Genomic DNA, 57,028 nt, shown 5'->3' with positions numbered 1-57,028 from the left:
CCGCTTCGAGCGGGATCCCGGCCAGGACATCCGCTCCGGGCTGGTACCGCGCGTGGTGACCGCCGAGCAGTCCAACTCGTCGATCGTCTACGGAGATACGTTCATCCTCAAGCTGCTTCGCCGGATCGTGCCCGGAGTCAACCCCGATCTGGAGCTGCCGCTCGCACTGGCCCGGGAGAACTGCCCCCGGGTGCCCGCGCCGACGGCCTGGATGGTCGCGGACATCGATCCCTCGGCGGACCCGGTCGTAGCGGCAGGCCCTGCGGACCTCGCCGGCCGGCCCTACGTCCTGGGAGTGCTCCAGCCGTTTCTGCAGGGCGCCTCCGACGGCTGGGAGCTGGCCCTGCGCGAGCTGGCCAAGGGCGAGGACTTCGGCGCCGAGGCGCGGGCCCTGGGGCGGGCCACCGCCGAGGTGCACACCGCGCTGGCCCGGGCGTTGCCGACCGTCACGCTCGGTCACATGCAGCTCCGGACGATGGTCGACGGCATGATCGAGCGGCTGGACGCGGCCGTCCAGGCAGTGCCCGCGCTGCGGCCGTACGCCGGTGGGCTGCGGTCGGCGTTCACGGCGCTGGGCGACCTCGCCGCCGAGGGCCGCACCTGGACCGCGCAGCGGGTGCACGGCGATCTGCATCTCGGGCAGTGCCTGCGCTCGCCGTCCGGCGAGTGGCGGCTGATCGACTTCGAGGGAGAGCCGGCCCGGCCGCTGGCCGAGCGCCGCATGCCGCAGCCGGCGGTGCGGGACGTCGCCGGCATGCTGCGGTCCTTCGACTACGCGGCACGCTCGGCCGACCCGCCTCAGCCGGACTGGGCCGAGACCTGCCGCTCCGCGTACTGCTCCGGCTACGCGGAGGCCTCCGGCCTCGACCCGCGCACCGACCCGGTGCTGCTGCGGGCCTACGAGACGGACAAGGCGATCTACGAGGTGGTGTACGAGGCCCGGCACCGCCCCGACTGGCTGCCGGTGCCCCTGGCCGCCATAGACCGGCTCGCCTCGACCGGCCACCTGACCTGACCGACCCCTCGCCCTGGAGGCTCCGCCCGTGACCCCCCGCCCTGAGTCCAGCGGTTCGCGTCCCAAGGGGACCGCCGGGGAGAAGATCCCCGAGCAGCCCACGGCCGCCCAGCGGAAGAGCGCCGCGAAGAAGACGGCGGTGCCCAAACAGGCAGCGGCGAAGAAGGCGGCCCCCGCGAAGGCGACCGCCAAGAAGGCCGCCGCCGGCAAGACCACCGCAAGCAAGACCACCGCCGGCAGGACGGTGGCCAAGAAGGCGGCGACGAAGAAGGCCGCCGCCCAGAAGACGCCGGTCGCACAGCCCACGGCGGAGAAAGCGGCCGTCGCGAAGAAGACCGCGGCGAAGAGCGCGGCCAAGACGGCCGTGAAGACCGCCGCCGCGCAGAAGACCGCCGCGAAAAAGACCGCGGCCAAGTCGGCTGTGAAGAAGTCCGCCGCGAAGAAGGCCACGGCGAAGAAGGCGACCGCCGTCAAGGCCACCGCCGTCAAGGCCACCGCCGTCAAGGCCACGGCCAAGAAGGCCGCCGTGAAGAAGGCGCCCGCAGCGAAGGCCCTCGCGAAGAAGACCACGGCGTCCGAGGCGCCCGCGGAGACGGCCCTCCCGAAGAAGACCACCGCGTCCGAGGCGCCCGCGGAGACGGCCCTCCCGAAGAAGACCACCGCGTCCGAGGCGCCCGCGGAGACGGCCCTTTCGAAGAAGAGCGCGGCCAGGAAGGCCCCGGCCCGGAAGGCACCTGCCGGGAAGCCCGCTGCCGCTCAGGTCGTTCCGCCGGAGATGGAGGTCGCCGTCTCGCCCGCCGTCGACGCGGTGGACCGGGAGCGGCTGCTCGGCGGCACACACCACGCCCCGCACTCCGTCCTCGGCGCGCACCCCGTGCCCGGCGGCATCGCCTTCCGGGCGTTCCGTCCGTACGCCCTGTCGGTGACCGTCGTCTCCGGAGAACTGCGGGCCGAGCTGCACGACGACGGGGAGGGGTTCTTCTCGGGGCTGCTGCCGCTGCGGGAGGTCCCGGCCTACCGGCTGATCGTGGAGTACGAGGGCACGGTCCTGGAGACCGAGGACGCCTACCGCTTCCTGCCCACCCTGGGCGACCTCGACCTGCACCTGATCGGCGAGGGCCGGCACGAGGAGCTGTGGACGGCGCTCGGTGCGCACCCGACGACCCACCAGGGCGTGACCGGCACCCGGTTCGCGGTCTGGGCGCCGAACGCGCGCGGGGTGCGCGTGGCCGGCACCTTCAACTTCTGGGACGGCACCGGGCACGTCATGCGGTCGCTGGGCTCGTCCGGGGTGTGGGAGCTGTTCCTGCCGGACGTCGGCGAGGGCGAGCTGTACAAGTTCGAGATCACCCGCGCCGACGGTTCGAAGACGCTGCGCGCCGACCCGCTGGCCCGCCGCACGGAGGTACCGCCCGCCACCTCGTCGGTGATCACCTCCTCGGAGTACGAGTGGGGCGACGCCGACTGGGTGGCCCGGCGCGCCGAAGTTCCCGCGCACGAGGCGCCCTTCTCGGTGTACGAGGTCCACCTGCCCTCCTGGCGGCCGGGGCTGACGTACCGCCAGCTCGCCGAGCAGCTCCCCGGGTACGTGAAGAACCTGGGCTTCACGCACGTCGAGCTGATGCCGGTCGCGGAGCATCCGTTCGGCGGGTCGTGGGGCTATCAGGTGACCGGCTTCTACGCGCCGACGGCCCGGCTGGGCACGCCGGACGACTTCCGGTTCCTGGTCGACAAGCTGCACCAGGCCGGCATCGGCGTCCTCATGGACTGGGTGCCGGCGCACTTCCCGCGGGACGCCTGGGCGCTGGCCGAGTTCGACGGCAGGCCCCTGTACGAGCACGAGGATCCGCTGCGGGCCGCGCACCCCGACTGGGGCACGCTGGAGTTCGACTTCGGGCGCAACGAGGTGCGCAACTTCCTCGTGGCGAACGCCGTCTACTGGTGCGAGGAGTTCCACATCGACGGCCTGCGCGTGGACGCCGTCGCCTCGATGCTCTACCTGGACTACTCGCGCGAGCCGGGCCAGTGGACGCCCAACGAGCACGGCGGGCGGGAGAACCTGGACGCGGTGGCGTTCCTCCAGGAGATGAACGCGACGGTCTACCGCAGGGTGCCCGGCGTGGTCACGATCGCCGAGGAGTCCACCGCCTGGGACGGTGTCACCCGCGCCACCCACCACAAGGGCCCGAGCGGTTTCGGCGGGCTCGGGTTCGGGCTGAAGTGGAACATGGGCTGGATGCACGACTCGCTGCAGTACATGAGCCACGAGCCGGTGCACCGCAAGTACCACCACGGGGAGATGACCTTCTCCATGGTGTACGCCTACAGCGAGAACTACGTGCTGCCGATCTCGCACGACGAGGTCGTGCACGGCAAGCGTTCCCTGGTGTCGAAGATGCCCGGCGACTGGTGGCAGCAGCGCGCCGGGGTCCGGTCCTACCTGGGCTTCATGTGGGCCCACCCGGGCAAGCAACTGCTCTTCATGGGGCAGGAGTTCGCCCAGGGCGCCGAGTGGTCCGAGGCGCACGGCCCCGACTGGTGGCTGCTGGACCCGGGCTACGGGGCCGAGCCCGACCACCGCGGTGTGCGCGATCTGGTCCGCGACCTGAACACCGTGTACCGGGCGACCCCGGCGCTGTGGCGGCTGGACACGGACCCGGCCGGTTTCGAGTGGATCGTCGGGGACGCCGCCGAGGACAACGTCCTCGCGTTCCTGCGGCTGGACCCGGAGGGCGTCCCGGTGCTGGCGGTGTCCAACTTCGCGCCGGTCACCCGCCAGGACTACCGCCTGGGCGTCCCCGACGACGTCCCCGCCTGGCACGAGGCCGTGAACACCGACGCGGCCCGCTACGGCGGCAGCGACGTCACCAACCCCGATCCGGTCAAGCCCGAACCCCAGTCCTGGCACGGCCGCCCGGCCAGCATCCGCCTGACCCTGCCGCCCCTGGCGACGGTGTGGCTGCGGCCGGCTTAGGGGGCCGGGGACGCGACAGGGAGATCAGCGAGCGTGTGCGGGGGCGGCTCATTCCGCCGCTCCCGTCAGCGCGTGCGCGATGTGGTCGGCGAGCGGGAACAGCCAGTCACCTCGCGCGTTGCCGAGCAGGTGGTCGCCGTGCGGCACCGACAGGTGGGTGCCGTGCGGTGCCAGCCGGGCGAGCGGCTCGCCGTCGGTCACGCCGGGGATGACGTCCCGGCCGCCGTCCACGACCAGCAGGGGTGCTTCGATGCGCGGTGCCAGGTCGGTGAGGTCCACCCGGCGGGCGAAGGCGCGGGCGGCGTCGGCCCCTCCGGCCCGCTCGGTCATGATGTCCCGTACGGGCTGGGGCAGTTCGGTCCAGTCGAGGCGGAAGGGGCCGCTGACGGTGGCGACGGCCGCCACGCGTGGCTCCAGTGCCGCCGTCCGCGCCGCGTAGTAGCCGCCCAGGCTGAGACCGACGAGCCCGGCACGAGCGACGCCGAGGGCGTCGAGGACCCGGCCGACCACCTGCTCGTAGTCCGGCGTGAGGGTGGTCGTGGCCGTGAGGGCGCCCTGCCCGGGGCCGTCCATCGCGTACACCGCGAGCCCCCTGGCCAGCAGCGCGGAGGCCAGGCCCAGGAACTCCTCCTTGGCCGAGTCCAGGCCGGGGACGACGACGACCGTGCCGCGGGCGTCCGCGGGGCCGCGCAGCCAGCCGGTGAAGCCCTCGCCGTCGACGCGCCGCGCATCGGGCTCCAGGACGGTCAGCGCCCGGCTCAGGGCCCGGTCCGCGAGGGCGGCGGCACGGCCCGCCTCCGCGTACGGCGCGAGAGTGGCGAGGTGGTACCACCGGGCCGCCATCAGGAGGTGTTCACCCGCGGAGACGGACGATCCGGCCCGCTCCGCGCGCTCGACGCAGGCGTCCGCGGCGCGGGAGAGGGACGGTCCCCAGTCGGCGACGGAGGTGAGGCCCGCGGTGACGCGCCGGTACTCGTGGGGGTCGACGCCCGCGCCGGTGGCACGCGTCCACTGGGCGGCGGCGAACTCGGGGGCGTTCATCGGGTTCCTCCGGTCGGCAGGACGGTCTCGGCGGAGGCGACCGGGCGGGCCACCTCCCCCGCGGGAATGAGTCTGCGCATGCCGGCCATGCAACCTCGGCGGCGCCCGGTGATCCAACAACGAACCAGCAGGGCCGACAACTTCCGGTTGTCGTCGCCTAGGGTGGGGAGCCATGGATCTCGACATGGCGCAGGTACGGGCCTTCGTACGCGCCGCCGAGGAACTGCACTTCGGACGAGCCGCCGGCACGCTCGGCCTTTCCCAGCAGGCGTTGTCGAAGCGGATCGCACGGCTCGAATCGCTGCTCGGCACCGCGTTGTTCCAGCGCGGAGGCGGGGCGGTCGGCCTCACGGAGGCGGGGCGGCGTTTCCTCGGTCCGGCCCGGCAGGCCCTGACCTCGGCCGAGTCGGCGATCGCGGCCGCCGTAGGGCCGGATCGCCCCCTGCGGCTGGACGTCTGGGGGCACCTCTACGCGCCGATGCGGACCCTGGCCCACGTCGCTGAACAGGCCGGGGAGCTGACGCCGGGGCACGGGCGGGACCTGCCGTCGGTGACGGCGGCCCTGCTGCGCGGCGACATCGACGCGGCCTTCGGGCGGGTTCACCCCCCGCTGCACGCCGGGCTGACCCACCGCCTGGTCCGACTGGAGCCGGTGGACGCGGTGCTCGGCGCGGACCATCCCCTCGCATGCGAACCAGCGCTCCGGCCCGACCAGTTGGGCGGCAGCGTGCTGTGGGCGCCCGGTGCTCTGGACCGGCTCGACTTCCTGCACCGGTTCGCCCACCGCTTCGGCATCCCCACCACGGCCACGACCCTCAACCTGGGCCTCGCCCACTTCCTCGCCGAGGTGGTGGAGGACCCGCGGCGGTTCTCGCTGCTGCCCGCCGACGTCCCCCTACCTGACGTGCCGGGCCTGCGCAGCGTCCCGCTGGTCGACCCCACACCGCTCTACGCCTGGTCACTGCTGTGGCGCACGGGCAGCGGGCACCCGGGGCTGAAGACCCTCACCACCGCCTTCGCCGCCCAGGCAGGGCGGAGCCGGTGGCTGGAGTACGACCCGGCGCGCGACTGGCTGCCCGAACCACCCGGCAACCCGACCGCGGACAAGCCGGGTTGAGCCGGTCCTCCCGTGACACGGCTGTGACCGGAGGAGTGGCTTCCACCACAGCCCGCACGGTGGGGTCCTGGTGGGGTGGTGACATGGATGTCTCCGTGCTCACCTCGCAGGTCCCGCCGTGCTGATGAGTCTGGTCTCGGTGGCCTGTGCCGTCGGCGCGCTCGTCGCCGGGCTCGGTGTCGTCGCGATGGCGTTGCCCGGGCGGCCCGAGCCGTGGCTGGCCCACGTGATGCGCCGCGCAGGGGCGACGGCCGCGTGGGCGGCTGCGGCCGTGTACTCCCTGGGCTTCTTCGGTGTACTGGTGTCGGAGCACGCAGTCGGTGACGGGGCGGACTCGGTCCCGGCCCCGGCCTGCCGCGACGGCTTCGACGAGGCCACGCGGGAGGGGCTGTCCCATCACCGGTCCTCGTACCTGCCGCTGCGCTTCGACTGCGTCCGCGAGGACGGCTCCGTCTACTCCGGTGATCCGGACTACGGCTGGATGAACGGGACGAGCGCTGCCCTCGCCCTGTCTGCCGCACTGCTCTTCATCGGCGTGGGCTACGCGACCGAACTGCGTGCCCGGAAGGCCGCCGCGGCGTCATGACGCTGCTCCCGGTGTTCGTCGGGCTCGTGGTCGGGTGGGTAGCGCTGCGCGGGCTGCTGGCGCATCCGCTGCTCCCGCTGTGGGTGAAGATGTCAGTCTTCTGGGCGGTGCCGCTCACCGCGGCCACCTGGTTGTTCATCATGGCGGCGGACGATCCCGTCCTGTTCCCGGAGACCGCCCCCTGCCCCCGGGAGCCGTACCGAGAGGGCGTCATCGGGAGCGGGAAGGTCTCGGGGGTCTCCACCCCGTTTCCGCCGCGGGCCTACTGCCTGTGGGAGGACGGCACCGTCTACGAGCTCGCGCCCGGGGCCGAGTTCCTGTTCTGGGTCTTCTTCGCCCTGACGGTCGTACCGCTCGGGGCCGGGCTGTGGCACGCCCTGCGGGATCCGAGGTCGCTCCTGCGGTAGGCGGGCCCCGTACCCGGCCGGGTACGGGGCCGCTCCGCTACCCGAACGCGTCCGCCAGGGGCCCCGGCAGGTCCCCGGTGTGCAGCACGCCCAGCCGCTGGGTGGCCCGGGTCAGGGCCACGTACAGGTCGCTGGTGCCGTACCTGCCGGGCTCGACCACGAGGACGGAGTCGAACTCCAGGCCCTTGGCCTGGCGCGGGTCGAGCAGGACCACCGTCTGTGTGAGGTCGGGTTCGGCGCCCGCCGTCACGCCGTCCAGCCGGGACGCGAGGGAGCGGTGGAGGTCGCGCGGCGCGATCACCGCCAGCCTGCCCTCGGCCGGGGTGAGCTCCCCGACCGCCTTGGCGACGGCGCCCGGAAGGTCGTCGGTGGCACGCGCCCAGGGGCGCACGCCGGTCGAGCGGACCGAGCTGGGCGGCTCGAAGTCCGGGTGCTCGGCGCGCACCACGGCCGCGGCGACGTCCATGATCTCGGCCGGGGTGCGGTAGTTGACGCCCAGGCGGGTGTGCTCCCAGCGGTCCTCGACGTACGGCGAGAGGATGCCCGACCAGGAACCGACCCCGGCCGCCTCCGCCGTCTGGGCCGGGTCGCCGACCAGGGTCATCGAGCGGGTCGGGCTGCGCCGCATCAGCAGCCGCCACGCCATCGGCGACAGCTCCTGCGCCTCGTCGACGATGATGTGCCCGAACGCCCAGGTGCGGTCGGCGGCGGCGCGCTCGGCGGCGCTGCGGTGGTCGTCCTCCTCGTGCCGCTCGGCGAACCGCTCGGCGTCGATGATGTCGTGCGCGGACAGCACCTCGGAGCTCTCGGGGTCGTCCTCCTCCTTGTCCTCGAACTCGTAGGTCCGGGACGCGTAGGACACGTCGAGCACGCCCTGGGCGTAGGCGATCTGCCGCTGCCGCTCGCGCTCGGCACGGTCGCGGGCGAGCCGGTCGTCGTCGCCGAGGAGTTCGGCGGCCTCGTCGAGCAGCGGCACGTCCGCGACCGTCCAGCGCCGGGTCACCGGACGGCGTACGGCGTCGGCGTCCTCGGCGGGCAGGAACTCCTCCGGCGCGGCGAGGAAGTCGGCGACGAGCCGCTGCGGGGTCAGCAGCGGCCACAGCTGGTCGACGGCCGCCCAGACCTCGGGGTTCTCGGCGAGGTCGTCGCGGATCTGGGTGATGTCGCTGGGGTCGAGCAGGCTGGACCCGTCGAAGGGGTCGGTGCCGATCCGCTCCGCGTACAGGTCGGTGAGGGCGTTGAGGATGTGGCCCTCGAAGTGCTCGCGGGCGGCGTTGTGCGGCAGCTTGGCGGCGCGGGTGCGTTCGCGGGCCATGTTGACCAGGCCCTCGTCGAGCATCAGGACCTCGCGGTCGTGCTCGATGGCGATCACGGGGTCGGGCAGCGCCTGCCGGCCGCGCACGACCTCGGCGAGGACGTCGGCCATACCGGCGCGGCCCTTCACGGCGGCCGCCTCGGGCGTGTCGGTCGCGGTCGCCTTCACCCCGGGGAACAGCTCGCCCACGGTCGCGAGGAGCACCCCGGTCTCGCCGAGGGAGGGCAGCACCTCGCCGATGTAGCCGAGGAACGCCGGGTTGGGCCCGACGATCAGCACGGCCCGCTTGGCGAGCAGCTCCCGGTGCTCGTACAGCAGGTAGGCGGCGCGGTGCAGGGCGACGGCCGTCTTGCCGGTGCCGGGACCGCCCTCCACCACCATGACGCCGCGGTGCGGTGCGCGGATGATGCGGTCCTGGTCGGCCTGGATGGTCTGCACGATGTCGCCCATGCGGCCGGTGCGCGCCGAGTTGAGGGCGGCGAGCAGCACGGCGTCGCCCGTCGGGTCCTCGTGGCCGGTGCGGGTCTCGTCGCCGAGGTCGAGGATCTCGTCGTGCAGGTGGGTGACCCGGCGGCCGTCGGTGGCGATGTGCCGGCGGCGCCTGAGGCCCATCGGGGTGTGCCCGGTGGCGAGGTAGAAGGGGCGGGCGACATCGGCACGCCAGTCGATCAGGACCGGGGTGCGTTCGGCGTCGTCGGTGCGCAGGCCGATGCGGCCGATGCGGTGGGTGACGCCCGAGGTGAGGTCGATCCGGCCGAAGCACAGGGAGCCGTCCACCGCGTTCAGCGCGGCGAGCAGCCCGGAGCGCTCGGCGACGAGGATGTCCCGCTCGAGTCTGGCCTGCTGGGGCGTGTTGCCCTGCGCGAGCGCGTCCGTGACGGAGGTCTCGGCGTCGCCGCGCAGCGCGTCCACGCGCGCGTACAACCCGTCGATGAATTCCTGTTCCTGTCGCAATTCATCGTCCGGAAATTCGGTGTTTGACAATTCCGCTCCCGCCCGGATATACTGTGCTCACTGAACTTCACTGTGACTGCAATCGACTTGAAGTCACGAACAGACAAATATACGCAAGGAAATCCCCCGAGCGCAATTGCTCGGGGGATTTCCTGTTCACCGGGCGGGTCGGCTAGACCACGTCGGCCAGCTCCTCCAGCAGCCGCCGCTTGGCTCGCGCCCCCACCATCGACTTCACGGGCTCACCGCCGCGGAACACCATGAACGTCGGCATGGACAGCACCTTGTAGGCGTTGGTCGTCGCCGGATTGGAGTCCACGTCGAGCTGCACCACCTTCAGCCGGTCGCCCTCCTCGACGGCGAGAGCCTTGAGCACCGGCCCCATCTGCCGGCAGGGCGGGCACCAGTCGGCGGTGAACTCCACCAGCACCGGCAGCTCCGCGCCGATCACCTCCGCCTCGAAGTCCGCGTCCGTCACATCGATCACGCCGGTCACCATGGGTCCCCTCCCAGCTCGCAAACAGGCTCCGGACCGCCCGGAACCTCTGCCTCGGCGGCCAGCTCGGCCCGCGCCTGCTCGGCCCGCTCCAGCTGGCGCGCGACGGTGTCCCGCACGCCGGTCAGCTGTCCGATCAGCGCGTCGAGTTCGTCCAGCTTGCGCCGGTAGACCGCGAGCGACGCCGGGCACGAGTCGCCCTCGGGGTGCCCGGCGCGCAGGCACTCCACGAAGGGCCGCGTCTCCTCCAGGTCGAACCCGAAGTCCTGGAGCGTCCTGATCTGCCGCAGCAGGCGCAGGTCGCTCTCGTCGTAGGTCCGGTATCCGTTGACGGTGCGCCGCGCGGGCAGCAGCCCGCGCGACTCGTAGTACCGCAGCGTCCGCGTCGTGGTCCCGGCCCGTGCGGCCAGCTCGCCGATTCGCATGCGGTCGAACGTAATCCTTGACCCCGGCGTCAAGGCAACAGCGGTTTCCGCTCCACCGGGGAGGTCAGCACGATGGACGTCGTGGTGCGGCCCAGCGCGGAGACGGCCTCCAGGATCTCCTCCAGGTGGACGGTGTCCCGCACCGCGACCTTGAGGATCCAGCAGTCCTCCCCGACCACGTGGTGCACCTCGGTGATCTCGGGCCGCTCGATCAGCTCCAGGGTCCTGGGGTGCTTCAGGTTGTAGCCGCCGTGCGGGTCGACGCGGATGAACGCCTGGATGCCGTAGCCGAGCCGGGACGGCACGACATGGGCGCCGTAGCCGCTGATCACGCCCGCCGCCTCCAGCCGCCGCACCCGCTCGGTGACGGCCGCGGGGCTGAGTCTGACCCGGCGGCCCAGCTCGCTGAGCTTGATCCGGCCGTCGGTCTGGAGCAGCTGGAGGATCTGCCGGTCCAGCGCATCGAAGGCCACCGATGTTTCGTCGGCGGCGGTCCGCAACTGCCGTGGTTCTTTCGGCGCGGCGGCCTGAACTCCCATGGTTCCCCCTTCAGAGCGTGGATGTACGCCGGGAGAATTATGGCCATGGAAAAGGTTCTGGACGTCCTGGTCATCGGCGGCAACCGGTACGTCGGAAAGCGTCTGATCGCACGGCTGCTCGCCGAAGGCCACCGCGTCACCGTGCTCAACCGGGGCTCCTGCCCACCGCCCGCCGGGGTGGAGCACCTGCGCGCCGACCGGGACGACGAACGGTCGCTGACCGACGCGCTCGGCTCCCGCGTCTTCGACGTCGTCGTCGACCAGGTCTGCTACACCCCGCGCCAGGCCACGATCGCCCGCCGTGTCTTCGCCGGCCGCACCCGCCGCTATGTGATGACGTCGACGGTCGAGGTGTACGAGTACGAGGATTCCCCCGCCCTCGTGCGCGAGGAGTCCGTCGACCCGTCCGCCGTCGCCGTGGACCCGGACCTGCCCTGGGACGACCCCGCCTTCGTGGAGGCCCATTACGGGGAGGGCAAGCGGCAGGCCGAGGCGGTCCTCATGGCCGGACCGGAGTTCGAGTCCACGGTGGTGCGGGTCGCCCATGTGCTGGGCGGGGACGACGACTTCACGGGCAGGCTGGCCCACTACGCCGAGCGGATACGCACCGGCGAGCCGATCGCCGTGCCGGCGGTGAACCGGCCCGCCACCTACGTCTACGTCGAGGAGATCGCCCGGTTCCTGGCCTGGGCGGCGGGCGAGGACTTCACCGGGCCGGTGAACGCCGCCTCCCGCGGGGTGCTGAGCACCGAGGAGCTGTGCGTGGCGGTGAGCGCTCATGTGCCCGGCGGACGGGCCGAGTTCCGGCCCGTGGAGGTCGGTGAGGTCTCGCCGTTCTCCTTCCGCCGCTCCTACGGCATGGACAACACCCGGGCCACCCGGCTCGGCTTCGCCTTCGGGGACGCCCGGCAGTGGCTTCCGCGGGCCGTCGCCGAGACGCTCGGGAAGGGTGACTGAGATGCGGTACAGGGCACTTGGCGGACTGCGGGTGAGCGCGGTCGGGCTCGGCGCGATGCCACTGTCCATCGAGGGCCGGCCGGACGAGGAGCGCGCACTGGCCACCGTGCACGCCGCGCTCGACGCGGGCGTGACGCTCCTGGACACGGCGGACTCGTACCATCTGCCGGGCGCGGAGCCCGGGCACAACGAACGTCTGGTGGCCCGGGCGCTGGCCTCGTACGGCGGTGACACCTCCGACGTCCTGGTGGCGACGAAGGGCGGACGCGGCCGGCCGGCGGGCGGCGACTGGACGGTGAACGGCTCCCCCCGCCACCTCAAGGCCGCCGCCGAGGCGTCGCGCAAGCGGCTCGGGGTGGAGGCGATCGGCCTCTACCAGCTGCACAAGCCGGACCCCGCGGTGCCCTTCGAGGAGTTGGCCGGCGCGCTGCGCGAGCTGCTCGACGCGGGCACGATCCGGCTGGCCGGGGTGTCCAACGCGGACGCGGACCAGATCCTGAAGGCCCGCGAGATCCTCGGCGACCGGCTGGTGTCGGTGCAGAACCGGTACTCCCCCGCCGTACGGGACAGCGAGCCGGCCCTGCGGCTGTGCGCGGAACTGGGGCTGGCGTTCCTGCCGTGGAGTCCGCTGGGCGGGCTGGCCCGCAGCTCCCTGGACGGGCCGTCGCGCACCGAGGGAAAGCAGCGCTTCGCGGTGTTCCACGCGGTGGCGGCGGAGCGCGGTGTCAGTCCTCAACAGGTCGCCCTGGCCTGGCTGCTGGCCCGGTCCCCGGTGGTGGTCCCGATCCCGGGGGCGAGCCGTCCGCGGACGATCAGGGACTCGGCGGCCGCGGCGGACCTGCTGCTGACGCCTCAGGAACGGGCCCGGCTGGACGAGGCGACCGGGCCGGCGTAGTGGCGGTCGCGAAGGCGGCGCCGACCGCCCTCGGGCGACGACGCCACACTCCTGCCCAGGGTGGGTCCGCGACGTCCGTCCTGCCCCGCCGGTGGGCGACGCGACGTCGCGGGCGCCTCTCAGCGGGCCCCTGCGGGCTCCGGTTCCCGGCTCTCCTCCCCGACGGGCTTTTCCGCCGTCTTCTCCTTGCCGGGCAGCAGCAGCGCCACCACCACCGTGCCGACGCCCAGGATCACGGCCCCGATCAGGCTGGTGTGGGCGACCGCGTCGGAGAAGGAGGACCCGACCGCGTCGGCCATCTGCCTGGCCCCGCCGCCGAGTTGCTCGGCCTGCGCCCGAAGCCGCTCGGCCTGCTGGGGGTCGCTCGTGTGCGCGGCCTGCTCGGCGAGCTGCCGGGCCTTGTCGCCGATGCCCTGCGCGACGGCGTACCCGGCCCCGACGGAGTCCTGGGCGGTGGAGAGGGACGACGCGGGGAGCTTGCTGCCGGCCGTGGCGTCCGAGAGGTGGCCGGAGTACGACGTCGCCAGCAGCGAGCCCAGGATGGCGATGCCCAGCGAACCGCCGAGCTCCAGCGACGTGTCGTTCACCGCGCCGCCGACGCCCAGCTCCGACTCCGGGAACGCGCCCATGATCGCGTCCGTGCAGGGTGAGAGCGCGAGTCCGATCGAGAGGCCGAGGACGACCAGGGGCGCGACGAAGTCGCCGTACGACGAACCGGCGTCGACCTGGGTGAGCAGCGCCAGGGCCGCCGTGCCGCCGACCATGCCCGCCGTGACGGTCCACTTCATGCCGACCCGGGGCGTGAGGAAGCCGGTGAGGGCCGCCCCCACGAACACGGCGCCCGCCAGCGGCAGCATGCGCAGGCCCGTGTCCAGGGCGTCGTAGCCGAGGACGAACTGCAGGTGCTGCGTCAGGTAGTAGAAGGCGCCGAAGACCGCCAGGAAGAACAGGGCGACGGCGAGGTTGGAGCCGGCGAAGCCGCGGTGGGTGAAGCGGCGGACGTCGAGCAGCGGGCGTGGGTGGCGCAGCTCCCACAGGACGAAGGCGACGAGCCCGGCTCCGGCGACGACCGCGGCGGCGGTGGCCTTGACGCCCCAGCCGAAGTGCGGCCCCTCGATGATCATGTAGACCAGTGCGGCGATCCACACCACCGACAGCAGCCCGCCGCCGTAGTCGATGCGCCCCCGGTCCGCGGCCTTGGACGGCGGTACGAGGACGAAGGAGCCGACGAGGGCCAGGACCACGACGGGGACGTTGATGAGGAACGTCGACGACCAGCCGTGATCCTCCAGCAGCGCCCCGGCGACCAGCGGTCCGGCCGCGATGGCGAGCCCGGCCGTGGCGGTCCACAGGGTGATGGCCTTGGCGCGTTCGGCGCGCGGGAAGGTCGCGGCGAGCAGGGACAAGGTGGCGGGCATGATCATCGCGGCACCGGCGCCCATCACGGCACGGGCGGCGATGACGGTCGTGGAGCTGTCGGCGAGACAGCCGAAGACGGAGCCGCCCGCGAAGACGACCAGGCCGAGGACGAGCGCGCCCCGGCGGCTGTACTTGTCGCCTATCGCGCCGAGCAGCAGCATCAGCGCGGCGTACGGGACGGTGTAGCCGTCGATCACCCACTGCAGGTCGGCGCTGGTCAGACCGAGGTCCTCGGTCATGGCGGGCGCGGCGACCGTGAGGGCGGTGTTGGCCATCACGATGATCAGCAGGCTGAGGCAGAGCACGAGGAGCGCCCACCAGCGGCGCGGGTAGGGGCGGTCCGTCCTCTCCGCCGGTTCGTTCATGACGAGTCGCATGGCAGGGGTCGCCTTCCCAGCTCGTAGTTGCACATAGATGTGCATTTACACAACGCTGTGCAATCTACGCCGTTGCACAGCACTGTGCAACTCGATGAGGGAAGGGGCACAATGGCGTCCATGACCACGGGAACCAGCCGCGCCGACGCCAACCGCCGGCGCATCCTCGACGTCGCCCTCCCCGAGCTGCTGCGCGACCCCGACGCGTCCATGGACCAGATCGCACGGGCCGCGGGCGTGGTACGGCGGACGGTGTACGGGCACTTCCCGAGCCGCGAGGCGCTGATCAGCACACTCGTCGACGAGGCCGTGGAGGCGCTGTCGGCCGCGCACGCGGCGGGCCGCGAGGACGTACGGGAACCGGCGGAGGCGGTGGCGCGCTCGGTGCTGGCGGTGTGGGAGATCGCCGACCGCTACCGGCTGCTGGTCGCCCTCGCCCAGCGCACGGTCACCATGCAGGGCATCCGGGAGCGGCTCGCCCCGGTCCGGGACGCGAGCATCGGGCTGCTGCAGCAAGGGCTGGACGAGAACGTCTTCAGCTCACCACTGCCGGCTCCGGCCCTGGCGTATGTGCACGAGCAGATGCTGTTCGCCGTGATGGAGGCCGTGAACGACGGACTGCTGGCAGCACGAGAGGCGGGCCGCTGCGCCGCGGTCACCGTACTGACCGCGGCGGGCGTGCCCGCCTCTGAGGCCACCGAGCTGGTGGCGAAGCTGAACGCGTGAGCCGCTCGACGCAACGCGTGGACTGCTCGACGCAACGCGTGAACTGCTCGATGTGACGCTGGGACTTCTCGAGATGTGGACCGGGCGGCTGAGCGACGGGGGGGACACCCAGCCGCCCGGGTTCTGTTGGGGGCGGCGCGGCTGTCAGGCCTTCGCCAGCTCCTTCTCGCCGCCCTGTTCGGGCACCTCGGCCTCGACGTGGTCGTCGGCCGGGCCGCCGTGGCCGTCGTCCAGCAGCGTCTTCTCGTCGAAGGGCAGCTGACCGGCGAGGACCTGGTTCACGCGGTCCTTGTCGATCTCCTTCGTCCAGGTGCCGATCAGCACCGTGGCGACGGCGTTGCCCGCGAAGTTGGTCAGGGCGCGGGCCTCGCTCATGAAGCGGTCGATGCCGACGATGAGGCCGATGCCGTCCACCAGGGCCGGCTTGTGCGACTGCAGACCGCCGGCCAGCGTGGCCAGACCCGCACCGGTGACACCGGCGGCACCCTTGGAGGCGACCAGCAGGAAGAGCAGCAGCGGGATCTGCTCACCGAGCGACATCGGCGTGCCCATGGCGTCGGCGATGAACAGCGAGGCCATGGTCATGTAGATCATGGTGCCGTCGAGGTTGAACGAGTAGCCGGTCGGGACGGTGATGCCGACCACCGGCTTGCTGACGCCCAGGTGCTCCATCTTCGCGATGAGCCGCGGCAGCGCGGACTCGGAGGAGGACGTGGACAGGATCAGCAGGAACTCCCGGCCCAGGTACTTGAACAGCGTGAAGACGTTCAGGCCGGCGACCACGCGCAGCAGCGTGCCGAGCACGATGAAGACGAACAGGAAACAGGTCACGTAGAAGCCGAGCATCAGCACGGCGAGGCTCTTGAGCGCCTCCACTCCGGCGGAGCCGGTGACGGCGGCGATGGCGCCGAAGGCACCGATCGGGGCGGCCCACATGACCATCGCGAGGATGCGGAAGACGAGCCGCTGGATGTGCTCGATGCCGCGCAGGATCGGCTGGCCGGCCGATCCCATGCCCTGCAGCGCGAAGCCCGCGAGGAGGGCGATCAGCAGGGTCTGGAGCACCGACTCGTTGGTGAAGGCCGACACGATGGTGGTCGGGATGATGCCGAGCAGGAACTCCGTGGTGTTCTTGGCCTCGGCATCGATCTGCGCGTGACCGGCGTCCTTGACCGCGTCGGTCACCGCGAGGCCGGTGCCCGGCTCCAGGATGTTGCCGACGACCAGGCCGATGCCCAGCGCGACGAGCGACATCACCATGAAGTAGCCCAGGGCGATACCTCCGACGGCACCGACCTTGGCGGCCTTCCGTACCGAGCCGATGCCCAGCACGATCGTGCAGAAGATGATCGGCGAGATCATCATCTTGATCAGGGCCACGAAACCCGTGCCGATCGGCTTCAGCTCTTGCGCGAAGTCCGGAGCGGCCAGGCCCACCGCGATACCGGCGGCGACCGCGATGATCACCGCGATGTAGAGGTAGTGCGTGCGGTCCCGCTTGGGTTTGCGTGCGGCAGGTGCCGTATCGGCTGCGCTGGTCACGGCGGCCCTCCTTGACGACGTCGTCGGCATCACCGGCGTGCGGCTCACGTCCGGGGAGACTCCGGGAAACTCGGGAGAAAACCGAGCGAAGCTCCCGGAGATGCGTTATAGGGAATGCCGTGACTATGTCCTTGTCTGTGAGCGCGGTCACCCTTCCGTTCATTTAGTTCACAATCAGCCACGAGGCAGACTGACGACATGCGCTTCACCGTCCCCGGTCCCCGCAGTCTGGCGGGCCAGCTCTTCGCCATGCAGGCCGTGCTGATAGCGGTCGTGGTGGCCGGATACGCGCTGTTCTCCTACGTCAGCGATCGCAGCCAGGCGGAAGAGGCCGCGACCCGCCAGGCCAGGGCGGTGGCGCGGTCCGTCGCGGACTCCCCGTCGGTGCTGGCGGCGACCCGCACCCCCGACCCGACGGCCGAGCTCCAGCCGTACGCACTGAAGGTGATGCGGGACACCGAGGTCGACTTCATCACGATCATGGATCCGCGGGGCACCCGCTGGACGCACCCCGACCCGAAGCAGATCGGCCAGACCTTCAAGGGGCACACCGAGCGGGCCCTGAAGGGCGAGACCTTCACCGAGACCTACACGGGCACGCTCGGCCCGTCGGTCCGCGCGGTCACCCCGATCCAGGACGGCGGCGAAGTGGTCGGCCTGGTCAGCGCGGGGATCCGGGTCGAGCAGATCACCCAGCGGGTCCAGGACCAGCTGACGGCCCTGCTCGGCGTCCCGGCCGGCGCGCTGGTGCTGGGCGCGGTCGGCACGTACGTCGTCAACGCCCGGCTGCGCCGCCACACCCACGGCATGAACGCGACGGAGCTGAGCCGGATGCACGACTACCATCAGGCGGCCCTGCACGCCGTGCGTGAGGGGCTGCTGATGCTGGACGGGCAGTACCGTGTGGCGCTGATCAACGACGGAGGTCGGGAGTTGCTCGGCGTGGCCGGGGACGTGGTGGGCAGGTCGGTGGCGGAGCTGGGGCTGCCGGCCCCGCTGACGGGTGCCCTGCTGGCGTCGGAGCCGCGGGTGGACGAGGTGCATCTCACGGCGTCCCGGGTCCTGGTGATCAACACCTCGCCGGTGTCGGGCGGCGAGCGGCGCGGTACCGTCGTCACCCTGCGCGATGTCACCGAACTCCAGTCGCTGATGGGTGAGTTGGACTCCGAGCGGGGCTTCACACAGGCGCTGCGCTCACAGGCGCACGAGGCGGCGAACCGACTGCACACGGTGGTCTCGCTGATCGAGCTGGGCCGGGCGGAGGAAGCGGTGGAGTTCGCGACGGCCGAGCTGGAGCTGGCACAGGCACTGACCGACCAGGTCGTGGCGGCGGTGAGCGAGCCGGTGCTGGCCGCGCTGCTGCTGGGCAAGACGGCCCAGGCGAACGAGCGGGGCGTGGAGCTGATGGTGTCGGAGGACAGCAGCCTGGACGACGGTCTGCTGCCCGAGTCCCTGCCGGCGCGGGACCTGGTGACCATCCTCGGCAACCTCATCGACAACGCCGTGGACGCGGCACAGGGCAGTGCGCGGGCCCGGGTGACGGTGGCGGCGTACACCCGCGGCTCGGGCGACGTCCCGGAGCTGGTGCTGCGGGTCTCGGACACGGGGCCGGGCGTGGACCCCGAGCACGCGGAGGCGGTCTTCCAGCGTGGCTTCTCGACGAAGCCGGCGGGCCCCGGCGGGCGGGGTCTCGGGCTGGCGCTCGTCCGTCAGGCGGTCCAGCGGCACGAGGGCTCCCTGACGGTCGCGGAGGCCGACGGGGGCGGCGCAGAGTTCGAGGTACGGCTGCCGCTGCGGGAGCCGGGGACGCCGGCGGACGCCGTGTCCTGCGGGGCCACCTCGGTGGCCAGAGGCGCTGGAGGCGACGCATGACGAGCAGCGAGAAGGCCATCCGCGTCCTGGTGGTGGAGGACGATCCGGTCGCCGCCGACGCGCACGTCCTGTACGTCGGGCGGGTGCCCGGGTTCGTGGCCGTGGGCAAGGCGCACTCGGGCGCGGAGGCCCGCCGGGCCCTGGAGCGCACCCCGGTGGACCTCCTCCTGCTCGATTTGCACCTGCCGGACGGGCACGGACTGCACCTGGCCCGGTCCCTCAGGGCGGCAGGCCATCACGCGGACGTGATAGCGGTGACGTCGGCCCGCGACCTGGCCGTCGTACGCGAGGGCGTCTCCCTCGGGGTCGTCCAGTACGTCCTGAAGCCGTTCACCTTCGCGACCCTGCGCGACCGCCTCGTGCGCTACGCCGAGTTCCACGCGGCGGTCGGCGAGGCGAGCGGCCAGGACGAGGTGGACCGGGCGCTCGCGGCCCTGCGCGCGCCGAGCCCGGCCGCGCTGCCCAAGGGACTGAGCGCGCCGACGCTCGAGCGGGTGACGGTGGCCCTGCGCGACAGCGCGGAGGGCCTGACGGCCGCCGGAGTCGCCGAGACCGTCGGCATCTCCCGCATCACGGCCCGCCGCTACCTGGAGCACCTGGTCGACGCGGGCCGCGCCGCCCGCCGCCCGCAGTACGGCACGGTGGGACGCCCGGAGCTGCAGTACCGCTGGGTCACGGGTTAGGGACGGTTCCTCGGCCACCGATCCCGTGATCCTCTTGCACGCCGTGATCACACGGCGCCCGAACCGCCCGCTCGGCGCCGCCGCCCGGGGCGCCCCCCTGCCGCTCGAGTACCGCCCTCGGTGACGCCGTCCGGGGCGGTCACCGCACCAGGCACGGCCGCTTCGGGTCGAACTGCCAGTCCGGGACCAGGTACCGCATGGCCGCGGCATCGTCCCGGGCCGCCAGCGCCTTCTCCCGGTACAGCTCGTGCGCCGCCAGCAGCCGGTCCATGTCGAGTTCGACGCCCAGCCCCGGCCCGGCCGGCACGGCGATCTCCCCGTCCACGATCCGGGGCGGCCGGACCGTCAGCCGCTCCAGCCCCTCCTGCCAGATCCAGTGCGTGTCCAGCGCGTTGTACTCCCCCGGCGCCGCCGCCCCGCAGTGGGTCACCATCGCCAGCGAGATGTCGAAGTGGTTGTTGGAGTGGCACCCCCACGTCAGCCCCGTCGCATGGCACAGCTGCGCCACCCGCACCGACCCCTGCATCGTCCAGAAGTGCGGATCGGCCAGCGGGATGGACACCGACTGAAGAGCCAGGGCGTGGGCCAGCTGTCGCCAGTCGGTGGCGATCATGTTGGTCGCGGTGGGCAGCCCCGTGGCCCTCCGGAACTCCGCGAGCACCTCCCGCCCCGAGTAACCGCCCTCCGCCCCGCACGGATCCTCGGCGTAGGCGAGCGTCCCCACCAGCGGCCGGCACAACTCCACGGCCTCCCGCAGCGACCACGCCCCGTTCGGGTCGAGAGTGATCCGGGCCTCGGGAAAACGCCGCTTGAGCGCCCGCACCGCCGCGACCTCATCGCTCCCCTCGCGTACACCCCCCTTGAGCTTGAAGTCCCGGAACCCGTACAGGTCGTACGCCGCCTCGGCCTGCCGCACGATCGCCTCCGCCGACAGCGCCTCCTCGTGCCGCACCCGGTACCACTCCACCGAGGAGCCGGGCTCCCGCACGTACTCCAGATCGGTCCGGTCCGGGTCGCCCACGTAGAACAGATAGCCCAGCACCCGCACCGAGTCCCGTTGCTGCCCGTCCCCCAGCAGCGCCGCCACCGGCACGTCCAGGTGCTGCCCCAGCAGGTCGAGCAGCGCCGACTCGACCGCAGTGACCGTGTGCACCGTGGTCCGCAGGTCGAACGTCTGCGCACCCCGACCGCCCGCGTCCCGGTCGGCGAACCGCTCACCGATCTCCCGCAGCACCCGCTTGTAGTCGCCCACCTTCGCCCCGACGACGAGGGACTCCGCGTCCCGCAGCGTCCGCGTGATCTTCTCGCCGCCGGGCACCTCCCCCAGCCCGGTCCGCCCCTCGGAGTCGGTGAGCACGACGACGTTGCGGGTGAAGTACGGCCCGTGCGCGCCGGAGAGGTTCAGCTCCATGCTGTCCCGTCCGGCGACGGGATGGACGGCGAACGACGTGACGACCGGCTGACGGCCGATGCTTTTGATGCTCATGGATCGCCCTTTCACGAAGACCCGGTTCACGGACTCAGAACGTCGAGCACCCACTCGACCACCAGCACCCCGCCCAGCCCGAGCACGGCGAGCACCGTCGTGTAGGACGTGCGGACCTTGATCGCCTCGATGACCGACAGGTTGAAGTACTCCTTGAACAGCCAGAACCCGGGGTCGTTCACGTGCGAGAACGCGATGGATCCACAGGCGACGGCCAGCACCATCACCTCCGGGTGGACGCCGCTTCCCGCGAGCAGCGGCAGGGCCACCCCGGAGGCCGTGACGACGGCGACCGTGGCCGAGCCCAGCGCGATGCGCAGGATGACGGCGACGAGCCAGGCGAGGACGATCGGGGAGACGGACCAGCCGTCCGTGGTGTCCTTGATGTACTCGGAGATCCCGCCCTCGACCAGGACGTTCTTGAACGCCCCGCCGGCGCCGATCACCAGCAGGATCATCGCCATCGCCTGAGCCGCCGACGTACAGGACGCCCCGACGTCGCTCAGGCTGCGCCCGATGCGCGGCCCGAACGCCCACACGGCCAGGCACAGCGTCAGCAGCAGCGCGATCGGCGCCGACCCGATGAACGCGACGAGGTGCAGCAGGGGGCTCTCCCCCGACGTGGCCATCTCGGTCACCGCGGCGGCCACGATCAGCACGACGGGGAACAGCGCCACGAACAGCGACAAGCCGAGGCCGGGCATCTCCTCGTCGCCGAACTCGCGGTCGCTGACCAGGCCCTTGGGGATGGACGGCGTCAGCCGCGCGACGAACGGAAGCCGGGGCCAGGTGAGGGCGACGAGGGCGCCGGCGGGGACGGCGACGAACAGACCGTAGAACAGGGTCAGTCCGGCGGAGGCGTGGAAGGTCGCGGCGACGGCGGTGGGCCCGGGGTGCGGGGGCAGGAAACTGTGCATGGTGGACAGGGCGATGGACATCGGCAGGCCGACCCACAGCAGCTTCGCCCCGGTGACCCTGACCAGGGTGAACGCGATGGGCACGATGATGATGAACGCGACCTCGTAGAACATGGTCACGCCGATGAGCATGGCCGTGACCACCATGGCGACCTGGACCCAGCGCGGGCCGAAGGCGTCGAGGAGACGGCCGGCTATGCGCTGGGCGGCGCCCGAGTCGCCCATCACGCGGCCGACCATGGCGCCGAGCCCGATGGTCAGCATGGTGTCGCCGACCTGGTCGCCGATGCCCTCGGAGAGGACGTCCGGGATGGTCGCCACGGGGATGCCCCGCACCAGCGCCACTCCCACCGCCACGAGCAGCAGGGCCGCGAAGCCGTTCAGTCTCAGCCTGGTCATGAGCAGGAGCAGGATCACGACGCTGAGCCCGACGACGAGCAGAGGCAAGGCAGTTCCCCTTTGAACCGGTGTCCCATCCCTGGTGAGGCATCCCCACGCGGCCGTCTCTGTATGCAGATGACGTCCACGTATGGAGATGGAGGCTAAGTGGGTGAACGGGCGGGGTCAATGGGTCGGACGATCACACATGGATCTGGCGATCACACCGAGACCGGCCCGCCGCGCGCCGGAGCGCCCGGCGAGACCTGCTCGCCGGGCGCTCCGGTGATCAAACCATCCGTGGTGAGGGCTCAGCCCGTGGGTGCGCCCGCGGGTACGGGTTCAGCCCCTGCGTGAGGGTTCGGCTTGGGGACGCGGGTCAGCCCGTCGTCCCCTCCGGCAGCACGCCCGCCCGGAACGGCTCGACACCGTCCAGCCTCCGTACCCGCGTCGGCTCGATCAGCAGCATCACCCGGCGCTCGCCCGGCAGCAGCCACGGATACCGGTCTTCCCCGAGATACTTCCGCGCCAGCCGGTCCATCGCCCGCTCCGCCTCCTCGCCCTCCACGAACCGGACGACCCTGCCCCGGATCTCCGCCCGGTCGTACGGGTTCTCGGGGTCGTGATGCGACAGCGAAACGTACGGATTGCGCCGCAGGTTCTCCTCCTTCACCCGCCCCACCGAGGTGTTGACCATGACGTACTCCCCTTCGATGTCCGCCCACATGGGCGACACCTGGGGCGCGCCGTCCGCCCCCACCGTCGCGAGATGCCAGAAGTTCGGCGCGAGAAGACGCTCGCGAATATGCCCGTTGAGCTTGCCGTTCACGTGAGTCACTGCCTTTCCGGGCCCGTGATCATCGGACCCGGCGCCATCCTCGCCGCGCCCGAGCCCCCACCGACAGACGATCTTCAGCCCCGGTCGAACCCGTCGGTAGCCGTAGCTTCCTACAATCCGTGATCCTGGCCGAACTGACCGTAGTCAGCCTCTGCCCGCCGCCCTAGCTTGTGGGCCGTGCGCCGACCTTCAGCCCGACCGAACCGCCCGTCTCCCTCTCCCCCGACGCAGACCGCCCCCACCATCCGGCCGTTCAACGCCCCCGCCGCCCGCCGGCTGCGCGCGGCCCTCGGCATGGCACCCGAGCACGTCGCCCACGGCATGCGCGTCTCGTACGGACATCCCCACATCACGCCGGACCACGTGATGGCCTGGGAACGCGGGGCCACCGCCCCGACCGACTCCGAACTCACCGCGCTCGCGGGCGTGCTGTGGTGCTCGCCCGCCGAACTGATCGGCAAACCGCGCTCCCTGCGCGAACACCGCATCGCCCGCTGCCTCGCCCCGGAGGACGTGGCCCGGGCCGTGGGGCACGACGTACACGCGTATCTGCGCATGGAGGAGACCGACAGCTGGCGCGGCACGGAACGCCAGGCCGCCGCCCTGGCCGATCTGCTCGGGCTCGGGCTGCCCGACCTCGTGACCGTCACGGGCCGAAACGCCAGACTGGGCGAGCTGCTGCGCAGCGCCGCGACGACCCGCTGGCAGGCCTATGCCCGCCCGGTGGCCAAACTCGTGCCCCTGGACCGGCGGTTCCTGGAACACGCCCTGCGCAGCCTGCACGAGGACTACCAGGGCCACATGGCCACCACCCTGAGCTGGGGCGGCGGCAGCGGCGACGCGGGCGACGCCGGCCAGGAGTTCCTCGACCGGATCGTGGAGCACTTCTGGACGAAACTCCGGGAAGACCCCGCCCCGGAAACCGGCTAGAAGGCCGACTCCTCGAAGGCCGACTCCTCAAAGGCCGACTCCTCGAAGACCGATTTCCTAGAAGACCGACTCGGCCTCGTCCATCCGGTCCTTCGGTACCGTCTTCAGCTCGGTCACGGCCTCGGCGAGCGGAACCATCACGATGTCCGTCCCGCGCAGGGCGGTCATCCGGCCGAACCGGCCCTGGTGCGCCGCCTCCACCGCGTGCCAGCCGAACCGCGTGGCGAGCACCCGGTCGTAGGCGGTCGGCACACCACCGCGCTGGACGTGGCCGAGGATGACCGGCTTGGCCTCCTTGCCGAGGCGCCGCTCCAGTTCGTGCGCGAGGGCGGTGCCGATGCCCTGGAAGCGCTCGTGGCCGAACTTGTCTATCGCGCCCTTGTTGTAGTCCATGGAGCCCTCGGCGGGGTGGGCGCCCTCGGCGACGCAGACCACCGCGAACTTCTTGCCGCGGGAGAAGCGCTCCTCGACCATCTTCACGAGGTCGGCCGGGTCGAACGGCCGCTCCGGCAGGCAGATCCCGTGCGCACCGGCCGCCATGCCGGACTCCAGGGCGATCCAGCCGGCGTGCCGGCCCATGACCTCCACCACCATGACCCGCTGGTGGGACTCGGCGGTGGTCTTCAGCCGGTCCATCGCCTCGGTGGCGACGCCCACCGCGGTGTCGAAGCCGAAGGTGCGGTCCGTGGAGGAGATGTCGTTGTCGATCGTCTTCGGGACGCCCACGACGGGCAGGCCCGCGTCGCTGAGCATGCGGGCGGCCGTCAGCGTGCCCTCGCCGCCGATCGGGATCAGCGCGTCGATGCCGAACTGGTGGATCATGTCGGAGGCGTTCTCGCAGGCCTCGCGCAGCCGGTCGCGCTCCAGGCGGGAGGAGCCGAGGATGGTGCCGCCGCGGGCCAGGATGCCGCTGACGGACTCCAGGTCGAGGGAGCGGTAGCGGCCGTCGAGCAGACCCGCGTAGCCGTCCTCGAAGCCGATGACCTCGTCGCCGTAGTTGTCGACCGCCCGGTGCACGACCGACCGGATCACGGCGTTCAGGCCGGGGCAGTCGCCGCCTGCGGTGAGAACTCCGATACGCATCGTGCTGTGTCTCCTGCTCGCTGTTGACACCGGTGAGCCACTGCCGATTGTTTCACGCCCCACAGCCCCCTGTGGAACCCCTACGCTGACGGGCGCCTTATCCAGCGGCAGAGGTATTGTCAAGAGGGTTCTGCTCACCTCGGTGGGCGATTTTTGTGCCCCCTGGCTGGATAGCAGTGGGGCGAGAGAGTACCCCCATCCGAGACGAACGGAGAGCGCGCGTGACCCGCAGCGTGTACGTGACCGGCATCGACCGCGGCGACGGACGCCAGGTCGTCGAACTGGGGGTCATGGAGCTCCTCACCCGGCAGGTCGACCGGGTCGGTGTGTTCCGCCCCCTGGTCCACGACGGGCCCGACCGCCTCTTCGAGCTGCTGCGCGCCCGCTACCGGCTCACCCAGGACCCGGCGACCGTCTACGGCATGGACTACCACGAGGCGTCCGCCCTCCAGGCCGAGGCCGGCACCGACGAGCTGGTGTCCACGCTCGTCGACCGTTTCCACCTGGTCGCCCGGAACTTCGACGTCGTCCTGGTCCTCGGCACCGACTACGCCGGTACCCAGCTCCCGGACGAGCTGTCGCTCAACGCCCGGCTGGCGAACGAGTTCGGCGCGTCCGTGATCCCGGTCGTCGGCGGTCGCAAGCAGACCGTCGAGGCCGTGCTCGCCGAGACGCGCAACGCCTACCGCGCCTACGACACCCTGGGCTGCGACGTGCTGGCCATGGTCACCAACCGGGTGGCCCGCGAGGACCGTGACGAGATCGCCGGCCAGCTCGACTCCCGGCTGCCCGTGCCCTGTTACGTGCTGCCCGACGAGCCCGCGCTGTCCGCGCCGACCGTCTCGCAGATCGGCCACGCCCTGGGCGCCAAGGTGGTGCTGGGCGACGACTCGGGGCTCGCCCGGGACGTGCTCGGCTTTGTCTTCGGCGGCGCGATGCTGCCGAACTTCCTGAGCGCCCTGACCCCGGGCTGCCTCGTGGTCACCCCGGGCGACCGCTCCGACCTGGTCGTCGGCTCGCTCGCCGCGCACAGCGCCGGCACCCCGCCGATAGCGGGCATGCTGCTCACCCTGGACGAGGTGCCCGGCGACCACATCCTCACCCTCGCCGACCGCCTCGCCCCCGGCACCCCGGTGCTGTCGGTGGCGGGCACCAGCTTCCCCACCGCCGAGCAGCTGTTCTCCCTGGAGGGCAAGCTGAACGCGGCCACGCCGCGCAAGGCGGAGCGGGCCCTCGGCCTGTTCGAGCGGTACGCCGACACCGCCGACCTCGCCCGCCGGGTCTCCGCGCCGAGCAGCGACCGCGTCACCCCGATGATGTTCGAGCACAAGCTGCTGGAGCAGGCCCGCTCCGACCTGCGCCGGGTCGTCCTGCCGGAGGGCACCGAGGAGCGGGTGCTGCACGCCGCCGAGGTGCTGCTGCGCCGGGGCGTGTGCGAGCTGACGCTGCTCGGGCCGGTCGACCAGATCCGCAAGAAGGCCGCCGACCTCGGCATCGACCTCGGCGAGTCCCAGCTGATCGACCCGGCGACCTCCGAGCTGCGGGACACCTTCGCCGAGCAGTACGCGGCCCTGCGCGCCCATCGGGGCGTCACCGTCGAGCTGGCCTACGACGTCGTCTCCGACGTGAACTACTTCGGCACGCTGATGGTCCAGGAGGGCCTCGCCGACGGCATGGTGTCGGGCTCGGTGCACTCCACGGCCGCGACCATCCGCCCGGCCTTCGAGATCATCAAGACCAAGCCGGACGCCGACATCGTCTCGTCCGTGTTCTTCATGTGCCTGGCCGACAAGGTCCTCGTCTACGGCGACTGCGCGGTCAACCCGGACCCCAACGCCCAGCAGCTCGCCGACATCGCCATCCAGTCGGCGAGCACGGCCGAGCAGTTCGGCGTGGAGCCGCGGATCGCGATGCTGTCGTACTCCACCGGCACCTCCGGCTCCGGCGCCGACGTCGACAAGGTCCGCGAGGCCACCGAGCTCGTGCGAGCGCGCCGGCCCGACCTGAAGATCGAGGGCCCGATCCAGTACGACGCCGCCGTGGAGCCGTCGGTCGCGGCGACCAAGCTGCCCGGTTCCGAGGTCGCCGGGCAGGCGAGCGTGCTGATCTTCCCCGACCTGAACACCGGCAACAACACCTACAAGGCCGTGCAGCGCTCGGCCGGCGCCATCGCCGTCGGCCCGGTGCTGCAGGGTCTGCGCAAGCCGGTCAACGACCTGTCCCGGGGCGCCCTCGTCCAGGACATCGTCAACACCGTCGCCATCACGGCGATCCAGGCCCAGTCCCCCGCCCCGTCCCCGAGCGAGAAGGCAACCGCCCAGTGAGCCCCACCCGCGTCCTCGTCCTCAACTCCGGTTCCTCCTCCCTGAAGTACCAGCTGCTCGACATGCGCGACAGCAGCCGGCTGGCGGTGGGCCTGGTCGAGCGCATCGGCGAGCGGACCTCCCGTCTGAAGCACACCCCGGCCGGCGGCGAGAGCCGGGAGCGCGGCGGGGCGATCGCCGACCACGACGCCGCCCTGAAGGCCGTGGCCGAGGAGCTCGCGAAGGACGGTCTCGGCCTGGACTCTCCCGAACTGGCCGCGATCGGCCACCGGGTGGTGCACGGCGGGAAGCACTTCACCGAGCCGACCGTCGTCGACGACGCCGTGCTCGCCGAGATCGAGCGGCTCATCCCGGTGGCGCCGCTGCACAACCCGGCCAACCTCACCGGGATCCGCACGGCGCAGGCGCTGCGGCCCGACCTGCCGCAGGTCGCCGTCTTCGACACCGCGTTCCACACGACGATGCCGGAGTCGGCCGCCCGCTACGCGATCGACGTCGAGACCGCCGACGAGCACCGTATCCGCCGCTACGGCTTCCACGGCACCTCCCACGCCTACGTCTCCCGGGCCACCGCCGGGCTGCTGGGCAAGGACCCCGCCGAGACGAACGTGATCGTGCTGCACCTGGGCAACGGGGCGTCCGCCTCGGCCGTGCGGGGCGGCCGCTGCGTGGACACCTCCATGGGACTGACGCCTTTGGAGGGGCTCGTGATGGGTACGCGCTCCGGAGACATCGACCCGGCCGTCATCTTCCATTTGATGCGTGTTGGTGGAATGTCCGCCGACGAGATCGACACTCTTCTCAACAAGAAGAGCGGCCTGATCGGTCTGTGCGGCGACAACGACATGCGGGAGATCCGTCGTCGCGTCGACGAGGGCGACGAGCAGGCGGAGCTGGCGTTCGACATCTACATTCACCGCCTGAAGAAGTACATCGGCGCCTATTACGCCGTACTCGGACGGGTGGACGCGGTCGCCTTCACCGCCGGTGTGGGCGAGAACGCGGCTCCTGTGCGGGCCGCCGCGCTGGCGGGCCTGGAGGAGCTGGGGCTGGCCGTGGACGGCGAGCGCAACGCCGTGCGCGGTGACGAGGCGCGGCTGATCTCGCCCGAGGGAGCCCGGGTCGCGGTGGCGGTGGTACCTACTGACGAGGAATTGGAGATCGCGACACAGACCTACGCGCTGGTAATTGGTTCGGGGAATCACACCTGAGCGGCATCCCGCCCTTTTGTATTTTCCGCCAGACGGAATATTCCCTTGCGAAACAAACCGATAGGATCGCCCCCATGCGCCGTTCGAAAATCGTCTGTACTCTCGGCCCCGCGGTCGACTCCCACGATCAGCTTGTCGCGTTGATCGAAGCCGGCATGAACGTGGCCCGCTTCAACTTCAGCCACGGCTCGCACGCCGAGCACCAGGGCCGGTACGACCGGGTCCGTGCCGCCGCCAAGGAGACCGGCCGGGCCATCGGTGTCCTCGCCGACCTCCAGGGCCCGAAGATCCGCCTGGAGACCTTCGCCGAGGGTCCCGTGGAGCTGGTGCGCGGTGACGAGTTCACCATCACCACCGAGGACGTCCCGGGCGACAAGACGATCTGCGGGACGACCTACAAGGGTCTGCCCGGCGATGTCACCAAGGGCGACCAGGTCCTCATCAACGACGGCAACGTCGAACTGAAGGTCACCGAGGTCGAGGGCCCCAAGGTCAGGACGATCGTCATCGAGGGCGGCGTCATCTCCGACCACAAGGGCATCAACCTGCCCGGCGCGGCCGTCAACGTGCCCGCCCTGTCCGAGAAGGACATCGAGGACCTCCGCTTCGCCCTCCGCATGGGCTGCGACCTGGTGGCGCTGTCCTTCGTCCGGGACGCCAAGGACGTCCAGGACGTGCACCGCATCATGGACGAGGAGGGCCGCCGCGTCCCCGTCATCGCCAAGGTGGAGAAGCCGCAGGCGGTGCAGAACATGGAGGACGTCGTGATGGCGTTCGACGGTGTGATGGTCGCCCGCGGTGACCTGGCCGTCGAGTACCCGCTCGAGAAGGTCCCCATGGTGCAGAAGCGCCTGATCGAGCTGTGCCGGCGCAACGCCAAGCCGGTGATCGTGGCGACCCAGATGATGGAGTCGATGATCACCAACTCCCGTCCGACCCGCGCCGAGGCCTCCGACGTGGCCAACGCGATCCTGGACGGCGCCGACGCGGTCATGCTGTCCGCCGAGTCCAGCGTGGGCGCGTACCCGATCGAGACCGTGAAGACGATGTCGAAGATCGTCGCCGCGGCCGAGCAGGAGCTGATGTCCAAGGGCCTGCAGCCGCTGGTGCCGGGCAAGAAGCCGCGCACGCAGGGCGGTTCGGTGGCCCGGGCCGCGTGCGAGATCGCCGACTTCCTCGGCGGCCGGGGCCTGGTGGCCTTCACCCAGTCCGGCGACACCGCCCGCCGCCTGTCCCGCTACCGGGCGCAGCAGCCGATCATCGCCTTCACCACCGACGAGGGCACCCGCAACCAGATGGCGCTGAGCTGGGGCGTGGAGCCGTACGTGGTGCCGTTCGTGAACAGCACGGACGAGATGGTCGACCTGGTGGAGCAGGAGCTGGTCAAGCTCAACCGCTTCAACCCGGGCGACATCGTGGTCATCACGGCCGGTTCGCCCCCCGGTGTCCCCGGCACGACCAACATGGTCCGCGTCCACCATCTGGGCGGCACGAACAGCTGACCGAGGAAGACCTCGGCCCACACGACTGAGGGCGCCCCTGCCAACAGGGGGCGCCCTCAGCGGCGTTCATCCATGTCCGCCTGCTCTCTTCCTGGCTCACCATTCGACCAGCAGACAGGCGACGACATACGAAGAGCCCTGCGCTCACGGGGGTTGGGCGGCACCGCACTGGTGGCGGCCTCAGCGGGACTGATGGGGCTGGTGTACGCGACGCCGGCCCGGGCGGACGATCCGTCAGCCACAGCTCCCGACGACGGCTGTGCCCCGCCGGGTCTCCACCCGGCGGGGCACAGCTTTCGCGGCTCCCGGAGAAGACCGGCTCAGCCGGTCACGTACTGATGCAGCCCCGGCACCGTCAGCGTGCCGCCGAACTGGCCGGCCTGGACGACCTTCACGTTGGTGAAGTAGATCAGCGGGATGTTCAGGGGCGGCGGGTGCTCCGGGTCGAACGTGACCGGGATCAGACCGAGCAGGTTGCCCGAGATCTTCTCCGTGTACATCACCGTCTTGCCGTCGGTGATCGTGGACGTCGACCCCTTCGCCGCCTGCACGTGGTGGGTCTTGCCGGACTGCTTGTCCGTGACGAGCTGGTGCAGGTCCCCGATGTCGGTCCCGTCGTTGATGACGTACTTCAGGACCTTCTTGGTGGCGCCGCTCGCGGTCTTCACCTCGACGATGCCCTGGTAGTCGGCACCCTTCAGCGTCAGCGAGCTGGCCTCCAGGCGCCAGGGCTCGTCGGGCACGAGGAGCTCGTTGTCCACCCCGCCCTCGGCGTCCGTGGCGGCCGGGCAGTCCTCGGGATCCACGGAGGGGCTCGCGGACGGGCTGGGGGAGGCGGTGGCCTTCCCTGCCGCGTCCTCGGCCGCGTCGGCCGCCTTCTCGGCGGCCTCGGTCGCGTCCCCGGCCGTCTTCGACGCCTTGTCCGTCGTGTCCTTGACGGTGTCCTCGACCGTGTCGGTCGTCTTCTTGACGGCGTCGGACGCGTCGTCCTTGCCCGTGTCCGAGGACGTCTCGGTGCCCTCGGTCTCGGTGCCCTCGGCCTTGCTGGTGTCGCCGGACGGCGAGGCGGACGCGGAGGGCGTGGGGCTCGGGCTCTCGGTGGACTTGCCGCCCGTGAGGATGCCGCCGATCGCATCGCCGATGTCCTCGAGGATGTTGCCGCCGCTCTTGGACGGCGACGGGCTGGGCGTCGCCTCGTCGTCCTCGCCCGACGCGCTCTCGGACGCCGAAGGAGCCGGGGTGGGCTCGGTCTTGTCGCCCTTGTCGTCGGAACCTGAATCCGACGAAGAGGACGAGCCGTCCTTGTCCGCATGCGCGTCCGAGCCGGCGGACGCCGAGGGAGTCGGCTCGGCCGTGCCCTTGTCCTCGTCGCCCGCGGCCTCGCTCTCGCTCGGCGAGGGCGACGGGGAGGCGCCGTCCTTGTCGTCCTCCAGCGCCGCGAGGCAGTTCTTGTACTCGTCGGCCTTCAGGCTGTTGGAGGTCGACGGCTGCTCGTCGGCGAGGGCGAGCGTCGGGGTGAAGCCCATGCCCATGAGGACCGCGGTGGGCATCGCCGCCATGGCTATCGCCTTGCCGGCCGGCATCTGGAACCGGGTGAAGAGCGGCTTCTTGGGAGCCGCGTGACGTGGCCCCGTTCTCCCCTTCGTCTGGGTGGCGGGAGAACCGTCGCGAGGGTCAGCCGACACGGTACCCCCCGTTGTGGGCCTCGGACCGGACGCCGTCCGCGGGGCCGCCGTCGCCGGTCCCGTACGGCGGGTGCGTCCCGCCCGTCTCACCGGCCGGGCTCTCGGGAGAGGGCTCCACGGCTCCTTCTCCCTTCGGTCCCTTACCGGCCGCCCGACGTCCCTTCCCCGTGTCCTGCGACTTGCCCGGCACCCAGGCGACGGCGAGAGCGCCGCCGAGCATGGCCAGCAGGAAGCCGATGAGGAAGCCTCCGATGTTGGAGACCACCAGCGACACCAGGGCGAGGATGATCGCCGCGACACCGGCGAAGACACGCGTCGCCTGCTGGAACCACATGGTCAGACCCAGTGTGATCAGCAGGACCCCGATGATGAGGGAGCCGGCACCCGCGGTGGTCGCCATGGTGAGCGACATGGTGCCCAACTTGAGGGTGGCGTAGGGGAAGTAGGCGATCGGCACCCCGCCGAGGATGGTGAACAGGCCTGCCCAGAACGGCCGGGTACCCCGCCAGTCACGGAATCGCCGACGCAACCGGGCGAAAGTCCCGGCGCTCTGGACCGGAGTCTCGGCACTCATGGAAAACAGCTCCCTCGGTCCGATGGAGGTACGTACCGGCTCGGCCGTAGGCGTGTGGAGAAGCCGGAAAGTTTAAGTCTGTGTGGTGGCCCGGTACAGGGCCGGGCCCGAGGGGCGGGGAAGCGACGGCCTCCCCGCCCCTCGAAGGGGGCGGGTCAGCCGCCCCCGGACACCCGTGGGACGGAGGCTGTCAGTAGCACTCCATGCCCTTGTCCGTGCCGAGCTTCATCGACAGGCCGCTCAGCTTGAACGTGCCGGCCGTGGTCGCCCACGCCGTCTGCTTGACGCCGTAGAGGTCGGCCGACTCGGCCTGCTGGGCGAACCCGCCCGGCAGCGTGGTCTTCGTGTCCTTGACCGCAGGACCACGGGTCTTGTCCTTGACCGCGACACCGATGTCGATGTTCTTGAACTCCGCATCGGCGTCGAGCTGCGCGACGTCGATGTAGAGGTTCTCCGCCTTGACCGGCTTCTTGGCGTCGTTCCCCGCCTCAAGACGGAGGTAGACCGTCTTGCCTATGAGGGGGATCGGCGTCGCGACCGACTGGCACATCTTGCTGATCGTCGCGTCGTCGAACGACGAGATCGCGACGGGCACCGGCGTCTTCTTGTCACCGTCGGTCGAGGTGTAGACGCTGTCGATTCCGCCGTACTGAGCGAAACCCTCACCGTGCAGGTGACTGGCCGACACCTTGAACTGCTGGCCGGAGACGCTGAACGACGCGGCCAGCGCACCCTGCGCGAGTCCTACACCCACACATGCCGCAGCGGCGACGCTGGGCACCATGACCACAGCGAACCGCTTCCATCTGGTCCCGCCACGCACCTGGGACTCCATATTTCCTCCTTCTCGGACGTACATCTCCTGTCCTGGCTCGCCCCGATTGGCGGCTCAGCCGGGCAGGGATGGGAGAAGTGCTACGTCCTCGGGAAGGAGAGCGCCTGCACTCGGCGGCGCAACTGCGCCCGAATCACCGGCGATCACCCCCGAGCGACAACCACTGGTCGCGCCTGACACGCATCACGCACAACCCTGCTGGACAGGCTTCGCCCGAAGGGCGAAGACCCCCCTGTCCAAGAGCCGGCGCCACTGCCGCCGGCTCTGCTCGGTGGGGACCCAGGTTGTCCCGCGACCCAACCGGCTGCCGGGGTACGGGAATGGACCGAGCGTGGCTGATCGTGGTGCATTCTCGCCGCCCGCACAAGGGGGTTCGTTACTCGCTAGTAACGGCCGGATAACCGAACAACGACCCATCGGTCTCGGACGACAACTGAGGGTGGCGCCGGACGGCGGTACAAAGCTGTTGATCGATGGACAGAATCCGACAGATCAACGCCCGCGACTTACTCCTAGTAACAGCGGCCGCGATTACCAAGTTTTGGTAAAACGCGGCCGCAGTGACCCTCCGTGGGCGAACTTTTCACGCGGGCACCACATGCCCGCGTGTTTAACGACTGGTCAGAACAGGGCGCGCGCCAGGGCCCTACGGGCCGCGATCACGCGGGGATCGTCGGGCCCGACGACCTCGAACAGCTCCAGCACCCGCATCCGCACCGTGTCCCGGTCGTCACCCACCGTGCGCTGCACGGTCTCGATGAGCCGGCCGAACGCGTCCTCGACGTGGCCACCCACCAGATCCAGATCGGCGGCGGCGATCTGCGCCTGCACATCGGACGGCTTGTCGGCCGCGTCCCGGCGCACCTGCTGCGGGTCGACGCCCTGCACCCGCTGGAGCAACTCGGCCTGCGCGAGACCCAGTTTGGCCTCCTCGTTGCCCGGGTCCTCGTTCAGCACGTTCTTGTACGCCTGGACGGCACCGGACAGATCGCCCGAATCCAGCGCCTGCACCGCGGCTTCGAGGAGCCCGTCGTGCGGGCCGGCCAGCCGCTCGGGAGCCTCCGGGGCACCGCCCGGCACGGCCTCGGGGTCGACGGTGAGACCGGTCAGGCCGAAGCGCTGCTCGCCGACCTGCACCAACTGGTCGAGGGTCTGCCGGATCTGCGCCTCGCCCGCCGCTCCCTGGAAGAGCGGCAGCGCCTGCCCCGCGACGACCGCGAACACCGCGGGGATTCCCTGGATGCCGAACTGCTGCATCAGCATCTGGTTGGCGTCGACGTCGACCTTGGCGAGCAGGAAGCGGCCGTTGTACTCGACGGCCAGCCGCTCCAGGACCGGGCTGAGCTGCTTGCAGGGCTCGCACCACTCGGCCCAGAAGTCGATGACTACGGGGACCTCGGCGGAACGCTGCAGGACGTCCCTCTCGAACCCCGCCTCATCGACGTCGATGACGAGATCGGCCGGGGAGATCGCCCCCGTCCCGCCCTCCCGGGCTGCTTGCGCGCGCGCCTGCTCCGCCTTCGCCTTGGCCTCCTGGGCCGCCTTCACCGCGGCGAGGTCGACGACTCCGCTCATGGACATGTTCCGTGGCTGCATGCGCCTATCCTCCCCCGTACTGCGCGCGCGTGTGAAAAGCGGTGTGAAAGCAAGGCCGGTCCGTGCCTTTCGGCGCCGGGTCCCCACCCCACGCCGGGTGTACCGAGGCCCGTGTACGTCCCTCACGGGCTTTCGCTACGAGTCGTAGCGTAATGCCCCACCGCACCGCCGGGACACCACCCCCCGGTGATCTCCCTCACGGCGCCCGGTGGGAACCGCCGGTTTATGGTCGGAAGATGCAGAGCCGCAGCCCAGCCAGCCGCACCGGGCGACCGCGCAGCGCGACGGCGGACGCCGCGATCCTGGCCGCGACGCGCGAGGCGCTCGTGGAACTGGGCTGGTCCAAGCTCACCCTCGGAGACGTCGCGACGCGCGCCGGGGTTGCGAAAACCACGCTCTACCGCCGCTGGGCGGGCAAGAACGAACTGGTCGTCGACGCGGTCGCGGAACTCTTCGACGAGCTGGAACTCCCCGACCGCGGCTCCCTGGCCGCCGACATCGAGGGTGTGGTCCTGCAGTTCGCCACGATCCTGGCCCTTCCGGAGGCGAAGAGCGGCCTCATGGCGGTGGTGGCGGAAGCCACCCGCGACGAGGCACTGCGCGAACGCATCCGGGCCTCGGTCGTCGACCACCAGAAGCGCCTGGTCGTGGAGGGCCGCACCCGGGCCCAGGCCCGGGGCGAACTCCCCCCGGAGCCGGACCCCGCCTCGGCCGACCGCACGGTGGACCTGATCTTCGACATGGTGGCGGGTGCGGTGGTCCACCGCACCCTGGTGAGCGCGGAACCGGCGGACGAGGAGTGGGTCAGAAGCTTCACCAGGGTGCTGCTGCACGGGCTGGGGACGTAGCCCCTCAGAAGCCGGCCGGCTCCGTGTACACCCCCCACTCGTCCCGCAGCACGCCGCAGATCTCCCCGAGCGTGGCCTCCGCCCGTACCGCGTCCAGCATCGGCTCGATCATGTTGGCGCCGCTGCGGGCGGCGGCCAGCATGGCGTCGAGGGCGGTGCGCACGGCGGCGTCGTCACGGGCCGTCCTGCGCCCGCCGAGCGCCCGGACCTGCTCGCGCTCCACCTCGTGGCTGACCCGCAGGATCTCCAGGTCCCCGGTGACCGACCCGTCGTGACAGTTCACGCCGACGACCCTCTTGTCGCCCTTCTCCAGCGCCTGCTGATACCGGAACGCCGACTCGGCGATCTCCCCGGTGAACCAGCCGTCCTCGATGCCGCGCAGGATCCCGGAGGTGATCGGGCCGATCGGGTGCTGCCCGTCGGGGTGCGCCCGCAGACCGCGCTCCTTGATCTGGTCGAAGATCTTCTCCGCGTCCGCCTCGATGCGGTCGGTCAGCTGCTCCACGTACCAGGAACCGCCCAGCGGGTCGGCCACGTTGGCGACGCCGGTCTCCTCCATCAGCACCTGCTGCGTGCGCAGCGCGATCTCCGCGGCCTGCTCGCTCGGCAGGGCGAGGGTCTCGTCGAGCGCGTTGGTGTGCAGCGAGTTCGTCCCGCCGAGCACGGCCGCCAGTGCCTCCACGGCCGTCCGCACGACGTTGTTGTACGGCTGCTGCGCGGTGAGGGAGACCCCCGCGGTCTGCGTGTGGAAGCGGAGCCACTGGGCCTTCTCGGACTTGGCGCCGTAGACGTCACGCATCCAGCGGGCCCAGATCCGCCGGGCCGCGCGGAACTTGGCGATCTCCTCGAAGAAGTCGACGTGCGCGTCGAAGAAGAACGACAGGCCGGGGGCGAAGACGTCCACGTCCAGCCCGCGCGACAGGCCCAGTTCGACGTACCCGAAGCCGTCCGCCAGGGTGTACGCCAGCTCCTGCGCGGCCGTCGAGCCGGCCTCGCGGATGTGGTAGCCGGAGACGGACAGCGGCTTGTAGGCGGGGATGCCGGCCGCGCAGTACTCCATGAGGTCGCCGATGAGCCGCAGATGCGGCTCGGGCTGGAAGAGCCACTCCTTCTGGGCGATGTACTCCTTGAAGATGTCCGTCTGGAGCGTGCCGTTGAGGACGGACGGGTCGACGCCCTGCCGTTCGGCGGCGACCAGGTACATGCAGAAGACGGGGACGGCCGGGCCGCTGATGGTCATCGACGTCGTGACGTCGCCGAGCGGGATGTCCTTGAACAGGACCTCCATGTCGGCCGCCGAGTCGATGGCGACCCCGCAGTGCCCGACCTCGCCGAGCGAGCGCGGGTCGTCGGAGTCGCGGCCCATGAGGGTGGGCATGTCGAAGGCGACGGAGAGCCCGCCTCCGCCGTTGCGGAGGATCATCTTGTAGCGCTCGTTGGTCTGCTCGGCGTTGCCGAACCCGGCGAACTGCCGGATGGTCCACGTCCGCCCCCGGTAGCCGGTCGCGTACAGACCGCGGGTGAAGGGGTACTCCCCCGGCCAGCCGATCCGGTCGAACCCCTCGTAGGTGTCACCGGGCCGCGGCCCGTACACCGGCTCCACGGCGTCGCCGGAGAGCGTGGTGAAGTCGGCCTCGCGCTTGCGCGCGGCGTCGTACCTGGCCTGCCAGCGGCGGCGGCCCTCGTCGATGGCGTCAGCGTCCATACCCTCGAATTTACTTGGACGTCCTAGTAAATGTCGATGGCTGAGGGGAGTGACCTGGCGAACGGGTGAGAACGACCGCCGCACGCGCGCGTGCGGCGGGCCCGGAGCGCGCCTAGGCCTTGACCGGCGCGGGCGCGTCCTCGGCGAGCTTGCCCTCCAGCTCGTGGCTGATCCTGCGCTCGACGAAGAACGCGGCCGTGGGGATCGTGCCGGCCAGCAGCACCCACAGCTGCTTCTTGACCGGCCACTTCGCCTTGGAACCGAGGTCGAAGGCGAAGATCAGGTACACGACGTACAGCCAGCCGTGCGCGATGCTGACCACCTGGGTGAAATCAGCCGCGCCGCCCAGGTCCAGGACGTACTTGCCGATCATGCCCAGGGTCAGCGCGACGAGCAGCACACCGGTGACGTAGGCCATGACCCGATAGCGGGTCAGCACGCTCTTCTTCATGCCGTCGAGCGTAACGACCCGTTCCGGGAGATCTTGCCCCGGGTCACTCCTCCTCGAAGTCGCCCGCCGAGACGCGCAGCGGCCGCAGCATCGCGAAGATCTCCGCGCATTCCTCGGCGTCGTACGCCCCGAGCCCGAAGTCCATCGCCATCAGGTCGCGGGTGGCCGACTCGACGACCTCGCGGCCCTTGTCGGTGATGCTGGCGAGGGTGCCCCGGCCGTCGTTCGGGTTGGGCCGCTTGGCGACCAGACCCGACTTCACCAGCCGGTCCACGGTGTTCGTCACGGAGGTGGGGTGCACCATGAGCCGCTCGCCGATCTTGGACATCGGCAGCTCGCCCGACTTGGAGAAGGTGAGCAGCACCAGCGCCTCGTAGCGCGCGAACGTCAGCCCGTACGGCCTGACCACCGCGTCGACCTCGGCGAGAAGGATCTGCTGGGCGCGCATGATCGAGGTGATCGCCGCCATGGACGGCACGTTCCCCCAGCGCTGCTTCCAGCGTTCGTCGGCACGCGCGATCGGATCGAAGGAGAGACTGAGCGGCTTCGGCACGAACCCGACCTTACCGGCCGGTCACATGGTGGTCAGCACCGTCTCGCCCTTCGGGCGCGGGCATCGGTTCCGGTGCGCGGGCCGCCGCCGGCGACGAGAACCCCGGCCCTGATGGGCCGGGGTTCTCGGAACGGCTCGGGCGGAACCGCTACTCGGCGAGGTGCCGCTCCACTGTCTCCACCTTTGACGTGAGTCCGTCCGTCACACCGGGGCGGATGTCCGCCTTGAGGACGAGGGAGACCCGGGGCGCGCGGCGCTCGACCGCGGCGACCGCGCGCCGGACGACGTCCATGACCTCGTCCCACTCCCCTTCGACGGAGGTGAACATCGCGTCGGTGCGGTTCGGCAGCCCCGACTCACGCACCACCCGTACGGCGTCGGCGACATACTCCCCCACGTCCTCGCCGACCCCGAGCGGCGTCACGGAGAAGGCGACGATCATGCGCCCACCACTCCCTCCTGGCGCGCGCGGGAGGCGATGACCGCGTCCTCGGCCTCACGCCGGAGCCTGCGCTCGGCGAAGAACCCGCCGGCGGGCAGCACCGAGAGGACGAAGTACAGCGCGGCGGTCTTCAGCGACCACTTCGCACGGTTCCACGCGTCGGCCCAGAAGATCACGTACAGGACGAACAGCACCCCATGCACCATGCCCATCACCGGCACGGCGTTGAAGTCCGTGGTCCGCTTGAGCACCGAGCAGACCAGCAGGAGGAGGAAGGAGATCGCCTCGGGGGCCGAGACCAGGCGGAGGCGGCGGATGGCGGTGGCGGTCTTGAGGTCCACGGGTCACCTTCGGTGGGAGTTACGCGACGGCGGTCTGGTCGATCGATACGGCTGGCACGGGTCCGACGGTTTGTGAACGCGCGCACAAGCGTCCCGCCCATTGTGGCAAACCCCCGCGGGCCCTCCGGCCGGGGGGCCGTCCCCGGCCCCCTAGGGGTGTGATCAGGGTCGTTCTCCACCCACGGGCCCTGTCCGTGGGGCCCGGCCTGCCGATACCTTCCAGTCGTGGCGATGTTCCGACTTCAGAGCAGCAAGGTGCTCGCCGTCGACATGACCGGAGACGCCGTCAAGGCGAAGAACGGCTCGATGGTCGCGTACGACGGGGAGATGGCCTTCAAGAAGCTCAGCGGCGGCGGCGAGGGGATCCGGGGAATGGTGACCCGGCGGCTGACCGGCGAGCAGATGACGTTGATGGAGGTGAAGGGGCGCGGGACCTGCTGGTTCGCGGACCGCGCCTCCGAGATAAACCTGGTCAGCGTCCAGGGCGACAAGCTCTACGTCGAGTCGAGCAACCTGCTCGCGACCGACGGCGGGCTGCGCACGGGCACCGAGTTCACCGGCCTGCGCGGCGCCTCGCAGGGCAACGGGCTGTTCACGACGACCGTCGAGGGCCACGGCCAGGCGGCGATCATGTCGGACGGCCCGGCGGTGGTGCTGCGGGTGAGCGCGCAGTACCCGCTGACCGTCGACCCTGGGGCGTACGTGGCGCACCAGGGGAATCTGCGGCAGTCCTTCCAGTCCGGTGTGACGTTCCGCACGCTGCTCGGGGAGGGCGGCGGCGAGGCGTTCCAGATGCGGTTCGAGGGGGACGGGCTGGTGTACGTGCAGCCGAGCGAGCGGAACACGATCGCGGGGGACGTGTGACATGGCCTTCCGGGAGATCAACGGAAAGATGGTCGAGGCGACGGTCGCTCCGGGGCAGCGGCTGTTCAGTCAGCGCGGGGCGATGCTCGCGTACAAGGGCGAGGTGTCGTTCACGCCCAACATGGCGGGCGGCCAGGGCGGGATCATGTCGATGATCGGCCGCCGGGTGGCGAACGAGGACACCCCCCTGATGTCCGTGGAGGGCAGCGGCACGGTCCTCTTCGGGCACGGCGGGCACCACGTCCAGGTGATCCGGCTCTCCGGCGACACCCTCTGCGTGGAGGCGGACCGTCTCCTGGCCTTCGAGGGCACGCTCCAGCAGGGCACGATGTTCCTGGGCTCGCAGGGCGGCGTCATGGGCATGGTGCGGGGCCAGGTCAGCGGCCAGGGGCTGTTCACGACGACGCTGAAGGGGCACGGGGCCGTCGCGGTCATGGCCCACGGCGGCGTCATCGAGATCCCGATCAGCCCCCAGCGGCCGGTCCATGTGGACCCGCAGGCCTACGTCGCCCACCACGGCGACGTCCGCAACAAGCTGTCCACGGCGCTCGGCTGGCGGGACATGGTGGGCCGCGGCTCGGGCGAGGCCTTCCAGCTGGAGCTCAGCGGCAGCGGTGCGGTGTACGTCCAGGCGTCGGAGGAGAAGCTGTGAGCACGTACGGAACCCCGGGCGCCGGCCCCGTGGTCTTCGACCCGGCGACGCTGCCCGCGGACGACAACGTCAATCCCTACACCTTCTGCGTGGAGCTCAAGGGGAGCCAGTGGTTCCTGCAGAAGGGGAAGATGATCGCCTACTACGGCTCGATCGACTTCAACGGCGTCGGACACGGCCGGCTGGACCGTCTCGTGCGCACCTCGTTCCATTCGCCACTGCACGCGAGCGACTGGGTCGTGGCGGAGGGCTCGGGCAAGATGCTCCTCGCCGACCGGGCCTTCGACGTCAATTCGTACGACCTCGAAGACGGCAATCTGACCATTCGCTCGGGCAACCTGCTCGCTTTTCAGCCAACTCTGGCACTGAAGCAATCAATCGTGCCGGGTTTTCTGACCCTCATCGGAACCGGAAAGTTCGTGGCCGCGTCGAACGGACCGGTGGTGTTCATGGACCCCCCGATCCGGGTCGACCCGCAGGCCCTGGTCGGCTGGGCCGACTGCCCCTCCCCGTGCCACCACTACGACCATGGGTACATGACCGGCGTCATGGGCGGTCTACGTGCGCTGACGGGCCTCGGAGGCGCCTCCGGTGAGGAGCACCAGTTCGAGTTCGTGGGCGCCGGGACGGTGCTGCTCCAGTCGTCCGAGACACTGATGGCCGAGCAGGCCACGGGGGCCGTTCCGCACCAGGCCGGTGTGCCCGGCGGCGGGGCACACAGCCCCCAGGCGGGGCAGCCGGGCGTACCGCGTCTTCCCGGACAGCTGGGCGACCTCCAGCGTCGCTTCGGGCTGTGAGCGGTAGTCTGCGGAGTGTGACATCGAACGCCTACGCACCCATGTTCGGCAGGTGTGCGCTGTCACACGAAAACCCTCACTAGTTCGCCTTTCAACTTTTTAGGTAGACTTCATTCATGGAGACCGAGACGGCCACCCGCTGGCTGACCGATGCGGAGCAGTGCGCCTGGCGCACCCACCTGGAGGTCAACAGGCTGTTGACGTACCAGCTCGAGAAGGACCTGCAGCCGTTCGGCCTGACAATGAACGACTACGAGATCCTGGTGAATCTCTCCGAGTCCCCGGACCAGAGGATGCGGATGAGCGACCTCGCCTCCGCGACCCTCCAGTCCAAGAGCCGCCTCTCGCACCAGATCACGCGCATGGAGAACGCGAACCTGGTCCGGCGGGAGAACTGCGAGTCGGACCGCCGGGGCCTCTACGCGGTCCTGACCGACCACGGCACGGCGACGATGCAGAAGGTCGCGCCCCACCATGTGGCGTCCGTGCGCAGGCACTTCATCGACCTGCTGTCCCCCGAGGCCCTGACCGAGCTCGACAAGGGCCTCAAGCCCATCGCGGAGCACCTGCGCGGCCACCGCGGGCGCCCGTAACCGCTAAACGAGCGGCAGGCGGAGTTCGAACAGGGCTCCGCCTGCGGGCCCGCGTCCGGCCGTGAGCGTGCCGCCGTGCCGGACGGCGACGTCCCGGGCGATGGCGAGCCCCAGCCCGGCTCCGCCGTCGTCGCGGCTGCGGGCGGCGTCCAGCCGGACGAACCGTTCGAAGATCCGCTCCCGGTCGTCCTCGGGCACCCCGTCGCCGTCGTCGGCCACCCCGACCACGGCCCGGTCGCCCTCGCGCCGCACGCTCACGGTGACGGCCGACCGGGCATGCCGCTGGGCGTTGTCGAGCAGATTGGCCAGCACCCGCCCCAACTGCCCCCGCGATCCGGCCACCTCCACCGGCTCCGCGTCCACGGTGACACCCGTCCGGCCCTCGGCCTGCTCCCGGGCGAGTCCGGCGAGGTCGACCTGCGCGTCGCTGGGCCGCTCCCCCGCGTCCAGCCGGGCGAGCAGCAGCAGATCGGCCGCCAGCCGCTGCAACCGGACGGTGTCCTCCACGGCCCCGTCGAGGTCCAGCAGCTCGGGGTGCGCGGCGGCCACCTCCAGTTGTGTCCGCAGCGAGGCGATCGGACTGCGCAGCTCGTGGGAGGCGTCGGCGACGAACCGCCGCTGCCGCTCCACGGACGTCTCCAGCGCCGCGAGCGTCTCGTTGGTGGTGCTGGCGAGCCGGGCGATCTCGTCGTGCGTGTCCGGCTCCGGAACGCGCCGTGCGAGGTCCTCGGAGTGGGTGATCGCGGCCATCTCGCTCCGGATCCCCTCGACGGGCCGCAGGGCCCGCCGGGTGACCAGCCAGGTCACGGCCGCGACGACTGCGAGCAACAGTGGGAAACCGATCAGCATCACCGTCAGCGCGGTCCGCACGGCCCCATGCTCGGCGGCCAGCGGGGAACCGGCGTAGACCCTGAGGTGCCCGCGGTCGTGGGTCTCCACCTCGACGGCGGCGAAGCGGTAGTCCTCCGCGTCGCCGTCGATCGTCGCGGACCCGTTGCTGAAGACGCTCTCCCCGGAGATCTCACCGGGTTCGAGGGTCTCGCCCGCGTCCTCGGCGTCGTCATCGTCATCCTCGGTGGGCTTCACCGCCGGCTGCGGCTTCACCTGCCCGCTGTCGGTCCCGTTGATCTTCTCCAGATCCTCACTGGCCGCGACCAGCCGCCCGTGCTCGTCCAGGACCTGCACCGGCCCGTCGTCGCCGTCCAGCCCGGAGAGCTTGCCGTACGGCGTCCCCGCCGCGACCTCGGAGGCGACCGCCCGCGCGGCGCGCTCCGCCTGCGTACCGGCCTCGCCGATCAGGTTGGACCGCAGGGACAGCAGCACGGCGGCCCCGGCGGCGACGAGCGCCACCGCGACCACGAGGGTCGCTCCCAGCGTGGCCCGCGCCCGGACCGACCCGAACAACCGCCTCACGGTGACGTCTCCAGCCGGTAGCCGGCCCCGCGCACGGTCCGGATCAGCCCCGCCCGCAGCTTCCGCCGCAGCGTGCTGACGTACACCTCGACGATGTTCGGATCACCCTCGTACGCGAAGTCCCAGACGTGCTCCAGGATCTCGGACTTGGACACCACCTCGCCGGCCCGCAGCACGAGCTGCTCCAGCACGGAGAACTCCTTGGCGGTGAGGGCGATCTCGTCCTCACCGAGGAACACCCGGCGTGCCGCGGTGTCCACCTTCAGATCCCCGTGCACATGCACGGGTGAAGCCCCGGCACCCTGCCCTCGCCGCCGCAGCAGCGCCTTGACCCGGGCGACGAGCACGACGTACGAGAACGGCTTGGTCAGATAGTCGTCGGCACCGGTGTCGAGCCCCTCGGCCTCGTCGTACTCGCCGTCCTTGGCGGTCAGCATCAGGATCGGCACGTCGTGCCCGGCGGCCCGCAGGGCGGCGCAGACCCGGTAGCCGTTGAGGCCGGGCAGCATGATGTCGAGGATGACCAGGTCGTACGTGCCCTCCGAGGCCTGGTACAGCCCCTCCCGACCGTCGTGGACGACGTCCACGGCGTACCCCTCGGCCGTCAGGCCCCTGGCGAGCGACAGAGCCAGCCGCTTCTCGTCCTCCACGATCAACAGGCGCATGGGTAAAGAGTGGCAAAGGCAACCTGAAGATCCCTTCAGGGGGCTTCAGGTTCCTCTCAGCCTCCGTCGGCCAGAGTCGAAGACGTCGAAAACGAAACGACTCGGGAGGAATCCGCATGAAGCGCAACATCGTGATCGCCGCCGTGACCGCCGCCGCTCTGATCGGAGGCGGTACGGCGACGGCCCTCGCGACCACGGGGGACGACGGGGGCTCGGCGCGGCAGGCGGCCGGCACCCCGCTGTCGAAGGACGCGCAGGACGATCGCGACGACCGGGACGACGACACGGCCCGGGCCGCTTCCGCGGACGTCACGGCGTCCGAGGCCATCGCCTCCGCGCTGAAGCACACCTCGGGCACGGTGGTCTCCGCCGAGCTGGACGACGAGGACGACAGCGACAAGGTGATCTGGAAGGTCGACGTCCTGTCCGGCGACAACACCTGGCACAGCGTGAGCGTCGACCCGTCCAACGGCAAGGTCCTGGGCTCGCAGACCGACGACGAGGACGACACGGCGCACGTGCGGGCGGCTCTGAAGGGCTCCTCGGTGACCGCCGAGCAGGCCGCGAAGGCTGCCGCCGGCAAGGGTGTCGTGACGTCGGTCGACCTCGACGAGGACGGCAAGGACAAGTCCTGGGAGGCCGAGACCCGCACGTCCGGCGGGGCCGAGCAGGACTGGAAGGTCGACCTCACCTCGGGCAAGGTCACGGCGGACCGCTCCGACGCCCAGGACGACGACACCGACGACCAGGACTGACAGCCCCTGCCTGATTCCATCCGCCCCGGCGTCCATGCGGACGCCGGGGCGCGCACACCCCGGCGCAGCGGGGTCGGGTACGGGCGGGCTCGAGCAGACCCTGGTGGATGTCGGCGCGTCGTTCGCAGCGGAGGCGGGGCGCGAGTCGGGTCAGCTCAGGCGTGGTGGGACCCAGCCGTGGTGCCGAAGGATCATGCGCACGGCGGCGCGGGAGGGGGTCAGCCGCATCGCCGTGTTGCGCAGGGCGACGGCCAGCGGGTGGGAGAGCTGCTGTCCCATCCGCCCGGCCTGCCGGGCGGCCCGAGCGACAGCCTGACTGCGCGGACGGCCCAGCGACTCACCGGCGAGGGCCGCCGCCGTTCCCTCGCCCGCTACGCCTGCGCCGTCGAGAGCGTGCGCGACCCGGAGCTGCGCGCGATCCTCGTGCCCCGCGAGAACGCCGGCCGCGAAGCCGTCCGCCTGTTCCTCGCCGGGCACGGCGTGACGGACGTGGAGAACCGCACTCACACCCTGCTGACCTGCATCGACGGACTGGTATTCGACCGGCTGGTCAGCGGAGGCGAAGTCCCACGCGAGGCCCTCGAAGGCCTGGTCGCCGCAGCCCTGCGCTAGCCCCCGGCCAGAAGAGCCACGACGCGCCCGCACCCGCGTACGGCGAGAAGGGGCCGTGTCGGGGGGTGTCCGCCCGCAGCGGTTGGCGCGTCAACGCCAGTCAGTCGGTGAGAGACTCCATCGCGCCGTTCCGAGGACGGACACCCCCCGGCGCGGCCCCGACCCACCACCCGGCGACGGACGACGGACGAAGCGAACACGCACCCCGCCCCGCCCTGCCCCGGTCCGGTCCGGTCCGGTCCGGTCCGGCGAGCAGACGCCGGCGTCTCAGCCCTCCGTCAGCCCCGCCACCAGTTCGTCAGCCGCCCGGTAAGGATCCAGCTCACCCGAGATGATCCGCTCCGCCAGCGCCCCGAGTCGCCGGTCCCCGTGCAGGTCTCCGATGCGCTCCCGCAGCGCCGTCACCGCGATCGTCTCGACCTCCCGCGACGCCCGGGACAGACGCCGCTCCGCGAGCACGCCCCGCTCCTCCATCCAGGCCCGGTGCTTCTCCAGCGCCTCGACGACCTCGTCGACGCCCTCCCCCCGCGCGGCGACCGTCTTCACGATCGGCGGCCGCCAGTCACCCGGCCCCCGGGACTCCCCCAACCCCAGCATGTGGTTCAGCTCGCGAGCCGTCGCATCCGCCCCGTCCCGGTCCGCCTTGTTCACGACGTACACGTCGCCGATCTCCAGGATCCCGGCCTTGGCCGCCTGGATCCCGTCGCCCATCCCGGGCGCGAGCAGTACGACGGACGTGTCCGCCTGCGAGGCGATCTCCACCTCCGACTGCCCGACCCCCACCGTCTCGACCAGGATCACGTCACAGCCGGCGGCGTCCAGAACCCGGATCGCCTGCGGGGCAGCCCAGGCCAGCCCGCCCAGATGCCCGCGCGTCGCCATCGACCGGATGTACACGCCCGGGTCGGACGCGTGCTCCGACATCCGCACCCGGTCCCCGAGCAGCGCACCGCCCGAGAACGGGGACGACGGGTCCACGGCGAGCACGCCGACCCGCTTGTCCTGCTTGCGGTACGCGGAGACCAGCGCCGAGGTCGACGTGGACTTGCCGACCCCGGGCGACCCGGTCAGCCCCACCACGTACGCCCCACCCGTCAGGGGCGCGAGCGCCGCCATGACCTCCCGCAGCTGCGGGGACGCCCCCTCCACCAGGGAGATCAGCCGGGCCACGGCCCGCGGCCGGCCTTCCCTGGCCTGGGCAACCAGGGTGGAGACGTCCTGCATCACAGCTCCGTTCAGACGAGGGACGTACGAATAAGGGGGATGAACCGAGGAGGGACGTACCACCTACGGACGTCCCCCTGAGGGGCGAACCACCGGCGGACGACCCATGAGGGGCGAACCACCGGCGGACGACCCATCAGGGACGGACCACCGACGGACGTCCCAAGAGGGACGTACCCGGACTCAGGCCTTGGGCACGCGCACGATCAGCGCGTCACCCTGCCCGCCGCCACCGCACAGCGCGGCCGCACCCACGCCACCCCCACGCCGCTTCAGCTCCAGCGCGAGATGCAGCACCAGACGCGCGCCGGACATCCCGATCGGGTGACCCAGGGCAATCGCGCCACCGTTGACATTCACCTTTTCGGTGGACACTCCGAGGTCCTTCATGGACTGCACGGCGACCGCCGCGAACGCCTCGTTGATCTCGATGAGGTTGAGGTCCTCGACGCCCAGTCCCTCCTTCTTCAGCGCGTGCTGGATCGCGTTGGACGGCTGGGACTGGAGCGAGTTGTCCGGCCCGGCCACGTTCCCGTGCGCCCCGATCTCGGCGATCCACTCCAGGCCGAGCTCCTGCGCCTTGGCCTTGCTCATCACCACGACGGCGGCGGCGCCGTCGGAGATCTGCGAGGACGAACCGGCCGTGATCGTGCCGTCCTTGGCGAACGCCGGACGCAGCTTGCCGAGCGACTCGGCGGTCGTGTCACCGCGAATGCCCTCGTCCTTGCTGAACAGCACCGGGTCGCCCTTGCGCTGCGGGATCTCCACCGGGGTGATCTCGGCCTCGAACAGGCCGTTCTTCTGAGCCGCGGCGGCCCGCTGGTGCGACAGCGCGGCGATCTCGTCCTGCTCGGGCCGCGCGATGCCGAGGCGGGTGTTGTGCTTCTCCGTCGACTCGCCCATGGCGACACCCTCGAAGGAGTCGGTCAGACCGTCGTGGGCCATGGAGTCGAGCATCTGGACGGCGCCGTACTTGTAGCCCTCGCGGGACTTCGGCAGCAGGTGCGGGGCGTTGGTCATGGACTCCTGGCCGCCGGCGACGATCACGTCGAACTCACCCGCCCGGATGAGCTGGTCGGCGAGCGCGATGGCGTCGAGGCCGGACAGACACACCTTGTTGATGGTCAGAGCGGGCACGTTCATCGGGATGCCGGCCTTGACCGCGGCCTGACGGGCCGGGATCTGCCCCGCACCGGCCTGGAGCACCTGCCCCATGATCACGTACTGCACCTGGTCGCCGCCGATCCCCGCACGGTCGAGGGCGGCCTTGATCGCGAAGCCGCCGAGGTCGGCTCCGGAGAAGGACTTGAGTGAACCGAGCAACCGCCCCATGGGCGTACGCGCGCCCGCGACGATCACCGAGCTGTTCGCCTCAGAAGTTCCAGAAGACATGAGCTGCGATCCCCTTACCGGCTGCACAGCCGAGGAGTGAACGAGGGTTTACTTCGAATGTACTGAGTGGCACTCCGTGCCGTCATCGGGCCGTCGGTGTGATCGCGCGCACGTTGCGTAACCACCCCGGGGGCGCTGCACTGAATCCATGCTGACGCGAATCGACCACATCGGAATCGCCTGTTTCGACCTCGACAAGACCGTCGAGTTCTACCGTGCCACCTATGGCTTCGAGGTGTTCCACTCCGAGGTCAACGAGGAGCAGGGGGTGCGCGAGGCCATGCTCAAGATCAACGACACGTCCGACGGCGGCGCCTCCTACCTGCAGCTCCTGGAGCCGACCCGCGAGGACTCCACCGTCGCGAAGTGGCTCGCCAAGAACGGCGAGGGCGTCCACCACATCGCTTTCGGTACGGCAGATGTCGACGGTGACGCCGAGGAGATCAAGGGCAAGGGCGTACGCGTGCTGTACGAAGAGCCGCGAGTCGGTTCCATGGGGTCACGGATCACCTTCCTGCACCCCAAGGACTGTCATGGCGTACTGACAGAACTGGTCACTTCGGCGCCTGTTGAGTCACCTGAGCACTGACCCTCGTACATAGGGGCCGGTAGGGTTGGGGGCGGTCGCCGCTCAGTCCAGGGTGACCGCGGTCCCGCCGTGCGACGGCAGGACCACCGGGGTCCGGGTTTCGGGGGACGAGCGTCGGGGCAGCAGCCTCTGCTCCGCCGATGATCTGACACCATTCCCCGGGGGCCCCGTTCGGCGTATGGACGGAGCTCGTTCGGTAAGAGTTGCGACCAGGGGACGGATGGGACCGCGCAGTGCGGGGCTACGAGAGCCAGGAGCGAGAGCCGGCGGCTGACGTCGACCACCTCTCTCGGTTCGAAGCCGAGATGAAGCGGCTGAAGACCGAGCGGGAAAAGGCGATCCAGCACGCCGAGGACCTCGGCTACCAGGTCGAGGTGCTGCGCGCCAAGCTGCACGAGGCGCGGCGCACCATCATGACCCGGCCCTCTTTCGAGGGGGGCGACATCGGCTGGCAGGCCGAGCAGTTGCTCCGCAACGCGCAGGTGCAGGCCGACCAGATCCGTGCGGACGCCGACCGCGAGCTGAGCGAGGCCCGGGCCCAGACCCAGCGGATCCTCCAGGAGCACGCCGAGCAGGCGGCCCGGCTCCAGGCGGAGCTGCACCAGGAGGCGGTGACCCGCCGCCAGCAGCTGGACCAGGAGCTGTCCGAGCGCCGCCAGACGGTCGAGTCGCACGTCAACGAGAACGTTGCCTGGGCCGAGCAGCTGCGGGCGCGTACCGAGCAGCAGGCCCGCCGGCTGCTGGAGGAGTCCCGGGCCGAGGCCGAGCAGTCCCTGGCCACCGCCCGCGCCGAGGCCGAGCGGCTGGCGACGGAGGCGCGGCAGCGGCTGACGAGCGCGGCCGAGGAGGCCAGGGCCGAGGCCGAGCAGATCCTGCGCCGCGCCCGCACGGACGCCGAGCGCCTGCTCAACGCCGCCTCCACGCAGGCGCAGGAGGCCACGGACCACGCCGAGCAGCTGCGTACGTCGACCGTCACCGAGTCGGAGTCCGCGCGCCGCGAGGCCCAGGAGCTGAGCAGGGCCGCCGAGCAGCGGATGGCCGAGGCCGAGGAGGCGCTGCGCAAGGCGCAGACCGAGTCGGAGAAGCTGGTCACGGAGGCCAAGGAGGCCGCCGCCAAGGCCCTGGCGAGCGCCGAGTCCGCGAACGAGACGCGCACGCGCACCGCCAAGGAGCAGGTCGCCCGGCTGGTCGAGGAGGCCACGAAGGAGGCCGAGAACACCAAGTCCGAGGCCGAGCAGATCGTCGCCGACGCCAAGTCCGAGGCCGAGAAGATCGTCGCGGAGGCCTCCGAGAAGGCCCGCACGCTCACCGCCGAGGAGACCGCGACCCAGCTGTCCAAGGCGGCCAGGACCGCCGAGGAGGTCCTCGACAAGGCGTCGGAGGACGCCAAGAGGACCACCAAGGCCGCCGCCGAGGAGGCCGAGCGGATCCGCTCGGAGGCCGAGGCCGAGGCGGACCGGCTGCGGGCCGAGGCGCACGACATCGCCGAGCAGCTCAAGGGCGCGGCGAAGGACGACACCAAGGAGTACCGCGCCAAGACGGTCGAGCTGCAGGAGGAGGCCCGCCGGCTGCGCGGCGAGGCCGAGCAGCTGCGGGCGGACGCGGTCGACGAGGGCGAGAAGATCCGCGCCGAGGCCCGCAAGGAGGCCGTGGCGCAGATCGAGGAGGCGGCGAAGTCCGCCGAGGAGCTGCTCGCCAAGGCCAAGGCGGACGCGGACGAGCTGCGCACGACGGCCCAGGCGGACAGCGAGAAGGTCCGCACCGAGGCCATCGAGCGGGCGACGACCCTGCGCCGGCAGGCCGAGGAGACCCTGCAGCGCACCCGGCAGGAGGCCGAACGGCACCGCGAGGAGGTCGTCGAGCAGGCCGAGGCGCTCAAGGAGGACGCCGAGCGCGCGGCGCGGGAGCTGCACGAGGAGACCGAGCGGGCCATGGAGGCCCGTCGGGCGGAGGCCGCCGAGGAGCTGACCCGGCTCCAGACGGAGGCGGAGGAGCGGCTGACGGCCGCCGAGCAGGCGCTGTCGGCCGCCCGTGAGGAGGCCGCGCGGATCCGCCGCGAGGCCTCCGAGGAGAACGAGCGGCTGCGTGCCGAGGCCGCCGAGCGGATCCGTACGCTCCAGCAGCAGGCCGAGGCGGAGGCCGAGCGGCTGCGCGACGAGGCCGTGTCGGACGCGTCCGCGGCGCGTGCCGAGGGCGAGTCCGTCGCCGTACGGCTGCGCTCGGAGGCGGCGAACGAGGCCGAGCGGCTGAAGTCGGAGGCGCAGGAGAGCGCCGACCGGATGCGCGCGGAGGCGCAGTCCGCCGCCGAGCGGCTCGCCACGGAGGCGTCCGAGACGCTGGCCGCCGCCCAGGAGGAGGCCAACCGGCGTCGGCGCGAGGCCGAGGAAGTCCTCGGCAGCGCCCGCCAGGAGGCCGACCAGGAGCGCGAGCGGGCCCGCGAGCAGAGCGAGGAGCTGCTGGCCTCGGCGCGCAAGCGCGTGGAGGAGGCGCAGACCGAGGCCGTACGGCTGGTCGAGGAGGCCGACCGTCGTGCCACGGAGATGGTGTCGGCGGCCGAGCAGCACGCCCAGCAGGTCCGGGACTCCGTCGCGGGGCTGCACGAGCAGGCCCAGGAGGAGATCACCGGCCTGCGCTCCGCCGCCGAGCACGCGGCGGACCGTACCCGCCGGGAGGCCCAGGAGGAGGCGGACCGGGTCCGTTCCGACGCCTACGCCGAGCGCGAGCGGGCGAGCGAGGACGCGGGCCGGCTGCGGCGCGAGGCGCACGAGGAGTCCGAGGCCGCCAAGGCGCTCGCCGAGCGGACGATGACCGAGGCGATCTCGGAGGCGGAGCGGATCCGGGCGGAGGTCGCCGAGCACGCCCAGCGGGTGCGCACGGAGGCGTCGGACGCGATCGCCGAGGCGGAGCAGAGCGCCTCGCGCACCCGTGCGGACGCCCGGGAGGACGCCAACCGCATCCGGTCGGACGCGGCGACGCAGGCGGACACCCTCATCACCGAGGCGCGTAACGAGGCGGAGCGGCTCACCACCGAGACGGTCCAGGAGACCGACCGGCTGCGGATGGAGACGGTCAACGAGGCCGAGCGGGTCCGCACGGAGGCCCTGTCCGAGGCCGAGCGCGTCCGGTCCGAGGCGGCCACGGAGGCCGATCGGGTGCGGGCCGAGTCCGTGGCCAAGGCCGACCAGCTGGTCGCGGAGGCCACCGGCGAGGCGGAGCGGCTGCGGGCCGAGGCCGCCGAGACGGTCGGCTCGGCGCAGCAGCACGCCGAGCGGATCCGCCGCGAGGCCGAGCGCGTCAAGACGGACGCGGAGGCGGAGGCGGAGCGGCTCGTCGGCACCGCGCGCGAGGAGGCCGACCGCACGCTGGACGAGGCCCGCAAGGACGCCAACAAGCGGCGCTCCGAGGCGGCCGAGCAGGTCGACAAGCTCATCACGGAGACCACGGCCGAGGCGGACAAGCTGCTGACCGAGGCGCAGCAGCAGGCGCACAAGACCACCGCGGAGGCCGAGTCGCGGGCCGACACCATGGTGGGTGCGGCCCGCAAGGAGGCCGACCGGCTCGTCTCCGAGGCGACGGTCGAGGGCAACTCGCGGGTGGAGAAGGCCCGTACGGACGCCGACGAGCTGCTGGTCGGCGCACGCCGGGACGCCACGCAGATAAGGGAGCGGGCCGAGGAGCTGCGCGACCGCATCACCTCCGAGATCGAGGAACTGCACGAGCGGGCCCGTCGCGAGTCGGCCGAGACGATGAAGTCGGCGGGCGACCGCTGCGACGCGCTCGTCAAGGCGGCCGAGGAGCAGCTGGCGAAGGCGCAGGCGAAGGCCAAGGAGATCGTCTCGGAGGCCAATTCGGAGGCCGGCAAGGTGCGTATCGCCGCGGTGAAGAAGGCGGAGGGGCTGCTCAAGGAGGCCGAGCAGAAGAAGTCCACGCTGGTCCGCGAGGCCGAGGAGCTCAAGGCCGAGGCGATCCGCGAGGCCAAGCGCACGGTCGAGGAGGGCAAGCGCGAGCTGGAGGTCCTGGTCCGCCGCCGGGAGGACATCAACGCCGAGATCTCCCGTGTCCAGGACGTCCTGGAGGCGTTGGAATCCTTCGAGGCACCCACCGGCTCCAAGGACAACGGAGTCAAGGCGGGCGCGACGGTCGGCGCGCCCCGATCGGGTGGCAAGTCCTCGGACGGCTAGCGGTCGGGCCCGGGCCGGGGAGCCCGATTCCGGGGCCATCCGGGGGCTTTGACCAAGTTTTGGCAAGCGATCCGCCGCTTAGCCACTCAAAAGGGGTCTCATTTTCCAGATCAAACGCGCATCCGCTCGATGACACACCGTTTCGGCCCCTAGGATTCCACCTATCACCTCACCGGTCTCATTCGACAGGAACCCCATGAGCGACACTTCCCCCTACGGCTTCGAGCTTGTGCGGCGTGGATACGACCGCGCTCAGGTGGACGAACGTATCTCCAAGCTCGTCTCCGACCGTGACAGCGCTCTCGCCCGCATCACCGCTCTGGAAAAGCGCATCGAAGAGCTCCACCTCGAGACGCAGAACGCCCAGGCCCAGATCACCGACGCCGAGCCGTCGTACGCGGGTCTCGGTGCGCGCGTGGAGAAGATCCTCCGCCTCGCCGAGGAAGAGGCGAAGGACCTGCGCGAGGAGGCCCGGCGCGCGGCCGAGCAGCACCGCGAGCTCGCCGAGTCGGCGGCCCAGCAGGTGCGCAACGACGCCGAGTCGTACTCGGCGGAGCGCAAGGCGAAGGCCGAGGACGAGGGTCTGCGGATCGTCGAGAAGGCCAAGAGTGACGCTTCCCAGCTGCGTTCCGAGGCGCAGAAGGACGCGCAGTCCAAGCGTGAGGAGGCGGACGCCCTCTTCGAGGAGACCCGCGCCAAGGCCGCTCAGGCCGCCGCCGACTTCGAGACGAACCTCGCCAAGCGCCGCGAGCAGTCCGAGCGCGACCTGGCCTCCCGTCAGGCCAAGGCCGAGAAGCGCCTCGCCGAGATCGAGCACCGCGCCGAGCAGCTGCGTCTGGAGGCCGAGAAGCTGCGCACGGACGCCGAGCGCCGCGCCCGCCAGACCGTCGAGACGGCCCAGCGCCAGGCCGAGGACATCGTGGCCGACGCCAACGCCAAGGCCGACCGCATCCGTTCGGAATCCGAGCGCGAGCTGGCCGCCCTCACCAACCGCCGCGACAGCATCAACGCCCAGCTGACGAACGTCCGCGAGATGCTCGCGACGCTCACGGGCGCCGCGGTGGCCGCCGCCGGCACGCCGGCCGAGGACGAGCCGATCTCCCGTGGGGTCCCGGCCCAGCAGTCCCGGTAACACCGGGGTATACGGAGTCTGAACCTCCGCAAAGCCCTCTGCCGCTCGGGTGGCAGAGGGCTTTGCCACGCTCTAGCGTGGCGGCATGATTGAGCTCGAGGGGCTGACGAAGCGGTACGGCGAGAAGGTGGCGGTCAACAACCTGTCCTTCACCGTCAGACCGGGCATCGTCACCGGCTTCCTCGGGCCCAACGGCGCCGGCAAGTCCACGACCATGCGGATGATCCTGGGTCTCGACCACCCGACCGCCGGCGACGTCCGTATCGACGGCAAGCACTACCCCCAGCTCAAGGACCCGCTGACGTACATCGGCGCCCTGCTGGAGGCCAAGGCGTGGCACGGCGGGCGCACCGCCTACAACCACCTGCTGTGCCTCGCGCAGAGCAACGGCATTCCGCGCAGCCGAGTGCGGGAGGTGCTGGAGACGGTCGGGCTGACGGCGGTCGCGAAGAAGAAGACCAAGGGTTTCTCGATGGGCATGGGGCAGCGGCTCGGCATCGCGGCCGCGCTGCTCGGCGATCCGCGGATCCTGATGTTCGACGAGCCGGTCAACGGCCTCGACCCCGAGGGCATCCACTGGATCCGCACCCTGATGAAGTCGCTCGCCGCGCAGGGCCGGACCGTGTTCGTCTCCTCCCACCTGATGAGCGAGATGGCCCTGACGGCCGAACACCTCGTCGTCATCGGGCAGGGGCGGCTGCTCGCGGACACCTCCATGGCGGACTTCATCGACCGCAACTCACGCTCGTACGTCCGGGTCCGCAGCCCGCAGCGGGAGCGGCTGCTCGATGTGCTGCACCAGGCCGGGATCGTCGCCGTGGAGAGCGGTGACGGGGTACTGGAGGTGGACGGCGGCAAGGCCGAGCACATCGGTGAGCTGGCGGCGCAGCACCGGATCACGCTGCACGAGCTGAGCCCGCAACAGGCCTCGCTGGAGGAGGCGTTCATGCGGCTGACCGCGGAGTCGGTGGAGTACCACGCACACAGCGGGACGAGCGCGACGAGCCCCGAGCCACCGCGGCAGCAGTGGGGCGACGGCTGGAAGAGGGGCTGAGGCATGGCGGTGACGCAGGTCGTACGGTCGGAGTGGACCAAGATTCGGTCGGTGGCATCCACGGTGTGGACACTCTCGCTGGTGGTGGTCGTGACGGTCGCCCTCGGCATGCTGATCTCGGCGCTGTCGAAGAACGAGTTCGACTCGATGAACGCGCAGGACCGGGCGGAGTTCGACCCGACGTTCATCAGCTTCGCGGGGATGAGCCTGGGGCAGCTCGCGATGATCGTGTTCGGTGTGCTGGTCGTGTCGAACGAGTACAGCACGGGGATGATCCGCACCTCGCTGGCCGCGGTGCCGCAGCGCGGCTCCTTCCTGTTCAGCAAGATCGCCGTCGCCAGTGGGCTCGCCCTGCTGGTCGGGCTCGTCACCAGCTTCGCCGCCTTCTTCCTGGGGCAGGCGATGCTGGGCTCGCACCGGGCGGAGATCGGCGACCCGGGGGTGCTGCGGGCCGTGCTCGGCGGGGGCCTCTACATGGCGCTGATCGCGATGTTCTCCATGGGCGTCGCCGCGATGCTGCGCTCGCCGATGCTGTCGCTGGGCATCCTGATGCCGTTCTTCTTCCTGATCTCCAACATCCTGGGCAATGTCGACGCGACGAAGAAGGTCGGCCGGTATCTTCCCGACCAGGCCGGCAGCAAGATCATGCAGGTGGTCACGCCGATCGACGACGACACTCCGTACGGACCGTGGGGCGGCCTCGGGATCATGGGGCTGTGGGTGCTCGCGGCGCTCGTCGGCGGCTACGTGCTGCTGAGGAAGCGCGACGCCTAGAGGGACGGACAGGGCCCGACCTTTTACCTCCTCTTGGAAGGAACCGTCAGCGCCTCGATATCCTCCTAACCCTTACGGGGGCGTGTGCCCCGCTGTCCTGAACCTTGCGATGGGTGCGGAGCATGATCGAAGCAGTCGGCCTGACGAAGCGCTACGGCGACAAGACCGCTGTGTACAACCTTTCCTTCCAGGTGCGGCCGGGGGCCGTCACCGGCTTCCTCGGGCCGAACGGCTCGGGCAAGTCGACGACGATGCGCATGATCCTCGGCCTGGACAATCCGACGGCCGGGCAGGTGACGATCGGCGGCTATCCGTACCGCAGGCTGCCCAACGCCGCCCGGCAGGTCGGCGCCCTGCTGGACGCCAAGGCGGTGCACGGCGGCCGCTCCGCCCGCAACCACCTGCTGTCCCTCGCCCAGCTGTCGGGCATCCCGGCCCGGCGGGTGGACGAGGTGCTAGGGGTCGTCGGACTGCAGGACGTGGCCAAGAAGCGGTCCAAGGGCTTCTCCCTCGGCATGGGGCAGCGGCTCGGCATCGCCGCAGCGCTGCTCGGCGACCCGCAGGTACTGCTGTTCGACGAGCCGGTCAACGGCCTCGACCCCGAGGGCATCCTCTGGGTGCGCAACCTGATGAAGGCGCTGGCGGCGGAGGGCCGTACGGTCTTCGTCTCCTCCCACCTGATGAGCGAGATGGCGCTGACCGCCGACCACCTCATCGTCATCGGGCGCGGTCAGCTGCTCGCGGACATGAGCGTCACCGACTTCATCTCGGCGAACTCGGCGGACTTCGCGCGCGTGCGGACGCCCGACAGCGAGCCGCAGCAGCGCGAGAAGCTGTCGGCCGCGCTCACCGAGGCGGGCGGCCATGTGCTGCCCGAGCAGGACGGCGCGCTGCGCGTGACCGGGCTGCCGCTGCCCCGCATCAGCGACATCGCGCACGGCACCGACGTACGGCTGTGGGAGCTGTCGCCGCACCAGGCCTCCCTGGAGGAGGCGTACATGCGGATGACGCAGGGCGCCGTCGACTACCGCTCGACCATCGACCAGAAGGAAGGGCTTCAGCAGCCGCTGCCGCCCGGGGCGCAGCCGCCGATGCCGGTGCCCGGGCAGGGCCAACCGGGCTGGTACGCCCCGCCGCCGCCCCAGCAGGGCGGCGCGCCCTTCCCGGGCCCGCCGCAGGGCGCACCGGGCGGCGCACCGGGCCAGGCTCCGGCGGGCCCGTACGGCGCCCCGGGGGGTCACGGTGCCGTCCCGAGCGCCCCTGGCGCCCCCGTCCCGGGCACCCCCAACCCG

50 protein-coding genes and 2 pseudogenes (1 of these 52 cut by a window edge) are annotated in these 57,028 nt (G+C 71.1%); 27 read left to right on the top strand and 25 right to left on the bottom strand.

What is annotated here, in order from left to right; genetic code table 11:
• Positions 1-1,015, top strand: partial view of a maltokinase N-terminal cap-like domain-containing protein gene (locus FDO69_RS39660; protein WP_104788793.1) — the 3' portion only. It extends 428 nt beyond the left edge of the window; only the last 1,015 of its 1,443 coding nucleotides appear in the window; the start codon falls outside the window, past its left edge; it ends in the stop codon at positions 1,013-1,015.
• 28 nt (positions 1,016-1,043) lie between these two features.
• A complete protein-coding gene (glgB, locus tag FDO69_RS39655; RefSeq protein WP_104788790.1) occupies positions 1,044-3,989 on the top strand; it encodes a 1,4-alpha-glucan branching enzyme in 2,946 nt (981 codons plus the stop codon).
• Positions 3,990-4,037: 48 nt separating this feature from the next.
• On the opposite strand, the gene FDO69_RS39650 is transcribed toward glgB, so the two are convergent.
• A complete protein-coding gene (locus tag FDO69_RS39650) occupies positions 4,038-5,030 on the bottom strand; it encodes an alpha/beta hydrolase (RefSeq protein WP_104788787.1) in 993 nt (330 codons plus the stop codon).
• Between the two features lie 172 nt (positions 5,031-5,202).
• On the opposite strand from FDO69_RS39650, the gene FDO69_RS39645 reads away from it, so the two are divergent.
• The 3 genes from FDO69_RS39645 (at position 5,203) to FDO69_RS39635 (ending at position 7,140) form a co-directional block, all read left to right on the top strand.
• Positions 5,203-6,147 (top strand): LysR family transcriptional regulator, encoded by a 945-nt coding sequence (locus tag FDO69_RS39645; RefSeq protein WP_104788785.1) that lies wholly within the window; start codon positions 5,203-5,205, stop codon positions 6,145-6,147.
• A 124-nt stretch (positions 6,148-6,271) separates the two neighbouring features.
• Positions 6,272-6,733, top strand: a complete 462-nt coding sequence (locus FDO69_RS39640) for a hypothetical protein (protein ID WP_104788813.1) — start codon at positions 6,272-6,274, stop codon at positions 6,731-6,733.
• The gene (locus tag FDO69_RS39635; protein ID WP_104788782.1) at positions 6,730-7,140 is read left to right on the top strand and encodes a hypothetical protein; all 411 of its coding nucleotides are present in this window, start codon (positions 6,730-6,732) and stop codon (positions 7,138-7,140) included. The genes FDO69_RS39640 and FDO69_RS39635 overlap by 4 nt, the downstream gene beginning before the upstream one ends.
• Before the next feature lie 37 nt (positions 7,141-7,177).
• On the opposite strand, the gene FDO69_RS39630 is transcribed toward FDO69_RS39635, so the two are convergent.
• The 4 genes from FDO69_RS39630 to FDO69_RS39615 form a co-directional block, all read right to left on the bottom strand.
• Positions 7,178-9,409, bottom strand: a complete 2,232-nt coding sequence (locus FDO69_RS39630) for a HelD family protein (RefSeq protein WP_170321013.1) — start codon at positions 9,407-9,409, stop codon at positions 7,178-7,180.
• A 172-nt stretch (positions 9,410-9,581) separates the two neighbouring features.
• The gene (locus FDO69_RS39625; protein WP_104788811.1) at positions 9,582-9,896 is read right to left on the bottom strand and encodes a thioredoxin family protein; all 315 of its coding nucleotides are present in this window, start codon (positions 9,894-9,896) and stop codon (positions 9,582-9,584) included.
• A 5-nt stretch (positions 9,897-9,901) separates the two neighbouring features.
• On the bottom strand, positions 9,902-10,330 hold the full coding sequence (locus tag FDO69_RS39620) for a MerR family transcriptional regulator (RefSeq protein ID WP_104788776.1): 429 nt from the start codon (positions 10,328-10,330) through the stop codon (positions 9,902-9,904).
• Between the two features lie 29 nt (positions 10,331-10,359).
• Positions 10,360-10,869 (bottom strand): Lrp/AsnC family transcriptional regulator, encoded by a 510-nt coding sequence (locus tag FDO69_RS39615; RefSeq protein WP_234388303.1) that lies wholly within the window; start codon positions 10,867-10,869, stop codon positions 10,360-10,362.
• A gap of 45 nt (positions 10,870-10,914) precedes the next feature.
• Between FDO69_RS39615 and FDO69_RS39610 the strand changes: the two genes are divergently transcribed.
• Both FDO69_RS39610 and FDO69_RS39605 read left to right on the top strand, forming a co-directional pair.
• Positions 10,915-11,826: an NAD-dependent epimerase/dehydratase family protein gene (locus FDO69_RS39610; protein WP_104788806.1), complete on the top strand. Its 912-nt coding sequence runs from the start codon at positions 10,915-10,917 to the stop codon at positions 11,824-11,826.
• Position 11,827: 1 nt separating this feature from the next.
• A complete protein-coding gene (locus tag FDO69_RS39605) occupies positions 11,828-12,721 on the top strand; it encodes an aldo/keto reductase (protein WP_104788774.1) in 894 nt (297 codons plus the stop codon).
• A 119-nt stretch (positions 12,722-12,840) separates the two neighbouring features.
• Here the strand turns inward: FDO69_RS39605 and FDO69_RS39600 are convergent, their stop codons facing one another.
• On the bottom strand, positions 12,841-14,517 hold the full coding sequence (locus tag FDO69_RS39600) for a DHA2 family efflux MFS transporter permease subunit (protein WP_104788771.1): 1,677 nt from the start codon (positions 14,515-14,517) through the stop codon (positions 12,841-12,843).
• Positions 14,518-14,628: 111 nt separating this feature from the next.
• On the opposite strand from FDO69_RS39600, the gene FDO69_RS39595 reads away from it, so the two are divergent.
• Positions 14,629-15,243, top strand: coding sequence for a TetR/AcrR family transcriptional regulator (locus FDO69_RS39595; RefSeq protein WP_104788768.1), 615 nt, complete (start codon positions 14,629-14,631; stop codon positions 15,241-15,243).
• 144 nt (positions 15,244-15,387) lie between these two features.
• On the opposite strand, the gene FDO69_RS39590 is transcribed toward FDO69_RS39595, so the two are convergent.
• Positions 15,388-16,785 carry a cation:dicarboxylate symporter family transporter gene (locus FDO69_RS39590; protein WP_104788766.1) on the bottom strand — a complete coding sequence of 466 codons (1,398 nt, stop codon included), beginning with the start codon at positions 16,783-16,785 and terminating at the stop codon, positions 15,388-15,390.
• 198 nt (positions 16,786-16,983) lie between these two features.
• On the opposite strand from FDO69_RS39590, the gene FDO69_RS39585 reads away from it, so the two are divergent.
• Together FDO69_RS39585 and FDO69_RS39580 are read left to right on the top strand one after the other, a co-directional pair.
• A complete protein-coding gene (locus tag FDO69_RS39585; protein WP_104788763.1) occupies positions 16,984-18,657 on the top strand; it encodes a sensor histidine kinase in 1,674 nt (557 codons plus the stop codon).
• Complete coding sequence (locus tag FDO69_RS39580; protein ID WP_104788761.1) at positions 18,654-19,340, top strand: response regulator; 687 nt, start codon at positions 18,654-18,656, stop codon at positions 19,338-19,340. Before FDO69_RS39585 ends, FDO69_RS39580 begins: the two co-directional genes overlap by 4 nt.
• 139 nt (positions 19,341-19,479) lie before the next feature.
• Here the strand turns inward: FDO69_RS39580 and FDO69_RS39575 are convergent, their stop codons facing one another.
• From FDO69_RS39575 to FDO69_RS39565, 3 genes are all read right to left on the bottom strand, one after another.
• The gene (locus FDO69_RS39575; protein WP_104788758.1) at positions 19,480-20,826 is read right to left on the bottom strand and encodes an enolase C-terminal domain-like protein; all 1,347 of its coding nucleotides are present in this window, start codon (positions 20,824-20,826) and stop codon (positions 19,480-19,482) included.
• Between the two features lie 26 nt (positions 20,827-20,852).
• Positions 20,853-22,190, bottom strand: coding sequence for a gluconate:H+ symporter (locus FDO69_RS39570; protein ID WP_104788755.1), 1,338 nt, complete (start codon positions 22,188-22,190; stop codon positions 20,853-20,855).
• Positions 22,191-22,500: 310 nt separating this feature from the next.
• Positions 22,501-22,959 carry a PPOX class F420-dependent oxidoreductase gene (locus FDO69_RS39565; protein WP_170321012.1) on the bottom strand — a complete coding sequence of 153 codons (459 nt, stop codon included), beginning with the start codon at positions 22,957-22,959 and terminating at the stop codon, positions 22,501-22,503.
• Between the two features lie 177 nt (positions 22,960-23,136).
• On the opposite strand from FDO69_RS39565, the gene FDO69_RS39560 reads away from it, so the two are divergent.
• Entirely contained in the window at positions 23,137-23,889 is a 753-nt protein-coding gene (locus tag FDO69_RS39560; RefSeq protein WP_234388302.1) for a helix-turn-helix domain-containing protein, read from the top strand.
• A 57-nt stretch (positions 23,890-23,946) separates the two neighbouring features.
• Here FDO69_RS39560 and FDO69_RS39555 read toward each other — a convergent pair whose 3' ends face one another.
• Entirely contained in the window at positions 23,947-24,972 is a 1,026-nt protein-coding gene (locus FDO69_RS39555) for an ATP-dependent 6-phosphofructokinase (protein WP_053670536.1), read from the bottom strand.
• A 221-nt stretch (positions 24,973-25,193) separates the two neighbouring features.
• On the opposite strand from FDO69_RS39555, the gene pta reads away from it, so the two are divergent.
• The 3 genes from pta (at position 25,194) to pyk (ending at position 30,009) form a co-directional block, all read left to right on the top strand.
• Entirely contained in the window at positions 25,194-27,296 is a 2,103-nt protein-coding gene (pta, locus tag FDO69_RS39550) for a phosphate acetyltransferase (RefSeq protein ID WP_104788750.1), read from the top strand.
• On the top strand, positions 27,293-28,507 hold the full coding sequence (locus FDO69_RS39545; protein WP_104788748.1) for an acetate kinase: 1,215 nt from the start codon (positions 27,293-27,295) through the stop codon (positions 28,505-28,507). Before pta ends, FDO69_RS39545 begins: the two co-directional genes overlap by 4 nt.
• 74 nt (positions 28,508-28,581) lie before the next feature.
• A complete protein-coding gene (gene pyk / locus FDO69_RS39540) occupies positions 28,582-30,009 on the top strand; it encodes a pyruvate kinase (protein ID WP_104788746.1) in 1,428 nt (475 codons plus the stop codon).
• A 320-nt stretch (positions 30,010-30,329) separates the two neighbouring features.
• Here the strand turns inward: pyk and FDO69_RS39535 are convergent, their stop codons facing one another.
• From FDO69_RS39535 to FDO69_RS39515, 4 genes are all read right to left on the bottom strand, one after another.
• Positions 30,330-31,592: a hypothetical protein gene (locus FDO69_RS39535; protein WP_234388301.1), complete on the bottom strand. Its 1,263-nt coding sequence runs from the start codon at positions 31,590-31,592 to the stop codon at positions 30,330-30,332.
• A gap of 91 nt (positions 31,593-31,683) precedes the next feature.
• Positions 31,684-32,268 (bottom strand): DUF6114 domain-containing protein, encoded by a 585-nt coding sequence (locus FDO69_RS39530; RefSeq protein ID WP_104788740.1) that lies wholly within the window; start codon positions 32,266-32,268, stop codon positions 31,684-31,686.
• Between the two features lie 190 nt (positions 32,269-32,458).
• Positions 32,459-33,103, bottom strand: coding sequence for a DUF6230 family protein (locus tag FDO69_RS39525; protein ID WP_104788738.1), 645 nt, complete (start codon positions 33,101-33,103; stop codon positions 32,459-32,461).
• 621 nt (positions 33,104-33,724) lie between these two features.
• Positions 33,725-34,699 (bottom strand): tetratricopeptide repeat protein, encoded by a 975-nt coding sequence (locus FDO69_RS39515; RefSeq protein ID WP_167526775.1) that lies wholly within the window; start codon positions 34,697-34,699, stop codon positions 33,725-33,727.
• A 236-nt stretch (positions 34,700-34,935) separates the two neighbouring features.
• On the opposite strand from FDO69_RS39515, the gene FDO69_RS39510 reads away from it, so the two are divergent.
• The gene (locus FDO69_RS39510) at positions 34,936-35,547 is read left to right on the top strand and encodes a TetR/AcrR family transcriptional regulator (RefSeq protein ID WP_104788735.1); all 612 of its coding nucleotides are present in this window, start codon (positions 34,936-34,938) and stop codon (positions 35,545-35,547) included.
• A 4-nt stretch (positions 35,548-35,551) separates the two neighbouring features.
• On the opposite strand, the gene FDO69_RS39505 is transcribed toward FDO69_RS39510, so the two are convergent.
• The 5 genes from FDO69_RS39505 to FDO69_RS39485 form a co-directional block, all read right to left on the bottom strand.
• Positions 35,552-37,252: a coenzyme B12-dependent isobutyryl-CoA mutase large subunit gene (locus FDO69_RS39505; RefSeq protein ID WP_104788732.1), complete on the bottom strand. Its 1,701-nt coding sequence runs from the start codon at positions 37,250-37,252 to the stop codon at positions 35,552-35,554.
• Between the two features lie 112 nt (positions 37,253-37,364).
• Entirely contained in the window at positions 37,365-37,703 is a 339-nt protein-coding gene (locus FDO69_RS39500) for a DUF3817 domain-containing protein (protein WP_053670546.1), read from the bottom strand.
• Positions 37,704-37,746: 43 nt separating this feature from the next.
• Positions 37,747-38,256 carry a MarR family winged helix-turn-helix transcriptional regulator gene (locus FDO69_RS39495; protein WP_104788729.1) on the bottom strand — a complete coding sequence of 170 codons (510 nt, stop codon included), beginning with the start codon at positions 38,254-38,256 and terminating at the stop codon, positions 37,747-37,749.
• 148 nt (positions 38,257-38,404) lie between these two features.
• Entirely contained in the window at positions 38,405-38,698 is a 294-nt protein-coding gene (locus tag FDO69_RS39490; protein ID WP_030854324.1) for an MTH1187 family thiamine-binding protein, read from the bottom strand.
• Positions 38,695-39,039, bottom strand: coding sequence for a DUF3817 domain-containing protein (locus FDO69_RS39485; protein ID WP_104788726.1), 345 nt, complete (start codon positions 39,037-39,039; stop codon positions 38,695-38,697). Before FDO69_RS39485 ends, FDO69_RS39490 begins: the two co-directional genes overlap by 4 nt.
• A 231-nt stretch (positions 39,040-39,270) precedes the next feature.
• Here FDO69_RS39485 and FDO69_RS39480 point away from each other — a divergent pair, with 231 nt between their 5' ends.
• From FDO69_RS39480 to FDO69_RS39465, 4 genes are all read left to right on the top strand, one after another.
• Entirely contained in the window at positions 39,271-39,903 is a 633-nt protein-coding gene (locus FDO69_RS39480) for an AIM24 family protein (RefSeq protein WP_102911820.1), read from the top strand.
• A gap of 1 nt (position 39,904) precedes the next feature.
• Positions 39,905-40,555 (top strand): AIM24 family protein, encoded by a 651-nt coding sequence (locus FDO69_RS39475; protein ID WP_104788723.1) that lies wholly within the window; start codon positions 39,905-39,907, stop codon positions 40,553-40,555.
• On the top strand, positions 40,552-41,352 hold the full coding sequence (locus FDO69_RS39470; protein WP_104788721.1) for an AIM24 family protein: 801 nt from the start codon (positions 40,552-40,554) through the stop codon (positions 41,350-41,352). Before FDO69_RS39475 ends, FDO69_RS39470 begins: the two co-directional genes overlap by 4 nt.
• Positions 41,353-41,468: 116 nt before the next feature.
• Positions 41,469-41,945, top strand: a complete 477-nt coding sequence (locus tag FDO69_RS39465) for a MarR family winged helix-turn-helix transcriptional regulator (RefSeq protein WP_104788719.1) — start codon at positions 41,469-41,471, stop codon at positions 41,943-41,945.
• A gap of 3 nt (positions 41,946-41,948) precedes the next feature.
• On the opposite strand, the gene FDO69_RS39460 is transcribed toward FDO69_RS39465, so the two are convergent.
• Positions 41,949-43,358 (bottom strand): sensor histidine kinase, encoded by a 1,410-nt coding sequence (locus tag FDO69_RS39460; RefSeq protein WP_104788716.1) that lies wholly within the window; start codon positions 43,356-43,358, stop codon positions 41,949-41,951.
• A complete protein-coding gene (locus tag FDO69_RS39455; protein ID WP_104788713.1) occupies positions 43,355-44,023 on the bottom strand; it encodes a response regulator transcription factor in 669 nt (222 codons plus the stop codon). The genes FDO69_RS39460 and FDO69_RS39455 overlap by 4 nt, the downstream gene beginning before the upstream one ends.
• 116 nt (positions 44,024-44,139) lie before the next feature.
• Between FDO69_RS39455 and FDO69_RS39450 the strand changes: the two genes are divergently transcribed.
• Entirely contained in the window at positions 44,140-44,778 is a 639-nt protein-coding gene (locus FDO69_RS39450) for a PepSY domain-containing protein (RefSeq protein ID WP_104788711.1), read from the top strand.
• A gap of 150 nt (positions 44,779-44,928) precedes the next feature.
• On the opposite strand, the pseudogene FDO69_RS39445 reads toward FDO69_RS39450, so the two are convergent.
• A pseudogene (locus FDO69_RS39445) lies at positions 44,929-45,105 on the bottom strand (FAD-dependent oxidoreductase); the annotation flags it as partial.
• Between FDO69_RS39445 and FDO69_RS39440 the strand changes: the two are divergent.
• Positions 45,106-45,390: pseudogene (locus FDO69_RS39440) on the top strand (TetR family transcriptional regulator C-terminal domain-containing protein); the annotation flags it as partial.
• Between the two features lie 267 nt (positions 45,391-45,657).
• Here FDO69_RS39440 and meaB read toward each other — a convergent pair.
• Entirely contained in the window at positions 45,658-46,614 is a 957-nt protein-coding gene (gene meaB, locus FDO69_RS39435) for a methylmalonyl Co-A mutase-associated GTPase MeaB (RefSeq protein WP_104788708.1), read from the bottom strand.
• Positions 46,615-46,797: 183 nt separating this feature from the next.
• Complete coding sequence (locus FDO69_RS39430; RefSeq protein ID WP_170321011.1) at positions 46,798-48,006, bottom strand: acetyl-CoA C-acetyltransferase; 1,209 nt, start codon at positions 48,004-48,006, stop codon at positions 46,798-46,800.
• Between the two features lie 148 nt (positions 48,007-48,154).
• Here FDO69_RS39430 and mce point away from each other — a divergent pair, with 148 nt between their 5' ends.
• The 6 genes from mce to FDO69_RS39400 form a co-directional block, all read left to right on the top strand.
• Positions 48,155-48,595, top strand: coding sequence for a methylmalonyl-CoA epimerase (gene mce / locus FDO69_RS39425; protein WP_030854295.1), 441 nt, complete (start codon positions 48,155-48,157; stop codon positions 48,593-48,595).
• A gap of 233 nt (positions 48,596-48,828) precedes the next feature.
• Positions 48,829-52,776, top strand: coding sequence for a polarized growth protein Scy (scy, locus tag FDO69_RS39420; RefSeq protein WP_104788702.1), 3,948 nt, complete (start codon positions 48,829-48,831; stop codon positions 52,774-52,776).
• A gap of 196 nt (positions 52,777-52,972) precedes the next feature.
• Positions 52,973-53,908 carry a coiled-coil domain-containing protein gene (locus FDO69_RS39415; protein ID WP_031140747.1) on the top strand — a complete coding sequence of 312 codons (936 nt, stop codon included), beginning with the start codon at positions 52,973-52,975 and terminating at the stop codon, positions 53,906-53,908.
• 85 nt (positions 53,909-53,993) lie between these two features.
• Positions 53,994-54,962 carry an ABC transporter ATP-binding protein gene (locus tag FDO69_RS39410; protein WP_104788699.1) on the top strand — a complete coding sequence of 323 codons (969 nt, stop codon included), beginning with the start codon at positions 53,994-53,996 and terminating at the stop codon, positions 54,960-54,962.
• 3 nt (positions 54,963-54,965) lie between these two features.
• Entirely contained in the window at positions 54,966-55,736 is a 771-nt protein-coding gene (locus FDO69_RS39405; protein WP_104788696.1) for an ABC transporter permease, read from the top strand.
• A gap of 122 nt (positions 55,737-55,858) precedes the next feature.
• A partial coding sequence (locus FDO69_RS39400) for an ABC transporter ATP-binding protein (protein WP_104788693.1) occupies positions 55,859-57,028 on the top strand: 1,170 nt, incomplete at its 3' end.

Origin of the sequence: Streptomyces tibetensis, from assembly GCF_007655005.1 — a bacterium.
Lineage (GTDB): Bacteria > Actinomycetota > Actinomycetes > Streptomycetales > Streptomycetaceae > Streptomyces > Streptomyces tibetensis.
The sequence above is the reverse complement of the archived record's forward strand: the minus strand, read 5'-3'. Positions and strand labels throughout refer to the sequence as shown.

Coding starts and splice junctions, on each gene's coding strand:
- FDO69_RS39555 (WP_053670536.1), bottom strand. CDS start 24,972: ATGCGTATCGGAGTTCTCACCGCAGGCGGCGACTGCCCCGGCCTGAAC.
- FDO69_RS39600 (WP_104788771.1), bottom strand. CDS start 14,517: ATGCGACTCGTCATGAACGAACCGGCGGAGAGGACGGACCGCCCCTAC.
- FDO69_RS39615 (WP_234388303.1), bottom strand. CDS start 10,869: ATGGGAGTTCAGGCCGCCGCGCCGAAAGAACCACGGCAGTTGCGGACC.
- pyk (WP_104788746.1), top strand. CDS start 28,582: ATGCGCCGTTCGAAAATCGTCTGTACTCTCGGCCCCGCGGTCGACTCC.
- FDO69_RS39450 (WP_104788711.1), top strand. CDS start 44,140: ATGAAGCGCAACATCGTGATCGCCGCCGTGACCGCCGCCGCTCTGATC.
- FDO69_RS39610 (WP_104788806.1), top strand. CDS start 10,915: ATGGAAAAGGTTCTGGACGTCCTGGTCATCGGCGGCAACCGGTACGTC.
- FDO69_RS39480 (WP_102911820.1), top strand. CDS start 39,271: ATGTTCCGACTTCAGAGCAGCAAGGTGCTCGCCGTCGACATGACCGGA.
- FDO69_RS39575 (WP_104788758.1), bottom strand. CDS start 20,826: ATGAGCATCAAAAGCATCGGCCGTCAGCCGGTCGTCACGTCGTTCGCC.
- FDO69_RS39490 (WP_030854324.1), bottom strand. CDS start 38,698: ATGATCGTCGCCTTCTCCGTGACGCCGCTCGGGGTCGGCGAGGACGTG.
- FDO69_RS39515 (WP_167526775.1), bottom strand. CDS start 34,699: ATGCAGCCACGGAACATGTCCATGAGCGGAGTCGTCGACCTCGCCGCG.
- FDO69_RS39635 (WP_104788782.1), top strand. CDS start 6,730: ATGACGCTGCTCCCGGTGTTCGTCGGGCTCGTGGTCGGGTGGGTAGCG.
- FDO69_RS39465 (WP_104788719.1), top strand. CDS start 41,469: ATGGAGACCGAGACGGCCACCCGCTGGCTGACCGATGCGGAGCAGTGC.
- FDO69_RS39405 (WP_104788696.1), top strand. CDS start 54,966: ATGGCGGTGACGCAGGTCGTACGGTCGGAGTGGACCAAGATTCGGTCG.
- FDO69_RS39525 (WP_104788738.1), bottom strand. CDS start 33,103: ATGGAGTCCCAGGTGCGTGGCGGGACCAGATGGAAGCGGTTCGCTGTG.
- FDO69_RS39505 (WP_104788732.1), bottom strand. CDS start 37,252: ATGGACGCTGACGCCATCGACGAGGGCCGCCGCCGCTGGCAGGCCAGG.
- FDO69_RS39530 (WP_104788740.1), bottom strand. CDS start 32,268: ATGAGTGCCGAGACTCCGGTCCAGAGCGCCGGGACTTTCGCCCGGTTG.
- FDO69_RS39455 (WP_104788713.1), bottom strand. CDS start 44,023: ATGCGCCTGTTGATCGTGGAGGACGAGAAGCGGCTGGCTCTGTCGCTC.
- FDO69_RS39585 (WP_104788763.1), top strand. CDS start 16,984: ATGCGCTTCACCGTCCCCGGTCCCCGCAGTCTGGCGGGCCAGCTCTTC.
- FDO69_RS39645 (WP_104788785.1), top strand. CDS start 5,203: ATGGATCTCGACATGGCGCAGGTACGGGCCTTCGTACGCGCCGCCGAG.
- FDO69_RS39640 (WP_104788813.1), top strand. CDS start 6,272: ATGAGTCTGGTCTCGGTGGCCTGTGCCGTCGGCGCGCTCGTCGCCGGG.
- FDO69_RS39650 (WP_104788787.1), bottom strand. CDS start 5,030: ATGAACGCCCCCGAGTTCGCCGCCGCCCAGTGGACGCGTGCCACCGGC.
- FDO69_RS39535 (WP_234388301.1), bottom strand. CDS start 31,592: ATGCCGGCCGGCAAGGCGATAGCCATGGCGGCGATGCCCACCGCGGTC.
- meaB (WP_104788708.1), bottom strand. CDS start 46,614: ATGCAGGACGTCTCCACCCTGGTTGCCCAGGCCAGGGAAGGCCGGCCG.
- FDO69_RS39580 (WP_104788761.1), top strand. CDS start 18,654: ATGACGAGCAGCGAGAAGGCCATCCGCGTCCTGGTGGTGGAGGACGAT.
- FDO69_RS39475 (WP_104788723.1), top strand. CDS start 39,905: ATGGCCTTCCGGGAGATCAACGGAAAGATGGTCGAGGCGACGGTCGCT.
- FDO69_RS39605 (WP_104788774.1), top strand. CDS start 11,828: ATGCGGTACAGGGCACTTGGCGGACTGCGGGTGAGCGCGGTCGGGCTC.
- FDO69_RS39410 (WP_104788699.1), top strand. CDS start 53,994: ATGATTGAGCTCGAGGGGCTGACGAAGCGGTACGGCGAGAAGGTGGCG.
- FDO69_RS39430 (WP_170321011.1), bottom strand. CDS start 48,006: ATGTCTTCTGGAACTTCTGAGGCGAACAGCTCGGTGATCGTCGCGGGC.
- FDO69_RS39620 (WP_104788776.1), bottom strand. CDS start 10,330: ATGCGAATCGGCGAGCTGGCCGCACGGGCCGGGACCACGACGCGGACG.
- mce (WP_030854295.1), top strand. CDS start 48,155: ATGCTGACGCGAATCGACCACATCGGAATCGCCTGTTTCGACCTCGAC.
- FDO69_RS39595 (WP_104788768.1), top strand. CDS start 14,629: ATGGCGTCCATGACCACGGGAACCAGCCGCGCCGACGCCAACCGCCGG.
- FDO69_RS39500 (WP_053670546.1), bottom strand. CDS start 37,703: ATGAAGAAGAGCGTGCTGACCCGCTATCGGGTCATGGCCTACGTCACC.
- FDO69_RS39415 (WP_031140747.1), top strand. CDS start 52,973: ATGAGCGACACTTCCCCCTACGGCTTCGAGCTTGTGCGGCGTGGATAC.
- FDO69_RS39510 (WP_104788735.1), top strand. CDS start 34,936: ATGCAGAGCCGCAGCCCAGCCAGCCGCACCGGGCGACCGCGCAGCGCG.